Origin of the sequence: Thermohalobaculum sediminis, assembly GCF_023487995.1 — a bacterium.
In the GTDB taxonomy this organism is placed as follows: Bacteria; Pseudomonadota; Alphaproteobacteria; order Rhodobacterales; family Rhodobacteraceae; genus Thermohalobaculum; species Thermohalobaculum sediminis.
On sequence record NZ_JAMFKN010000008.1, the window covers coordinates 1 to 57,671 of the forward strand.

Below are 57,671 nucleotides of genomic sequence, written 5' to 3' on the forward strand. Positions count from 1 at the left end.
CCGCCACTACAACACCAGACGGCCTCACAGCGCTCTTGGATGGCGGCCACCAGCCCCGGAAAGCATCGTCCGGATGGGCCGAAGGCCGACCATGAACTAACAATCACCGTGGACCAATCAAGTTGGGCTGCTCACGAGCTGCGTTCCGGAGGGTGTCGCCTCAAGCATTGACGGCACACCCAATAGACCGAGCCACGCCGCAAGTTGCTGTCCCGGCGCCAGCGATTGATAGGCTTCGGTGGCCTTGACGACTCCTTCCCAGAAGGATGCCCGCTCTTCTGCATCCTCGAAAATCCGTCGAAATCCGAAAAAACCTTGTAGGCTGCCGGACGCATTACGATAGACGCTTTCTATCGCGACGTCGGGCCGGCTTTCCGCGAGCCAGCGACGCAGCGCGAGGGGATCGGTGCTCTCGATCGGAACGGCATCCTCCCAACGACCGTCTGACGCGAGTTGGACGCTTGAGCGGACCAGATTTTCGTGATCGAGCCATTTCATTCGTGGACGCTGGCCGGCGGTCAGGCCCCCGTCAAGCATTATGGTGACTTCAGGCCGCTGCAAACGGACCACCTTCCAAGGGTCCGCTCGGTCCGCGACTCGGTCATCCGAGGTAATCTAGTCGTCGCTGACGCGGTGAATGGCTGCTTTTCGCGCGGCGCCGCAGCATTCGTCTCAGGCTAGCTTCTGGCTCTCGATGCTGCGCGCGCGTGCAGTATTCGCCGACCTGGTCCGGAATGGGCTCAGAGCGGTCGTTCGCTGCGGCTCCCACAGAGGTCCGCTCTGCGGACGAAGCCGACGTTGGGGAGGCGGCAGCTTTCGGCCCTGAACCGATCGGTTCGGGCCGATGTTTGCCGCCGAGACCAGGCGCAAGCGCACCGACAAGTTGCGGGCCTTCTCGAACTGGCGATGGCACGTCGACGAGGTGTTCGTGAAGATCAACGGCGAGCGGCATTATCTCTGGCGGGCTGTCGATCACGAAGGAGAAGTCCTCGAAGCCATTGTCACCAAGCGCCGCAACAAGAGAGCGGCATTGAAGTTCCTCCGGAAATTGATGCGGCGCTATGGCCGGCCGCAGCAGATCGTTACCGATCGTCTTGCGTCGTACCGCGCCGCACTGCGCGAGCTTGGCGGGTCGGATCTTCAGTCTACCGGGCGCTGGTTGAACAACCGCGTCGAGAACTCACACCTGCCACTGCGAAGACGGGAACGGGCGATGCTCCGCTTCCGGCGGATGCGAAACCTGCAGACCTTCGCCGCTGTCCATGCTTCCGTCCACAACCACTTCAACCAGGAACGCAGCCTCTCCAGCAGGAACATCTTCAAGGTCAACAGAACCGCCGCCCTCGAGGAATGGCGGCAGCTCTGTTCCGCCTAGGTTCCCGCGCTTGCGGGCAAACTGAGACGAGTTCGCATTCGTCTGACACCACCTCGCCGGCGCCTTCACCCCGGCCGAGTGCGCCAACTACTTCAGCGCCTGCGGCTACCATCCAGACTGATGGGATTCCGCTCTAGCTCTGAGCGCCTAGCTCTTCGTACGGCGTGTCCAGGCGATCAGAGACGGAGTGAGCATGAACGTCATCCAGACGGCAGCACAGAGCGAGATCGCGAGAAGGACACCCATACTTGCAGTACCACGATGATGTGAGAGCGCCAGAGTGCCAAAGGCGGCGATTGTCGTCAGCGCGCTGAAGAGAATGGCTATGGGGGTCGAGGTGTCAAAGACTTCGCTGGGTTTCGAGCTGGCGCGCAGCGCGAAATGCACCCCGCTGTCGATGCCAACGCCGATCAGGAGGGGAAGGACGAGGACGTTCGCATAGTTGAACGGCATGTCCAGAAGGATCCCGGCCCCGGTCGTCACCGCGGCCGCGAGGAGCAGCGGCACCGTGATCGCGGTGATACGGACCGGGTCACGGAGCACGATCGACGCAAGGAGCAAGCAACCGGCGAGGGCAAGGCTGGTCGCCTGGAGGATTGCGATTGCTACGGCACGGGAGGCACCGACGATCTGGTCGGGCGGTCCAGCCACGCCGGGCGCGACGGCTGAGACAGCACGGACGAAGGTCGCCATCGTGGCCGGATCAGAGATGTCGTCCACCGGAGCAATCTCGACCCTGAGGCGGCCGTCCGTCGCCACGAAGCGATCGCGGACGTCGTCAGGCAGAGTGCCGGCGGTGATCTCGCCGGCGAATAGCTGGCGCGTCATCCGGTCCAGCAGCATCGGGAAGTAGTGGAAGAGCTGCTCGCCGAGAACGGCGTCGCTCTCTTGTGTGCGGCGCACCGCGTAGGCACGTAGCTGCATCGCAAGCGCGGTCGCCGCGCCTCCGGGGCGATCCGAAAGGCGGGCTGCGAGGCTCTCGGGTGTCACATCGGCGGCGTCCCCTGCAAGGTCGATCGGCGTGCCGGAAACTGCATGCTGGATCGAAGGATAGGCGAGGTCGATGAGTTCGAGCTTGGCTGCCTGGTCGGCCGGCACCAGGTCGCCGAGCCAGGTTGCGCGGCTCACTTCCGGCAACGCCGTAAGCGCAGCGATCGCTTTTTCCGCCTCGACCGGATCTGCCACGAGCAGGCTGAGCTTCATCGGCGCGAAGTTCGCGTCCTCGACGAGCCAGCGATAGGCCTCGACGGAGGGCGCGCTCGGGTCGCGCAGGTTCATCGGGTCTGCATCGAAACGGGCAAAGGGGGACAGGGCGAGTCCGCCTAACCCGATCACCAGCGTCAGCCAGAAGAGGATGCGCCCGATCCTGGCCTGTGGCTGCCGGAGCCTGCGCGGAGGCGGCCCGGAAGCTAGTCCCGGCCAGAGCGCGACCGCGGCCGGCAGGACCGTGAGCGCCACGGCAAGGGCAATCAGCACGCCAGTCCCGCCGATCAGCCCGAGCTGCGCCATGCCGACGAAGTCGGTCGTGGCGAAGGCGAAGAAGGCGATCGCGGTGGTGAGGGCGCTGAGCACCAGCGCGTCCCCGATCGCCCGGCCCGCGGCGCCGAGCGCGGTGCGGGTGTCGTGGCTCTCGGCCGAGTGCTCGTCGAAGTACGACAGAAAGTGGATCGAGTAGTCGATGCCGAGGCCGACCATGAGCACCACGAAGGCGATCGAGATCAGGTTGAGCTCGCCGATGGCAATGCCCGCGAAGCCGGCCGTCAGCAGAACCGTAACGCCGAGCGCCGCGAGGGCGAGGAGAGCGCGGGCCATCGATCCGAGCGCGATGCGCAAGAGGAGTCCGACGAGGAGGACCGACAGCGCCATCGAGAGGCCGAGCGTTGAGGTCGTGCTCTGCAGCTCGTCGGCGCGGAGCGCGGGGTTGCCCGTCACTCCGATCTGCACCTTTTCTGCCAACGCGGGGTCAAGCGCGGCGATGGTGGCGCGGATCGCCGCCAAGGCTGTCCCGGCCGGCTCCAGTGCGGTAAAATCCAGCTTGGGTTCGAGTGTGATGACCCGCAGAACCCAGGCGGCACCCTCGCTGGACAACACGGAGCTCCAGCGGAAGGGCCGATCGCGTCCCTCCCGCGCGGCTGCGAGCACGGCGGCGGTTTCGGCATGGAGCGGATCGAGGTTTTGGTCGCCTTCGCCGGCTTGCGCGGCCAGCGCCGTCGCTGTGTCGAGCGCATGCAGGAAGCCGTCGACGCTCTGATCCGAGCGAAGCTCCGCGATCAGGTTCGATGCCTTGACGAGCCGAGAGAGCCGCTCGTCGAGCGCGTCGCGGTCGAGATAGAGGAGCCCGTGCGCCACCAGGATGGGGTCGACCGACGGAGCGAAGATCCGGTCGAACACCTCGGTCTCTGCCGAGAGACGCGACTCCAGCGTCGCGACAACGGCGTCGGCCGCGTCGACGGAGTCGGCGCGCACCACGATGACGATCGCATTCTCCTCGGCCGGAAACGCGGCATCGAGCATGTCGACCCGTTGCTGGAAGGCAAGCCGCTTCGACAGCATCCGGCTGGTATCGGTATTGATGCCCAGTTGTGACGCGGCAGCGGCGGCGACCAGCATCAGCAACCCGACAAGGGCGAGGGTGAGTGAGGGGCGCACGGTGACCGCTCTCACCCAGCCGCTCACGGCATCCCCGATCCTGTCGCGCGCTTCGGACACGGTCATCCTCCATCCGTCCAGCGCAGTCCCCTACGCGCGCGGGACGCCCCTGACAATGGCGCGTTGCTTTGCGCCTTCATGCGGCTCATATTCCGCCGATCGAGCGACCTTCTTCGCCGATCCACTTTTGTCCGCTCGAAAGGTCAAAGTCTTGAAGATGCTTGTCACCGGGGCGTCCGGCTTCGTCGGATCGGCGGTAGTTCGCCACCTCATCCGCTCAGGACGGACAGTGCGCGTGATGGTCCGTCGCGACTCGGACCGGCGCAATCTCGCAGGCCTTCCGGTCGAGACGGTCGTTGGCGACCTGACGAAGCCAGAGACGCTTCCCGGTGCGGTGCGCGGCTGCGCCGGCTTGTTTCACGTCGCCGCCGACTACCGGATGTGGGTGCCGGACCGCGACCGGATGTTCGCCGCGAACGTCGAGGGGACCCGCCACCTCATGCTGGCCGCCGCCGAGGCCGGGGTCGAACGGATCGTGCATACCAGCAGTGTCGCGACACTCGGGATCGTGCCGGGCGGCGTCGCCGACGAGGAAACGCCGGTAAGCTTCAGCGACATGATCGGTCCCTACAAGCAATCCAAGTTTCTTGGCGAGGCGGCCGTCCGGGAGCTTCAAGCGGCTCACGGGCTGCCGGTCGTGATCGTCAACCCCTCGACCCCGATCGGTCCGCACGACATCCGGCCGACGCCGACAGGAAAGATGGTGCTCGACGCCGCATCGGGCCGAATGCCCGCCTATGTCGACACAGGGCTCAACATCGTCCACGTCGATGATGTGGCGGCTGGACACCTCCTGGCCTTCGAGAAGGGTGTGCCAGGCGAGCGTTACATCCTTGGCGGAGAAAACATGACGTTGCGCGAGATCCTGACCGTGATCGCGGACCTCTCGGGACGGACGGCCCCGTGGGTGCATCTGCCGCACAGCTCGGTCTTGCCGATCGCGCAGGTCGCGGAACTGTTCGGGCGGCTGACCGGGATCGAGCCCTTCGTCACGGTCGATGCAGTACGGCTGGCTCGGAAGCGGATGTTCTTCTCTCCGGCCAAGGCCGAGCGACTTCTCGGCTATTGCGCCAGGCCGGCAGTCGAGGCTCTGCGCGCCGCGATCGACGGCTTCAGGGAGCAAGGACGCCTTGCTCACATGCCGCGCCGGGCGGCGGAGTAGGAGGCCGCTCAGCCTATTTTCAGTCTCTGGATTTCGAGACGGAATCAGGTTTGGCACTGTCAGAGCAACTCTGCTTGAGACGGCATGCCGGCCTGCCTACCCTCGCGGCATGAGCAAACCCCAGTCCATTCCGCCACTTCAAAACGAGCCCGGAGATCATCCGCCTGGCGGTGATGCTGTACGTCAGACTTGGCGCTTCACCAGTAGGCGCCCTACCTAGCCAGTCGCCCTGCAATGAGGTATCATAATACCCCAATCAGAGACTGATAGGTACTGTCAGGGTATTGGCAAGTTAACGGCGCTCTCGCGCAAAGTGACCCGGTTGCCTCTGAAGTTCAGGCGTCCATGGTCGCGTCAGCCCAAGCCGCGAAGGCCTGCGCTATGAAGTGACGCAGGGTCGGGCGGCTGACGAGATGCGCTCCGATGTTGAAGCAGTTGTAGACGGCGGCATGAGAGGCGAGGAAGCGTTGGGCGGAGCCCTGCGACTTGAACCTCTGCTGCTTGCGCTCACGCCTTCGGATCGGCAGATGCGAATTCTCGGCGCGGTTGTTGGCCTCAAGCCGACCGGGACGATGACGCTTCGGGAGCCCCTCTTCCCGCATCGCTTTGCGATAGGAGGCGAGGCCATCGGTCGTAATCGTCTGCGGGCGGACCCCGGTGTTCTTCATGAGCCGGCGCAGCAGTTTACGCGCTGCCTTAGCGTTGCGGCGCGTTTGAACGAGCATGTCGAACACCTCGCCCTCGTCATCCACCGCCCGCCAGAGCCACATCCGTTGGCCGCCGATCTTCACGACCATCTCGTCGAGGTGCCAGCGCCCTGTGGGAGAGCCGCGGCGCCGCCTGAGGTTGGCCGCGATCTTCGGGCCGAACTTGATGACCCAGTAGTGGAGGGTCTCGCGGCTGACCTCAATCTCGCGCTCGGCGAGCATCTCTTCGACATCGCGGAGGCTCAGCGTGAAACGCAGATAAAGCCAGACGGCGTAGCGGATCACATCCGTCGGAAACCGGTGGCGCTTGTAGCAAATCCTGCCGACCATACCCCTCGCCCACCATGCGCCACCTGGAAACAGAGACAGGTTAGACTTTGTCTGCCAACACCTCTGGTACCGCGATGTGCTCTTCGCACTGATCGGACAGATTACCGGCGGCTGAAGAATCACCGGAGAAGGAAGGTGGGATGCTGAAAGCAACTATAAATCAATGACTTGCGGGGTGGAGAAGGTTGGACGTCAGGCCCACCCTCTCCGCCACTTGCCCTCGCGAAAGCGTTCTCCCGATCCGGCTGGGACCGGATTTTTCCGTTGTTTTCGAGAGTTATGCGGGAGGCGCTGAGCACCGGACCCGCCGCCTGGTAGCCTGAAAACGGTCTCTCAGGGCCGTTGTTCTCTGGACCTGATGACTGCGCGGATTTGGTGCAGAGCTTGTAGCTCACTGAGATCCCTAGGCTTTCCAGCAGGGCGACCTGAACACTTCGATGCCGGTGGCACTCGCCGAAATGGAACAGAAATCGAACGTCCGCGATTGCGGCCGTTCGCTGCGGCGCTTCGTGATGACCGGGATGCGGACAAAGCGGACCTTAGGGCAATCGACCGGAAAGAGCGCGATCGGCCCATACTCGCCATTGGGGCGGCGCAAGCCAAATGTCTGATTCTGGGTGGCGCGCTTGTTCGGCGCCGGTGCTGTTGGTCGTGCCTGACGCAGCTGGTGCTGCATCCTGCCTTAACCGCAACGGTAACTCATCCATACCGGTGGCCCCTCTAGAGGATGCTTTGCCTTTGTCCGGCTCGCCGGGAAAGTCTCTCGCGTCGCCGGCTGAGCGCGCCGAGATGCTAGCTGAAGCGCGGCCATCGTTAGATCGCGCAGTACTGCATCTCTGAATGCGACTGACGTCGATAATCGACGGACTGATCACACCAGCTTCGATGGATGCGTAGGAGCGTGCTGGGCGATTAATCGGAAAACTCGCCGAGCCAAGTGATTGCGCGTGCGCGATCGCTCTCATCGAAGACGCCGCACAGGGCGCCGATCTGGTCGCAGAACGTCCTGAACGCCTCATGCCACTTCTTGTCGCCCACGAACGCCGCACGCTCGATCTCTCTCATGGCAACCCAGTTCGCGAATCTGTCGGCTTCGCTGCGCGCAGACGGAGCGGTATCGCTCGTGAAGCAGATCAGAAGCTTCCGGTAGTGGCGGGTCATGTTCAGCTCATCGAAGTCGAGCATCACCCCATCCATATCCGGGCGGTCGAACGGGCCAGCGGCCTCTATGCCGAAGATATCGCCGGGAAGGTCGGACATAATTCTGATCACGTGGTTTCCTCCCGTTCGCGCATCAGGTCTTGGGGTGCGTCCCGGGCCTCGGCGCCGTTCGCCATAACCTTCTCATTTCCCCTCACAGCGCGAGCCTCGCGCGCAGGCCCAAGACACCGATCACATCCTTCGAGGGGTCGAGCGCCGGGTCGAAAATCACCTGCACATCCGGCGTGATTGCGAGGTGCTCGCCGACATTGAACCGGTAGAAGAACTCGGCCGTTATCTGATCGTCGGCGCCCTTGCCAAAGCTCGCCTCGCTGGGCCTGCCCCAGTTGACACCGACAGCGAGAAGATCCCGTCCCGGACCAGGGTGTGGTTGCCAGCCTATGCCGGCACTGACCGACGCTTCGAGCAGCGCTCCACCATCCTTGGAATATCCGCCGCGGAGGAAGGGCAGCCACTGCTCTCGGACATACCAGCTGGCCGAGCCGACGACGCCCCAGCCGTCATCGATCCCGAGATCGCCGGATCCATCCGTGTGCCAGAAAGTGGCGTGAATGTTGTCGAAGATCAGCCGCTCTCGCGCGCTCGTCCACCCGACCTCGACCGAGGAGAAGTACTCATTCTCGCCAAAGAATGTCTCAAAGCCAGAGAAGACTTCGTTCGAGTCTCCATTGGCATCGGCAAGTCCGGCAATGACATAGATGTTGTCGGTGAGGAACATCGCTCCGGCGATGCCGAAGGTTGCATCGTCCGGCAGGCCGATGGTCGCGCTTCCGGTCGAGAAGACGAAGTTCGTATAGTGCAGCCACGGGCTGCCGAGTGCGAAGGCATCAACATAGTCGGAGGTGTCGAGAAAGCCACCGATGACCGTGCCGTGTCCATCTCCGAAGCGCTGGCGCCAATAGAGGTTCGTGACCCTTGCTCCCTGATCATTGAACGGCGTCCCGATCAAGCCGGCATAGCCCACATCGAAACCGAGCCCGCTTGCGGGGATGGCGGTATAGGCATGGCGATGCTCAACCTTGAAGACGAGGGCGCCCGTATTGGGCGTTCCACGGCCAAGTAGCTCCCAAGCACCATAGAAGCGAGCGATCCCCGAGGCCGACGATCCGTTCCCGTTGTTGTCCGTCGTGGTTAGCCCGAGAGTCGTATAGTCGACACCGAAGCTGATCCCCGTGGCGTCCTCGAGCGAGGCCTTCGCCTCGAAGTAGGGGTCTAGAAATTCAAGATCGAAGAGCGCGTCGATCTGCACTTGGATCACGGCCAGCCGCCATCGCGCTGAGGAGTCCGAGGGCGCGTTTGCGCGCGACATCGACGGCGATCACATCGGCACGACCAATGCTGACGCGCTTCGTTTGGCGATCGACCTGACCCTCGGCGAAGAAGACCTTGGACCTGGTGCCGACGCGCACCCCGAAACCTCGGAGGATGTCGTCGCGGTAGAACTCTTGTCCTGCGGTGGTGAGGGGCAATGCATCCACGGATTTCCGGGTAAGGCGCAGACTGGGCATTTCGTACTCCTTTCGCTTACTCTAAGATAAGCTCGTGGAGTTTTAAATTAAATGTTTTCAATGACTTATGATAGAATAGCCAACTCTGTCATGTAGCATCCAAGCACGCCCATGTCCGTCCAGGATCACCTATGAATGGCGACGATCGCGGCACTTCCACGTGCTGGCGTCACCGACGCATTGTTCGCCGGCCCTTTACGCCAACCTTCGGGAAGCCCTTGCCCTGAATCGCTTTTCCCATCGGCTGCGTCCGATTGGCCGGCCTAAAGAAGGGAGAAATTCGAAGGAAGTGCCCCGTTGGGGACAACGCGCAGCCAGGGTTTTCTGTGTTTACAGGGTTATTTTCGGCCGAGCGGCGCTGGCCCTGCCGTGTAACATAAGGGCGCTTCTCCCATAGCAAGCATCGCTGCCGGATAGGCCGGAGTCAGCTCTCGGCCCATAGCTGACGCTCGCGCCCGCTGCAGCGAATGATCACTTTAAGCCCAAGGCGGACATCTACCCATTCCCGCTGCGACACATTCATCGTCATCAGGAGAAGGGTGAGCCTTCGTTGATTTGGGTCAATGCTGAGAAAGCCACCCTTATTTAACCTTACCAACTAATGGAAATGAGAATCTGTGCGCTCTCTACTAGCCGGCGCCTGACAAAACGCCGTGGCGATGCGGTATGCCGTCGACGCCGCAAATTGCAGAAGACAGATCCGTCCGGATGACCACAACGTCGGCAATCGCCTGAGACAAAATTCAGCGGAGGTATTCATGAGATACTATCGCTTTTTGATAACCCTACTGGCCGCGCAATTCCTATCACTGGGCCACGGACACGCTCAGGGAATCGTCCACGATTCCGAGTTCTATATCCTGCAGGCGCAGCATGGCGACGAGTGGGTCCGGCAGGACGCCGAACTGGACCGGAAGCTTGGAGAGCTTCGCGAAAAGTTCGGCAAACCACCAAACATCATCCATATCATGTGGGACGACACGGCGGTTGGCGAGATAGGCATCCCAGAAATTCAGAAGGTTCGCGGGTGGGCGACTCCCCACATGAACCAGCTCGCCGAAGAAGGCATGAATTTCATGCGCATGTATACCGAGCCATCATGCACGCCCAGCCGCGCGGCCGTGATGACTGGTCGGCTTGCGGTTCGCAACGGCATGTACAATGTCGGGTTCCCCTATGAATATGGGGGGCTGGCTGCGGATGAAGTGACCATCGCGGAAGTGTTGGGCGAGGCCGGGTATGCCACGGGCTTCTTCGGAAAAGCCCATCTAGGCGATGTCGAATCGAGCTATATGACCAAGCAGGGCTTCGACGAGGCGCTGTGGTCGCCCTACAATCAGGTACCAAGCCTCTACGTACCACAAGGGCAGATGGCGGCTCTTGCTCCGGCCGTCATGTTTCCCGAATTGTTCCCCGATGACCCCTACGACATCGACAAGGGCTGGCGGCCGACCGGCTATGTCTGGGCGCTTGAGGGGACGAAGGGCGGACCAGTTCGCGAGGTAGGCAATCCTCCCAATCACGATGACTACATGAAGCTGGAGGATGAATATTTTGCTCGCGCAGAGGCGTTCATTCGTAAGAATGCAGCAGGCGACAAACCGTTCTTCCTGGCGCTCTGGCCGCAGGCCACGTCGTTCTTGGGCTTCCCGGACCGGGTCACCGTTTCTGGCGGCTTACCCCAGGAAGCTTTGGCGCGCATGGACGTTCGGATCGGAGAATTGCGCGGCGTGGTCGAAGACCTCGGCATTGCCGAAAACACCCTCGTAGTGCTGATGGCCGACAATGGCCCCATGGTCCACAACGGACCACCGGGAATGGTCGAGACGCTCTATACAGGCGGCAAGGGCGATTACACCGAAGGCGGCGTGCGAGTTCCCGCGATCGCTTGGTGGCCTGGCGTAATCGAACCCGGTCAGATCGTCGGTGACATCATTCACGAAACCGATCTCTTCACGACGTTTGCCCGATTAGGTGGCGCCATCGACAACATCCCGACCGATCGTATCATTGACGGCGTAGACCAGACCGCTTTGGTCCTCGATGGTGATGGCAAGAGCCGCCGCGACTATGTTTTCATCTATACGGGCCCCATCTTGGCGGCGAGTGTCAAGGGCCGTTACAAGAAGCACTGGGTTGGCGCAAAACCTGGTCTCTCAGGTCCCGAGTTCTACGATCTCTACAACGACCCACGTGAGGTCAGTGGTCAGTTGCTGTCCATGTTCCCCGCAAAGGGCATGTTCAATATTATGAAGACCCGACATTTAGCATGGAAGAAGCAGTATCCTGACAAGGGTCAGAACCGCGATCTTCCGTTCCAGAACATCGAGAACGCGCGGGCTGCGACGGTTGCTGCTTCGAAACCGCGGATCAACCCGGGTCAATTGCCCTTTGATCCCAAGGACGCGCTGCTGGCGGTTCCCGAGTGGGAAAATATCGACGCGCGCTGGGGTATCGGACAGTGATCCCAAAGGGATCAGTTGCGGCGGCGGCACGGGGGGAAACAAATGATAGCTCGACGAATCCTGAGCTTTTTGGCGTTGCTGGGTGCGGTTCTGAGCTTCAGCCCAGCGTCCGCACAGACGATCGTCTTCGACGAGGGCACGCAAGACGACTGGCGCTTTTCCGTGACGCCGTATCTCTTCCTGCCGGTCACCACCACAGGGACATCGACGGTCGATGGAGCTAGCGTCGATGTGGATCTGGACCTCGCCGACGTTTTCGATGCGCTGAACTTTGCGGCATCGATGCGGGCAGAGGTCTGGAAGGGCGACTTCGGCCTTATGACGGATCTCTACTATGTCCATCTCGGCGGAGGTGCGACGGAAAGCCTGCCGGGCGTCGGGAGCGCTCGGGTTGACATCTCGGTCAAGCAGGGCTGGGTCGCGGTCCTTGCTGGCTATCGTTTCCTGGAAGGATCCTATGGCGCTCCCGGCGCTCTGCGTCGTTATGCGTTCGATGCTGGGGCAGGATTTCGCTACAACAACCTGCATCAGAAGGTCGATGCTAAGGTGAACATCGATATCGGACCGTCCCCGGGTTTTCAAAGTTCACTCGGCGGGACCGAAGTCTGGTTTGAACCGACCTTCACACTGCGCGGCGGGGTAGAAGTCAGTGAGAGCTGGACCTTGGCTGCCCGCGCAGACATCGGCGGCTTTGGTGTCGGCGGGGATAATCTGCAGTGGATCGTCGTTGCCGGCGCCGATTACCAACCTTGGGAAGATGTCTCTTTCAAGATCGGCTGGCAGTTCTATGGGATCGATTTCGCGACCAATCGATCCGACGGTCGCTTTGCCTATGATGTTTTCGAGACGGGCCCGTACCTAGGTGCGACGTTCCGCTTCTGAACGGAGACGACGCAAGGGTCCTGTCAGAGAAAACCGGTTTGAGCCGGGGGAGCGGCCTACCCACCCGCTCAGGATGACCAATCCGAGCTCGTTCCGCCACTTCAAGACCTCGCCGGAGATCATCCGCCCGGCGGTAATGCTACGCGGTTCGCCCGCAGAGCGGACGTCGGTGCGGAGCGCAGAAAACAGCCGCTTCCCGCCGTATTCCGACGTCGGATGCGGTGCAGCGAATGGCCGGACCGGGCTCGGAGCAGTCGTTCGCTGCACGGATAACGAAGGGCGGCTCAGCGGACAGACCGGTCGTCCACCCATCTCTTGAACTGCTCTTCAGCCCCCGTTTGAGACGCGTCAAAGACATACGCGTGGAGCAAAGCTATGCCTACACCGCGACAAAACAATGGAGAAGTTCTCATGAGACAGTTTGCCCTGAAAGCATGTCGAACGCTTGCTGCGCTCGCACTGTGCATCGCAGGAAGCGACGGGACTGCAGCCGACTTCAGCTACAATGCAGATGCTCTCACTGGCGCGAAGCCATGGACATCCGAGGACTTCAACAACAATCCGGACAACTTCCAATTCATTGTCGTGGGAGACAGGACAGGAGGCGCGAACGTCGAGGGCACCTTCGACTTGGCTGCGGAGCAAATTCGGCTATTACAGCCCGAATTCGTCATCAATGTTGGAGACCTGATTGAAGGCTACAGCGACGACCGGGCTGAACTGCATGCCGAGTGGGATGAAGTGGACGCCATGCTGGCCAAGATCCAGGTTCCGTTCTTCCGAACACCCGGCAACCACGACATCGCGAATTCGGTCGCGCAAGAAGTCTGGCGAGAGCGATTTGGCGCGACCTACTACAGCTTCGTCTATGGGAATACCCTGTTCCTAGTGCTCGACAGTGAAGACCCGCCCCGCGAAGCCCCGGAAGGCATGAAGGAAAAGATCGAACTCTACAATCGACTTCAGACTGAGGATCCGGAGCAGGCAAAGGCCATGCTGGCGGAATTCATGTCCGATGAATCTGTCGTGGCGGGGCTCGCGATGCAGGTTGAGTTCCACGAGGCGCAAACCGAATTTATCCGTGACGCGTTGGCGCAGAATCCGGACGTGCGTTGGACCTTCCTTTTTCTCCATGAGCCAGCTTGGGAGAACCCCTCTGACAGCTTCAAGGCGATCCAGGAAATGCTCAAGGAGCGCGATCACACCTTCATCGCGGGTCATCTTCACTACTATGACTACGACAACATCGACGGGCATGAGCACATCACGATGGGACCTGCGGGTGCGTCTTTCCACCTTGAGGGGCCTGGAAACGTCGATCACGTAATGTGGGTCACGATGACCGAGGATGGACCTGAGATTGCCAACATTGCGCTGAAAGGGGTGTTCGGTCGCAAAGGTCTCGATCCTGAGTTGTTCGGCGCCTACGATCGAAAGGGCCACTAGTAACCTCCGACTCGAAGTGTCTAGCGGGATCATGCCCTTTGGCGAATTCCCAAAGGCGCGTCCATGTCATGGGGTGTAACATGCATAGATCGAATTTCACCTGCGCTATAGGCTTGGTTGCCGGTACGATTATCGGTGCCGGCACGGCTTTGGCCCAGGATGCAGGGAGCAACTTGCGCGGGCTCCTTGAGGCTCGGGAAATCCCGGTCACTATCGATAATTTCATCAGGGCTGCAACGGATATCGAGCTCGACAAGTATGTCTCGCTGGCGGGCGGCGTGAACCGCTTCTTCCATTTCCGTGATCCGACGCCGGTGGAAAACCAGCCGACGATCCGGATGAACCGAGACACGCTCTATAGCGTTGCTGTCATCGACATAAGCGAGGGCGCGACCCTGACACTGCCGGATGTAGGCGATCGCTACATGTCTGCGATGGTCATCAATCAGGACCATTTCATCAACGCGGTGTTTCACGGCGGCGGCACCTATACTCTCGACATGGAGACTTGCGACACACCCTACGTCATCGTCTTTATGCGCACGCTCGTGGACGCCGCCGACCCGGACGACGTGGCAGAGGTGAACGCACTCCAGGACCTGATGACGCTGGAAGCAGCGTCAGCAACACCCTTCATCCCGCCGGATTACGACGAGGAAAGTTTTGAAGCACTGGTCGCGTCCATTCTGAGCTTTGGACCGTTCGTTCCAAACAGCTTCCACACGTTCGGACACCGGGAGGCGGTGGAGCCAGTGCGCCACTTCCTCGGTACGGCCGGCGGCTGGGGGGGGGGCTTCCCGAGACGGAAGCGCTTTACTTGAACATCGATCCGGGCCTACCGCCGGAGGCGTATAGGATCGAAGTGCCTGCCGACGTGCCGGTCGGCGCGTTCTGGTCCGTCAGCCTCTACAACGCTGACGGGTTCTTCGAACCGAACGCGCTTGGCGCCTACAACATCAACTCGGTCACTGGTGAACGAAACGACGACGGCTCGATGACGGTGCATCTCGGCGGTTGCGACGATGGCCGCGTCAACTGCTTGCCGATCATGGACGGCTGGAACTACACCGTCCGGCTCTACCAGCCCGGCCCGGAGGTACTCGACGGTGGCTGGACCTTCCCGGCCGCCGAGCCCGCAAACTGAAAGGACGAACGATGCTCAGGAGGCTCATCGCGATTGGTCTGCTCATGCCCTCTCTCGCCGCGGCACAAGACGTCACGATCGACACCCTGATCCGCGCGGAAACGGACCACATGTTCCGCTCCGGCATGGCCGCCTATGGATTGGATGTCGGAGAGCTGAACCACGTTCGGGTGCCGACGACGCCTGACAATCAGCCGGTCATCCGAATGAACCAGGACACGCTCTATTCCCAGGTTCTGTTGGATCTTTCCGAGCCGGTGGAGATCACGCTGCCCGAGATCGGCGGGCGGTACCAGTCGATGCACGTGCTCAATCAGGACCACGACATGTTCGTCGAGGCGCAGCCGGGAACTTACACGCTGACGGAAGAGGAGGTGGGCACGCGGTTTGCGTCCGTTACGTTCCGCACTTTCGTCGACGTCACGGATCCTGAGGACATCGAGGCCGCCCATGCTGCTCAGGATCAGATCGCGATCAGCGGTGGCGGCTCCGGCCCCTTCGACGCGCCGCTCTGGGATCTCGACAAGCTCGCGATGGCGCGCCGGGCGATCAACGATCTTGCATCCCTCGGGTTCCAGTCGACTCATGCCTTCGGCCGCAGGGAGGATACGCAGCCCGTCGCGCGCCTTATCGGCGCCTTGTCGGGATGGGGCGGCCTGCCGAGGACAGCGGCCACCTATATCCTCGCCAGCGTTGAGCAGAACGATGGCGAGACGCCATATGTGATCAATGCCAAGGACGTGCCCGTGGACGCCTTCTGGTCGGTCACGGTTTACAATGCCGAGGGCTATCTCGAGGAAAACGACCTCGGCGTGAACAGCTACAACAACTTCTCCGCCGCGCCCAACGAGGATGGCTCCTTCACGATCCACTTCGGCGGCTGTCATGATGGACGGGTGAACTGCATCCCCGTAACGCAGGGTTGGAACTATGCCGTGCGAATGTACCAACCCCGGGAAGAAATCCTCGACGGAAGCTGGACCTTTCCGGCAGCGGAGCCGACTGGTTGAAATCAAAAGAGCGGCATCGACGTGAACTCCTCGGAAGGCAACGAGATCCGCAGCCACAGGACGACTTCATCGCCTGCACCGTAGCGTTGAGGGCCGCTTTGTCCGCTGAGCCGCCTTTCGTTATCCGTGCAGCGAACGACCGCTCTGAGCCCTTTCCGGAAGTGGTCCGCCCGGCGCCCTCGCAAATGCAGCATAAGCTCAACCGAGGTGAAAGCTGCGGCGCAGAAGGAATAGCGGTCATTCGTGACCAGCGCAGCGAGATCTCAGACCCCGATGTCCGGGTTGCGGACGTTGCAGTCGTTGATCTTTCTAGTGACTTACAGACGTTCGCCAATTTCTCGCCAGTGTTTGCATTGCGGGCAAAGCAGACTCTCTCGGAAGAACTATTGGAGTGCTTTCAGGAGCCTGGAAGAGCAAAGAGCGGAAAGTCAAAAAATGATGGATCAAGCCCCAAACAGACCGGAGTATGCCACAAATAATAGCATCGCCGTGGTTATAAAATTGGCCGCCAACAAGATGCCTGCGCCTTTCCATCCAAGAGATGATCTAAGGATCAGAGCTAATACAAGAAACTCAATTGAGAAGTTTACAGTCGTGAATAATATTGTGGATACAATTTCGTAAAAGTCTTTGGCTGCATCAAATAATATTGGATGTATAGCAAACATTATACCTCCACCAATAAACGAACCAACCGATGTCGAGGCGGCGTACAGAACACATGCAACTATCCCCGATTTTTCCCAAGAATAGTCCGAGATTTTTTTAACGGCTACAGCCTCAATCAATACAGTTAATGGGAGCGTCGCAATCATAGCCACGCTAGTCCCCAGCAACATGACAAAATTTGGAGCATTCCCGTGTGCTGATGAGGGCAGTGTTAATAGCCACAATGCGATACAGCCCGAGAGCAGAGCCGAAGCCGTCGAGGTTGTGGAAAACACTGTTTCCATTGACCTACGAATTAATTTAACGGCAATCCACATTATCAATCAGCCTCCCGGGCCCTTCTCTGCCACACTCGTGAATACCGTAAAGCAACAAGAACGGCATTGATCTGCGTCAAGGCGACTGCAGACCTGTTCGATGACAATTCAGTGATGCTGGGTGCGGATAATTCCAACACACTAGGACGAGCGCTGATCGTCTTTCTTAAGGTATGGTTGTACGTCATCTTCTGTATCGTGGCAGTATTCGCAGCCTCTGGCTTATTTGGCAATTGGGAGCTATTTCCCCCAGGGCAATTTGGGATAGTTGTCGAGCTGATCGTTTTGATCTTTGCCTTCAAAGCGTTCCAGTGGCTAAGGCAATCACTGATCACGACGTTTGTGCTAGCGGTCGGCGGGATTTTGGTTTGTCTCTTACTCTATGCAGTCTTTGTTTCAGAGTATGACGACGGCGGCTCGCTGATTGGCTTGGCCAAAGCGTTCATTACGATCTTCAGCATTCCGATCAGCGTTGTTCTTACCCTTGGTTATCTTCTTTGGAAGTGCTTCAAAGGTGGAAATCTTTCCTAATAGACCAAGCCTCAATTCAAAACACATTACGCCAAGGCGAACGTCCGCTCCGGGCTCGAAGCAGTCGTTCGCTGCAAGTTGTCCGAGTGTCCGCTTTATAGAGGTAACCTAAACTCAAGAGAGGGGTTGGACCGAGAGCGCAAGGCGCCCTGCAGACTTCAAAAGCCGTACATGGGGTGGGGTGGTGTGCCGGGTCGGAAGTAGTCGGCACCGTGCGGGCACCCTTAACATCATGGACCATCCGCGAAGTGCGTGAGTGACATATCGTGGTGCAGACTGCCACGAAGCGATTTTCGGAGGACAAGATTTTTCTTCAGTTCAGGATGGTCATTGATGGGCCGGTGAGCGGTGGTGCTCGCGTGAAGGCGCCTTGTCGTCAGCTCGCGGGGTAATCAGTTGCCCTGTTGATGTGACCGATATCTGAGCGCGACGCTGATATTACTCGAGGTGAGCGAGAGATTGTTCAAACTCGACATTGGCGACTAGGGCGCGGTGCCGCTCGATAACAGACACCAATCCACCCGGGTAATTATCGTGCGACTTTCTGGATGAACCGGTCAACGATCCCCTCGATCTTCGGCTCGGAAGCGCCAACGTATTCATAGCTTGCGCGGACGGTCGGCTTGGCAATGGACAACAGCTCGGCGAGATCGCAGGGCGTTGCCACCACGACAATGTCCGCGTCTGCTGCGGAGATGGTTGCCTCGAGATCCCGGAGTTGATCGGCATTGTATCCGACGGCGGGAAGAACGCGGTCAATGTGGGGATAGGCTTCGAAGACGCGAACGAGATCGCCCCGCGCGCTCTTTCTAGCATCGACGATCTCGGCGGCGCCGGCGGCACGTGCGGCGACGTATCCCGCGCCGTAGGCCATGCCGCCATGGGTCAATGTCGGGCCATCCTCGATGACGAGGGCGCGCTTGCCCGCGACCGCAGCCGGATCGTCTAGTGTGACGACCGACTGCCCATGTACTACCGTCGCAGTCTTATTGACCTGCCTTACCCCGGCGATGACCGTCTCGATACCTTCGGGATCAGCAGAGTTCGTCTTAGCCACGAGGACGACGTCGGCCATGCGCAGCACCGCCTCGCCCGGGTGGTGCGTCGTCTCATGTCCAGGACGCAGAGGATCGACTAGGACGATCATGACCCCAGGCCGCAGGAAAGGCAGGTCATTGTTGCCGCCATCCCAGATAAGCACGTCGGACTCAGCCGCCGCCGCCTGAGCGATCCGCTCATAATCAACACCGGCAAATACGATGTTTCCAATCCGAATGTGCGGCTCGTACTCTTCGCGTTCCTCGACGGTGCAATCCGCTGCCGCCAGGTCCTCCAGCGTTGCCAGGCGCTGCACGGCCTGCTGCTCAAGCGCACCATAGGGCATCGGGTGGCGCAGCACCCCGACCCGAAGCCCGCGGGCTTTCAAATGCCGCGACACGTGACGAGCGACCTGCGACTTACCGCATCCAGTCCGGACTGCGCAAATCGCGATCACCGGGACCGGCGCATCGATCATCGTACTGGCGCCCCCCGGCAAAACAAAGTCAGCGCCGGCGGCGATCGCCTGCGATGCCAGATGCATTACCTGCACATGGCTGACGTCACTGTAGGCGAAGACGACCTGGTCGACCGCGTACTCCTGGCAAAGCTCGGTCAGGCGCGCCTCGTCCTCGATGGGAATGCCATCCGGATAGAGAGGGCCCGCCAGGCTGGCCGGGTAGCGCCGACCGCCGATCCCTGGGATCTGGGCGGCCGTGAAAGCGACGACCTCCACACCCGGATCGTCGCGGTAGAGCATGTTGAAATCATGAAAGTCACGCCCGGCCGCGCCCATGATCACGACGCGTTCCCGGACGTTCATCGCACTGGTGTCGGCCATTGGGCTGTCCTCCCTTCACGGCGCCAGGCCGGTGCAGCTTCTCCTCCTTACCACATCAGGTTCACCCCGGTTTAGGGACACGCTGGTTTGCAGAGATCGCCTTGCTGAGGCGCATGCAAGGATAGGGAGGAGTGCGGGCGTTCAAGGACAACATTCCAGCCCTCGAACGAGCCCATCGCTCCGTCCTATCGTCCATCCTGAGGGCGAGTTTCGGACGAGATTGACGGGCGAGGTGACTTCTCCTGATCGTTTAAGGCTTAAGGCCACCCCCCGCCGATGGGTTTCGGCGGTGGAATCTCCGAAACGGAGCAAAGGCAGAGCTTCCGCTTGGAGTCGGCACTCAGATAACCGAAGTCTTGATCTTCTTTTTCTTCGATTTAGCCTCCTTTGACTTCGGGATCGTGAGGCTCATTTCACCTTTACCGTGGCTTTACCGGTCGTCATGAGCTGTTTTTGGGCCGATGCACCGTCCCGCCCGAAGCGGCGATCTCTTGCGCACGTGCTGAACGTCCGCCTCTGAGACCGCTGCAATTCGCAAGCACGCCCAAACAGAGAGCCGGCTCACAGACCGAAGGGATAGGTTTCTTGCTCTCCCGACAGTGGTTTGGCAGGCAGCGGAACCACCGCCTGGGTGTGGTCGAACCAGACATAACCGTCGTACTGGGCCGAGAGAATCGCATGGCTGTAGTGGCTCCATCGCTCAGTCTCGGGCCGGTAGATAACGCCGATATACCGCTCGAGCCGCGGCTCGGCCATCGCGGCGCGCAGCGCATCGTTGACCCCGCGCCGAAGGTCGAGCATGAAGCGCGCTCCTCCCGCGGAATGGCAGATGGCCTCGTGGCTGTCGGGGCGCGATGGACGCACCGCCTTGATCTCCATCGGGCCGTCCCAGTCCGAGGCACAGGCGACGGTGCCGGTATGGGTACCGAACCCAATCAGGGCGGCATCCGCCCCCCATTCCTCGCGGCAGAGCTGGCCGATGTTGAGCTCGCCCCGGTTCACGCCCATGTCGGTGACGCGGGCATCGCCGATATGGGAATTGTGCGCCCAGACAACGCACCGCGCGTCCGGCCCGACATGGTTCATGATCTGCTTCAGGGTCTGGAACATATGTGTGTCGCGCAGATTCCAGCTTTCGGCCGAACCGTAATACATCAAGCGGTAATACTTTTCGGCCCCGGCGACGACTCGGGCGTTCTGGACGGCGTCGAACAAGCTTTCACCATTGCGCCGCGCATGCGAAAGCTCTCTTGTGAGCAGATCGACCAGCACCCGCGTCACTGGTTCCTCGCAAAGCGCGTGGCCGCGGGACAATGATACGCGACCGTAGGCGGCGGGCTCGTTGGACCAGGGCACGAGGCATCCGTACCGCCGGCGAGCCTGCACTGCGGCGGCGGGATCGTGCGCATCGAGATAAGCCAGAACCTCGGCGATCGAGTTGAACATGCTGTAGATGTCCAGCCCCTGGAAGCGGACGCGCTTGTCCATAGCCAGGGACGCATTGTGGTCACTAAGCCATGCGATGAAATCGTCCACGTCGCGGTTACGCCACATCCAGGTCGGGAAACGGGAAAATGCTGGCACGTTGCGGCGGCGCTCCGGCAATCCACGTGCGCGGCGGTCCAGGACCGCGGCATCGGGCCAGTCCGCCTCGACCGCGACGATGTTGAAGCCATGCTTCTCGATCAGCCTTCGGGTGATGGCCGCGCGGGCGCGGTAGAACTCCGAAGTGCCGTGCGACGCCTCGCCCAGCAGAACCACGCGGACCGCGCCAAAACGGTCAAAGGCTGCGCCGAAACCCGGGTCGTCTGGGTCGGGCAAAGGTTCGGCCGCGGCGCGGACGGTCTCCTCTGGCGCGGCCGGCGCCTTTTCCTCAATCGCTGGCGGCACCAGCGGGACTTCCGACTCATTAAGGTAGTGCTGGAACCAGGCACCGGCCATGTCGGTGACGGCGTCCAACTCGCCCGCCCCCTCGAACAAATGGCCGGCCCCCGGCACGATGCGCAGAAGCTTCTCACAGCGGAGCGCCGCAAGCGCGCGGCGGTTGAGCTCCAGGACTTGGATATCGCTGCCGCCCACGATCAAGAGCGTCGGCGCCGTCACCTCGCCCAGCCGCGGCCCGGCCAGATCGGGGCGCCCCCCGCGCGAGACCACGGCCGAGACACGCGCACCCAGCTCGCCGGCGGCTAGCAGCGCGGCAGCGGCCCCAGTGCTCGCTCCGAAAAAGCCAAGCGGCAGATTGGCCAGTTCCGGTTCGGCCGCGATCCACAGATCGGTCGTGAGAAGCCGGTCCGCCAGCAGCGGAATGTCGAAGACATTGCGGCGATCCGCGTCCTCCCGTGGCATAAGCAGGTCCATTAGCAGCGTCGCGAAACCCAGATCGTTCAGCCGCTCGGCGACCTCGCGATTGCGCGGGCTCAGGCGGCTCGATCCACTGCCATGGGCAAACAAGATCACCCCCCGCGGATCCGGCGGAACGACCAGATCGCCCTGCAGGCCCAACGGCGGGATTGTCACCGTGCGGCGGAGCGTCGAGCCTGCAAAAGTTGCTTCCGCCACCGTCCATGCCCGGCGCAGATAACCGATGGTCTCTTCGTCGGTGAGCTGGTGAAAATCGGCATAGGCCCCGCCGACGCCGCGGAACTGCGGATCAGCGACAAGACAGATCACCTCATCCGCGATCTCCCGAAGGACCGGGATTTCACCGGCCGGCGCCACCGGCACCGCCACCACCAGCCGCGCTGCACCCCAACGCCGGAGCGCGACAAGCGCGGCCTTCATCGTGGCACCGGTGGCAAGACCATCATCTACGACGATGGCCGTCTTACCCCTGGCATCGGCCCTGCGCCGGTTGCCGAGATACCGTTCGCGGCGGCGCTGCATTTCCCCGACCTGCCGCTCAGTTTCCCGCTCCAGATAGGCCTGATCGGCGCCTGAATCGTGCATCACCTCTTCGTTCACGACCCGCTCGGGCGGATCGCCCTCGACAATGGCAGCAAGCGCGACCTCGGGATTGCGCGGCGCACCGATCTTGCGCACGAGGATCAGATCGAGCGGCGCGCCTAGAGCCTCGGCAATTTCCGCGGCAACCGGTACCCCACCGCGCGGAAGTGCGAATACCACCGGCGCGTCGAAGCTGTGCTTCACCAGTTCAGCAGCGAGCCTGCGCCCGGCATCGCCACGGCTCAAGAATGGCAAGCGGCCCTCTGCCACAGTTGCCCCTCCTCGATCGCGCGTTCGTGGCCAAGTCTACTTCTAGATAGCAAGCGGCCATCAGCCAGTCCTTGATCAACCGCAAGAGTCTCCCAACGCGAGCAGATATCTCCGCCCCCCCTTGGGCTAGGACATTCTCATCAATGTAGGCGAATGTCTGATTTCCCCCGCAAACGCACATCGAGGCCGCCCCGCGAATACCTACGATATGATGCTGTGGGCTTCTAGACTCGCGTATGTGCAGCTTTGATCGTTCGATGACGCATGCTTAGCTCTGAGAGATTAGTAGGGTTTTAGTAGGGGATGTACGTCAAACGTTCGCCCGCGCGGTCCAGCATCATCCAAAGACCGCTCTGGAGATTTCGATTCATATGTAATGGGTTAGACGGCTTCAGCACGATCGATCCAACGCTGTCCAACAGACCGACCTCAAAATTCGTAATGCGTGGGTCGGGGGTTCGAGTCCCTTCTGCGGCACCATCTCTCCCAAGAACGGTTCGGCCGCGGCGCCCTGTCGTTGCCCCTCTCGTTCGCGTGACACGTTCGGCGAGGCGCCATCGGTCCATGCGCCAACCCATCCAGCGCGCGCAGGTCATCGACGCAGGTCGCAGCCATTCATACTTCGCCGAGGCCGGGCGGCCCTTCGCACCGACGCTGATGCAGACTGGAATGACGCTCCGCCCCGAGCCGATGCGGCCACGCGGCGCAGTTCCAGGCATGGTTGCGCGAGGCGTAACGAAATCTAAACCATCCCTGAGCAAGGCTCGGCGGGACTGTCGGCATTGGGTTGCGTGTGAGGGACCGGGTGCGAAAGCGGATGGGGGATCGGGCGGGGTGCGGCATCGCGGGCTTTGCCGACATGCCGTCGGGCGGGCTGTTCGCCGACACGCCCGCGGCATCGGACGCCGGGGCGGCCCCAGCCTCGGTGCAGGAAGTGCCGCACTTCCACCACCACCGCCAGAGACTGCGCCAGCGTTTCCTCGCCGCGGGACCCGACAGCGTTTCGGACTACGAGATGCTCGAGCTCGTGCTGTTCCGCGCAATCCCGCGGCGGGACGTCAAGCCGCTCGCCAAGCAGCTTCTGGCACGCTTCGGCGATTTCAACGCGGTCATCTCGGCACCGCCCTCGCGCCTCGCCGAGGTGACGGGCGCGGGCGAGGCAGTGATCTGCGAGCTCAAGATCGTCGAGGCGGCGGCCCACCGGCTAGCCCGGTCGCGCGTGCTGCACCGCCCGGTCATCACCAGCTGGGGCCAGCTGATGGACTACTGCAAGACCGCGATGGCCCACCGCGAGACCGAGCAGTTCCGCATCCTGTTCCTCGACCGCAAGAACGTGCTGATCGCCGACGAGGAGCAGGCGCGCGGCACGGTCGACCATGTCCCGGTCTATCCGCGCGAGGTCGTCAAGCGCGCACTGGAACTCAACGCCTCGGCGCTGATCCTCGTGCACAACCACCCCTCGGGCGACCCGACCCCAAGCCAGGCCGACATCGACATGACCCGCCAGATCGAGCGCGCGGCCAAGGCGGTGGGCCTCGTCATTCACGACCATGTCGTCGTGGGCAAACAGGCCGATGCGAGCTTTCGCTCGCTGGGGCTGCTGTAACCCCGGCGCAGCCATGTTGCGCCCCGCCACGCGCCCGTGTATAGGCTGCACCCAGGCACCCGTAGCTCAGCTGGATAGAGCGCTGCCCTCCGAAGGCAGAGGCCAGGGGTTCGAATCCCTTCGGGTGCGCCATCAAACCAATGGGTTATACGCGCGGCGCCAAACCTCGGCGTGAGCGTAGTGCGAGCCGGCCCGAGCGTCGGGGAAGTGGCCGAGGCGCCCGCTTGGGGCTGACGCCGCGGCGGCGCTGGCAGTCCTGCGCAAGGCTCGCGCGGCCCCGCCGCTCTCCTCGAACGCCACCGCACCTGGCCCGGCACGCGGCGTCACGACGCTGGGTCACCACCCTATGGCCGTCGGCCTGCGTTCCGCACCGCGGGCCTCGCCTCGCCGCAGGGGCCTTGGCGTGCTCGTGGGACCGAGCACCCCTGCCCGGGTCCTCGATGTCATCCGGGCGGCCCACGTCGATGTCGGCTGCGATCTCGCGGGCCCCGGAGTTGGGCGCCACAGTCCGGACGCCCACGTCGAAGCGGGCCGCCGTCTCTCGCAGGCGCATGCACTGGGCGCTACAGTCCGGGCCGCCCACATGATCGCCGATCGCCTCGGGCCGGGCGCACGGGCGCATTCCCGGGAGTTGCAGCGCGCCCTATTGCTGCCATCTTGCATAACTAGCCGGGAACCCGGGGAATACGCAGGGAGGGGCGCGTGCAGCAGAAGATCCATTTCATCTCGGGCCTGCCGCGCTCGGGCTCGACACTCCTCTCGGCGATCCTGCGGCAGAACCCGCGAATCCATGCGGGCATGACCAGCCCGGTGGGCCCCGTGTTCAACGCCTGTCTGACCGCGATGGGGGCCGAGAACGAGTTCTCGGTGTTCTTCAAGGAGGAGCAGAAGCGCGACATCCTCCACGCCATCTTCGACGGCTACTACCGCCATGTCGAGGCGACGGGGCTCGTGTTCGACACAAACCGCATGTGGACCAGCCGGGCGGCGGCCGTGCGCAAGCTGTTCCCGCAGGCCAGGATGATCTGCTGCGTGCGCAACCCCGCCTGGGTGATGGATTCGGTCGAGCGGCTGATCCGCAAGAACGCCTTCGACGTGAGCCGCATCTTCACCAACGCGCAGGAGCGCTCGACCGTCTACACCCGCGCCGACGCGCTCCTGAACCCGCACCGGATGATCGGCTTCGCCTGGTCGGCACTGAAGGAGGCCTATTACAGCGAGGACAGCGACATGCTGCTGCTGGTCGACTACGACCTCCTCGCCAGCCGCCCCGCCGAGGTGCTGCCGCTGATCTACAAGTTCATCGGCGAGGAGCCCTTCGATCACGATTTCGAGAACGTCGAATACGAGGCTGAGGATTTCGACAGCCAGCTCCTCGCCAAGGGCCTCCACCGCGTCCGCGGCAAGGTCGAGTTCCGGCCGCGGCCGACCGTGCTGCCGCCCGACCTGTTCAAGCGTTTTCAAGATCTTGTGTTCTGGCAGGACGCGCGCGGCACCCGCGCGCACCGCATCGTCGTGACGCAGGACCCGCCGCCGGGCGCGCAGGCGTCGGAGGACGGCCAGAGTCGTTGACACCGACGGCGTGTGGAATCACCATTCCGCATCCGCAAGCAAGAAATTCAAGCGTTTCCCATTATCGCGTAGGAGGGGGCAATCGCGACAACGACGGGCGACGGCTTTATCGGGGCAAACTACATAGCCGCCGGTTACACGGGCAACGGCACCGTGACGATCGATTCGGGAGCCTACAACACCGGCTACATCGGATCGGGGTATAACGCGTCGGGCCTCTCCGGCATCGTCACGATCACCGGACCTCTGACTTCGGTCGATGTCGGCGATGGCGCGCCCGGGTCGTCCGGTGGCATCTATGTCGGCGTTTCCACCGGTTATGGCCCTGCCTACGGCAATCTCTACATCACCAGCGGCGCCTCCGTCGTCTCGACCAACAGCGGATACTGGAACGGTTCTTACGTCGTCGGAGGTTACGACAACGTTAAGGCCGGGTTCGGTGCAGGGTCCTACGGCTACATCACCGTCGACGGCGCGGGATCGGAACTGATCGCACAGGGCGCCTCGGCGCGCATCACGATCGGCCGCTATGGCGGGCTTGGCGAGCTCCAGGTCTCGAACGGTGCGCTCGTCGAAACGCTGATCCTCGATGTCGGCCGAGATGGCGGCATCGGCGGCGTCAACATCTTCGGCGGAGGCACGCTGCGGATCACCAACGATTCCGGCCTTTGGGGAGCGCCCGGCTACGAAGGGCAGGCTGGCATTGCCACCTTCGGACGGGGCGCCGGCGGCAACGGGCTTCTCCTGATGTCCAGCGGCGGGCAGTTCATCGTCGAGAACACCGACGGCCTGACGGATACGCCGATCCTTCGCTTCGGCCGCGACAGCGGCTCGGCGGGCTACGCATACATTTCGGGTGCGGGCACCGAGTTGAACGTGATCCAGCACGGGGCCCAGGGCGACGATTACTCCGGCGGGTCGATCCTGAACATCGGCGAGGGCGGCCTCGGCATCGTCAACGTCTCGGACGGCGCTCAGATCAACGTGCTGGGCGACCAGGCCCTCCTGCAGATCGCGCGTGGCCGGAACGGATCGGCAGACAGCATCGAGAGCCAGCTCAACATCACCGGCGGCGCGGACGTGCTGGTCGATTCACAGGGCTACCAGGGCGCCGGGATCCGCGTGGCGCGCGTCGCTGGCTCGAACGGCGCGATCCTCGTCGATGGCGCTGGTTCGACACTGACCGTGACCTCCAGCAGCGACGTCGCCGGCGATTACGGCACCGGCTCGATCGTGATCGGCGAGAACGGCGAGGGCACGCTCGAGGTGTTCAACGGCGGCGCGGTCGAGGCGCGCTCGCTGCGCGTGGGCCAGAACTCGCCGCTCACCGACCCCGACACGCCCGGCCTCGGCGCGGCCGAGGTCACCATCGCCTTGGGCGGCACGGTGACGCTGACCGCGCTCGACAGCACCGCCTATCGCGGGCTGCAGGTCGCCACGGGCGTCGGCAGCTATGGCGTCGTCAACATCGACGGCGAGGGGTCGAGCCTGATCTCGCAGGGCGGCGCGGGCCGCTTCGAGGTCGGGCGCTACGGCACCGGCCGCGTGAACATCACCAATGGCGGCGACGCGACGAGTTCCTCAACGGCGAGATCTTCTACTCGCTCCGCGAGGCCCAGATCCTGATCGAACAATGGCGCCGCCTCTACAACACCGTCCGGCCGCATAGCGCTCTCGCATACCGGCCGCCAGCGCCGGAGGTCATCACTTCAATCGACCGAGCGCCTGCCATGCACTAACAATCAACTTGGACCGACCAATCTGGGCCACTCACTCCTTCTGGTCGGAGCCGCCTTCGATGCCGACACGCAGACCTCGGACCCGGCAAATGGCGGCGTGGGCGTCCTGGTGATTACCAGCGGCGCAGAGGTAACCGCGACCTCGACGCTGGTGGGCGCGACCGGGAGCATTGCCGGCGACGGCACCGTCACGAGCGATGTGGCGCTTGTCGGCGGGCGGCTCTCGCCCAATGGCGCGCTGGGCATCGTGGGCGGGCTGACGGCAGATGCGGACTCGACGCTCCTGCTCGAGATGACGAGCTTCGCGCCCGGCCAGTTCGACACGCTGTCGGTGAGCGGTACGGCTGTGATCGCCGCGGCGGCGCTCGATATCGTGTTCCCGGCGGCGCCGACGGCGGCGGGGACGACGGCGACGCTGGTCTCGGCGGGCGATCTCGAACTCACGAACCTCACGCTCGCGGGGCTGTTCGCCGACGAGGGCGGCGTGCCGCCGATCGGGGCGACCACGCTTGACGGCGAGGTGCAGGCCTTCCTCGTGGCCGACACCGGCAGCGCGCTCGCCGTCACCGCCCTCGGGCCGGACGGCGCGAACCCGACCGGCCGCGTCGACCTCGGCGAACTGGTCGCCGAAGGGGTGACGGTGAAAGCGGTCAACGGCACAGGCGTCGGTTCGGGCGGCGGGCTCGACGGCTTCGCCTTCTTCGGCGTGACGGCCGTGTCGGGCACGGCCGGGGCGGACGCCATCACCCTGCTGACGACCTCGGCAGTGACCATCGAGGGCCGCGGCGGCGACGACCGCCTGCAAGGCGCATCGGGCAACGACCTGCTCGACGGCGGCGATGGGAACGACAGCCTGATCGGCGGTGTCGGCAAGGACATGCTGCTCGGCGGGGCCGGCGACGACACGCTCGAGGGCAACAACGGCAAGGACACGCTCGATGGCGGCGATGGAAGCGACCTGCTGCAGGGCGGCCTCGGCAACGACCGGCTGCTCGGCGGCTCGGGCGCCGACACGCTCGAGGGCAGCGATGGAAACGACCGGCTCGAGGGGCAGGCGGACGACGACCTCCTCGACGGCGGCATTGGCGCCGACATCCTGCTGGGCGGCTTCGGCAACGACACGCTGCTGGGCGGCGACGGCAACGACCGCCTGATCGGCGCCGGTGGCAACGACACGCTGTTCGGGGACGACGGCGACGACACGCTGACCGGGAACAACGGCACCGACCACCTCGAGGGCGGCGCCGGCAATGACCGGCTGATCGGCGACCTCGGCAACGACACGCTGCTGGGCGGCGACGGCGACGATCGGCTCGACGGCGAGGAGGACAACGACCTGATGGATGGCGGCGCCGGCGCCGACCTCCTGATTGGCGGGTTCGGCAACGACACGCTGTCGGGCGGGGACGACGACGACCACCTGATCGCGGGCGGCGGCAATGACACGCTGTTCGGCGATGCTGGCAACGACACCCTGGAAGGCAACAACGGCAGCGACTTCCTCGATGGTGGCGACGGCGACGACGTGCTGCTCGGAGGCCTGGGCAACGACCGGCTGCTGGGTGGCACGGGGGCCGACACGCTCGACGGAAGCGACGGCAATGACCGGCTGGAGGGCGAGGCCGACGACGATGCCCTGTCGGGCGGAGCGGGTGACGACGTCCTGCTCGGCGGCTTCGGCAACGACACGCTCCACGGAGGCGGCGACGACGACTTGCTCGTAGGTGCGGGGGACGACGACGCGCTGTTCGGCGACGGCGGCAACGACGTGCTCGAGGGCAACAACGGGAGCGACCTTCTGGTCGGCGGCGAGGGTGACGACCTGCTGGCCGGCGGGCTCGCGGCCGACATCTTCGCCTTCGTCTCGGACGCCGACGGGGCGGATACGATCCTCGACTTCGAGGACGGGCTCGACCTGATCCAGTTCGACGGCATCACCGGCGTCGCGGGGTTCGACGACCTCGTCATCACCAGCGCGGGCGCCGACAGCCTGATCACTGCGGGCAGCGTGACGGTGCTGGTCGCGGGCGTCGCCACGGGCGATCTCACCGCCGACGATTTCATCTTTGGGCCACTCGTCACCTGACGCAGCAACCTGCGACTATACCGGCACGCAGGGCCCCGGCGCACCCCGCGCCGGGGCCCTCTTCACGCCTCCCGCGAGACCATGGCGAAGACGGCATCGCCCTTGTATAGTCGGCCCCATGGCAGTGCCGAAATCCATGCGAGGCCGGACCGAACCATGACGTGGCGCCTGCGATCGGGGCGGTGACGGGATGCTGGTGGTCAGCTACAGCCCGCTTCTCGTGACCGCGGCGGCGCTGATTGCGCTGATGGCCGCATTCACCGGGCTGAGCCTCACCAACGGTCTGTCGCGCCTGCCCGCGGCCCAGCGCAAGCCGATGATCGTCAAGGCCGCCATCGTGCTGGGCGGCGGCGTGTGGTCCACGCATTTCGTGGCGATGCTGGCGCTCGACCTGCCGGTCGAGGTGTTCTACGACCCCGTGCTAACGCTGGCCTCGGCGCTGATCGCCATCCTGATGGCGGGGGCCGCATTGCTTCTGCTGCATTTCGGGCCGCGCTCGGACCGGCGCATCGCGGTGGCGGGGGCGGTGATGGGCCTCGGCGTCGTCGCGATGCACTACACCGGCATGTACGGGATGCGCGGCTGCACGCCCCTTTTCGGCACCACCGGCTACGCGGTCTCGACGACGCTCGCGATCCTCATCAGCTTCGGCGCGCTGAAGGCGGCTTACGGCGAGCGCACGCTGAGGGGCATCGTCGCGGGGGCGGTGATCTATGCGCTCGCGATCCTCGCGATGCACTTCTCGGCGATGTACTGGACCGGCTTCGTCGCGGTCGAGGCCCTGCGCGTCTCGGCCCCCATGGTGTCGAACCACGTGCTCGCGATGCTGGTGGTGTTCGCGGCGTTCCTGATCTGTGGCGCCTTCCTTCTGACGACCGCGACACTGAGCGAGCTTGCCGCAGGCCCCGCCCGCGCGACCGAGCCCTCGCCCGAACCCTTGCCGGCGCGCCCCGCCCCGCGCCCGACCACCCGGCTGCCTTACGAGCGCGACGGACGCACCTTCTTCACGCCGCTCGCCGAGGTGATCGCCATTCAGGCCGAGGGGCGCTACACGCGGCTTCTGCGCGCGGGCGACGCGCTGTTCTGCCCGCTGCCGATCAACCGGCTGGCGGAGGATCTGGAAGGCCAGGGCTTCATCCGCACGCATCGCAGCTATCTGGTGAACCTCGCGCATGTGCGCGGGTTCGAACGGCGCAAGGATCAGGGCGCCTGCCTCTTCGACCCGCAGATCAGGGTTGCGCCTGTGCCGGTCAGCCGGGCCAACCTGCCGGTCACGATGAAGGCCATTGGCGTCTGAAATCGCCGTTCGTGCGGCTGAGGCGCATTTCGTGCGGCGCCGGCGCAGGTAACGCCACTGCGAATTGCCTTCGCGCGGCCCGACACTATCGACTCGACCCATAACGAGAACGGCGCCGTCAGCGCCGGCACCAACGGAGGAGACGACCTTGATACCGGGAGCCTTCGACTATCACCGCCCCACGACGCTGGCCGAGGCCACCGGCCTTCTGGCCGAGCATGGCGACGCCGCCCGCGTGCTGGCCGGCGGCCACAGCCTGATCCCGATGATGAAGCTGCGCATGGCAGCGCCCGAGCATCTCATCGACCTCGCCGCCATCGAGGCGCTGCGCGGCATCGCGCTTGGCACCGAGATCCGCATCGGCGCGATGGTCACACAGGCCGAGCTGATCGCGCATGAGGGGCTCGCGGCCGCCTGCCCCATCCTGCGCGAGGCGGCGCTGCAGATCGCCGACCCGCAGGTGCGCTATGTCGGCACCGTGGGCGGCAATGTCGCCAATGGCGATCCCGGCAACGATATGCCGGGGCTGATGCAGTGCCTTGGCGCGCGCTATGCCCTGACGGGTCCCGATGGCTCGCGCGAGGTGGCGGCACGCGACTTCTACCACTCGGCCTATGTCACCGAGCGGGCCGAGGACGAGATCCTGACCGCGATCCTCATCCCCCACCCCGCCCCCGGCACCGGCTACGCCTACGAGAAGCAGAAGCGCAAGATCGGCGACTACGCGACGGCCGCGGCGGCCGTGATGGTGGGCAGGAGCGCGGCGTCCATCGCCATGACCAACCTCGCCGACCGGCCCATCTGGTCGCAGGCCGCGGGCGCCGCGCTGGCATCCGGCGATGTTGCCGGCGCGGTGGCGGCGGCGTTGTCCGAGATCGACCCGTCCGACGACAACCGGGGCCCCGCCGAGTTCAAGCGCCATGTCGCCGGCGTGATCCTCAAGCGGGCCATCGAACGCGCCCGCGCGCGTGCAGCCTGAGGGAGGGTGGAATGGCAAAGACGCACATCAAGATGACCGTCAACGGCCAGCCGGTCGAGGCGCTGGCCGAGCCGCGGACCCTGCTGATCCACTTCCTGCGCGAGGAACTGGGCATCACCGGCCCCCATATCGGCTGCGAGACGTCGCATTGCGGCGCCTGCACGGTCGATCTCGACGGCCGCTCGGTCAAGTCCTGCACCCTGTTCGTGGGCCAGGCGCAAGGCGCGCAGATCACCACGGTCGAGGGGCTGGTGAACCCCGACGGCTCGCTCGGCGTGCTGCAGGAGATGTTCCGCGAGCACCACGGCCTGCAATGCGGCTTCTGCACCCCGGGCATGATCACCCGCGCGCATCGCCTGTTGCAGGAGAATCCCGCGCCGTCCGAGGAGGACGTCCGCTTCGGCATGTCCGGCAATCTCTGCCGCTGCACGGGCTACCAGAACATCGTCAAGGCAATCATGGCCGCAGCGGCCGTGCTGCGCGGCGAGAAGGAGGCCGCGGAATGAACGAGATGACCCCGAACCAATCCGAGCGCGCCGAGAAGCTCAAGGGCCTCGGCAGCAGCCGCAAGCGCGTCGAGGACGTGCGCTTCACGCAAGGCAAGGGCAATTATGTCGATGACATCAAGCTGCCGGGCATGCTGTTCGGCGACTTCGTGCGCTCACCTTATGCCCATGCCCGCGTGGTCTCGATCGATGCCGATGCCGCGAAGGCCCTGCCCGGCGTCGTCGCGGTCCTGACCGCGGCCGACCTCGCGCCGCTGGGGCTGCACTGGATGCCGACGCTCGCGGGCGACAAGCAGATGGTGCTCGCGGATGGCAAGGTGCTGTTCCAGGGGCAGGAGGTGGCCTTCGTCGTCGCCACCGACCGCTACGCCGCCGCGGACGCGGTGGAACTGATCGAGGTCGAATACGAGGAACTCCCCGTCGTCACCGACCCCTTCAAGGCGCTGGAACCGGGCGCGCCCGTGCTGCGCGAGGACCTCGCCGGCAAGACCGAAGGCGCTCACGGCCCGCGCCGCCACCACAACCACATCTTCACCTGGGAGCAGGGCGACAAGGACGCGACCGAGCAGGTGCTCTCCGGCGCCGACGTGGTGGCCGAGGAGATGATCTACTACCACCGCACCCACCCCTGCCCGCTCGAGACCTGCGGCTGCGTCGCCTCGATGGACAAGGTGGCGGGCAAGCTCACCGTCTGGGGCACCTTCCAGGCGCCGCATGCGGTGCGCACGGTGGCCTCGCTCATCTCGGGCATTGCCGAGCACAACATCCGCATCATCAGCCCCGACATCGGCGGCGGCTTCGGCAACAAGGTCGGGGTCTATCCGGGCTATATCTGCTCCATCGTGGCCTCGATCGTGACGGGCAAGCCCGTGAAATGGGTCGAGGACCGGATGGAGAACCTCATGGCCACCGCCTTCGCCCGCGACTACTGGATGAAAGGGCGGATCGCGGCGACGAAGGACGGCAAGATCACCGGCCTCTGGTGCCACGTCACCGCCGACCATGGCGGCTTCGACGCCTGCGCCGACCCCACCAAGTTTCCGGCGGGCTTCTTCAACATCTGCACCGGCAGCTACGACATCCCCGTGGCATATCTCGCCGTCGATGGCGTCTACACCAACAAGGCGCCTGGGGGCGTGGCCTATCGCTGCTCGTTCCGCGTGACCGAGGCCGCCTATTTCATCGAGCGGATGATCGAGGTGCTCGCCATCAAGCTCGGGATGGACGCGGCCGAGCTGCGCCGCGTCAACTTCATCCGCAAGGACCAGTTCCCCTATCACTCGGCGTTGGGATGGGAGTACGACTCGGGCGATTACCACACCGCCTGGGACAAGGCGCTGGCCGCCGTCGGCTACGAGGACCTGCGCGCCGAGCAGGCCGACCGGATCGAGGCGTTCCGGCGCGGCGAGACGCGCAAGCTGATGGGCATCGGACTGACGTTCTTCACCGAGATCGTGGGCGCGGGGCCGGTCAAGAACTGCGACATCCTCGGGCTTGGGATGTTCGACTCTTGCGAGATCCGCATCCACCCCACCGGATCGGCCATCGCGCGGCTCGGCACCATCTCCCAGGGGCAGGGCCACGCAACGACCTTCGCCCAGATTCTCGCGTCGGAAATCGGGCTCCCGGCCGATGACATCACGATCGAGGAGGGCGACACCGACACCGCGCCTTACGGGCTGGGCACCTACGGGTCGCGCTCGACGCCGGTGGCGGGGGCGGCGACCGCGATGGCCGGGCGCAAGATCCGCGCCAAGGCGCAGATGATCGCGGCCTACCTGCTCGAGGTCCACGACGACGACGTGGAATGGGACGTCGACCGCTTCGTGGTCAAGGGCGCGCCCGAGCGCTTCAAGACCATGAAGGAGATCGCCTTCGCCGCCTACAACCAGGCGATCCCCGGGCTCGAGCCGGGGCTCGAGGCGGTCAGCTACTACGATCCGCCCAACATGACCTACCCCTTCGGCGCCTATGTCTGCGTCGTGGACGTCGACGTGGACACAGGCGTCACCGACATCCGCCGCTTCTACGCGCTCGACGACTGCGGGACGCGGATCAACCCGATGATCATCGAGGGACAGGTCCATGGCGGGCTGACCGAGGCGCTCGCCATCGCCATGGGGCAGGAGATCGCCTATGACGAGATGGGCAACGTCAAGACCGGCACGCTGATGGACTTCTTCGTGCCGACGGCGTGGGAGACGCCTCACTACGAGACCGACTGGACCACCACTCCCTCGCCGCATCACCCGATCGGTGCGAAGGGCGTGGGCGAGAGCCCCAATGTCGGCGGAGTGCCCTGCTTCTCGAACGCGGTCAACGACGCCTTCCGCGCCTTCGGCCACGTCCACGCCCACATGCCGCACGACCACTGGCGGGTCTGGAAGATCGCCCATGACCTCGGCCTGCACGGCTGATAGCGGGGCGCAGGCGCGGCGCCTCCCCGCTGCCCCGGCCCTCGAGCCGGGGCGCTCCCGGACCGCGCCTGCCGTTCCGACGAGGCCCCGGGTCAATCCCGGGGCAGCGGCGGGCGGAGCGCCGGGCAACCTCGCTGCCCCGGCCTCCGAGCCGGGGCCTCGCTGCACGACCCGAGGCGCCGAGCGATGACCTACCGCGACCTCCAGCACCGCCTTGCGCAGACCGGCTACGTCGCCGACGACGCCCTCGCCATGGCGCTGCATCTCGCCCTCGCGCTCGGCCGACCGCTGCTGGTGGAAGGGCCCGCCGGCGTCGGCAAGACCGAGATCGCTAAGGCGCTGGCGGCGGTGAGGGGCGCCCGCCTCATCCGGCTGCAATGCTACGAGGGGCTCGACGCCTCGGCCGCGATCTACGAATGGAACTACCAGCGCCAACTCCTCGCCATCCGCGCCGCCGAGGGGGTGGGCGAGGATGCGCTGTTCACCGAGAAATACCTGCTCAAGCGCCCGCTCCTCGAGGCGATCACGCAGGACAAGCCACCCGTCCTCCTGATCGACGAGATCGACCGTGCAGACGAGGAATTCGAGGCCTACCTGCTGGAAATCCTGTCGGACTTCCAGATCACCGTGCCCGAGCTTGGCACCATCGCGGCCACCTCGCGCCCGATGGTGATCCTCACCGCGAACGGCACCCGCGACCTCTCGGACGCGCTGAGGCGGCGCTGCCTCTATGTCCATGTCTCCTACCCCTCGCCCGAGGCCGAGCTTGCGATCCTCGCGCGCCGCGCGCCGGGGATCGAGGCGCGCCTCGCCCGTCAGATCGTCGGCGTCGTGCAGGCGCTGCGCCGCGAGGAGCTCGAGAAAAAACCGGGCGTGGCCGAGATGCTGGACTGGGCCGCGGCGCTATCCGGGCTTGGCGTCAACGACCTCGCGGACGACCCGGCGGCAGTGCAGGCGAGCCTCGTGTGCCTGCTGAAGACCGCGGCCGACCGCGACGCCGTGCCGCCCGAGGTGCTGGCGCGCCTGGTCGGGCGGGCCGCGTGATGCGCCCCACGCGCTTTCCCGCCCGCGCCACGGGCCCGGCCGAGCGGGTCGCGGGCTTCATCGCGCATCTGCGGCTCAACGGGCTCGGCGCGGGCCCCGCCGAGACCGCGGGCGCGCTGGCGGCGCTCGGCCATGTCGACCCGCTCGACGCGGGCGAAGTGCGGCTTGCGCTCCGCGCGGCGCTTGCCCGCGATGCCGAGAGCTGGGAGCGCTTCGACGACCTCTTCGACGCGTGGTGGTTCAACGCGGGCCGCATTAGTCCGGCCGAGCCGCGGGCGAACGCGCGGACCACCCCCGCGCGCCCGGCGCTGTGGCGCGTGCATCTGGGCGAGGACGGCACCGCCCCCGCGCCGGAGGGCAGCGCCGCCCCCGGCGAGGGCGAGGCCGAGGGCACCGAGGGCCGCCTGATCGCCACCCGCACCGCCTCGCTCGCGCAGCGCGACCTGCGCGAGCTGATGGACCCCGAGACGCTGGCGGCGGCCGAGCGCGTCGCCGGCGACCTCGCTCGGGCGCTCAGGGACCGCCGCTCGCGCCGCCGTCGCGCGGCAAACCGGGGCGCGGCGCTCGACCTCCGGCGCATCCTGCGGCGCAGCCTCGCGCGCGGGGGCGAGCCGCTCGACCTCGCCCGCCGACGCAGGCCCGACCGCCCGGTGCGGATCGTCGCGCTCTGCGACGTCTCGGGTTCGATGGCCACACATGCGCGCATTTTCCTCGCCTTCCTCAAGGGGCTGACCGACGCCGACACCACGGCCGACGCCTACCTGTTCCACACTCGGCTGATGCGCGTGACGCCGGCCCTGCGCGACCGCGACCCGCTGCGCGCGGCGGCGCGGCTCTCGCTGATGGCCGAGGGCTTCGGCGGCGGCACCGACATCGCGGGCGCGGTCGCGGCCTTCAACGACGGCTACGCCGCTCGCGCCGTGACCCGGCGGACGGTGGTGCTGATCCTGTCGGACGGCTACTGCACCGCGCCGCCGCAGGCGTTGTCGGACGCGCTCGCCCGCCTGCGCCGCCGGGCGGGCCGGATCGTCTGGCTCAACCCGCTGGCGGGCTGGGACCGGCACGCCCCCGTCGCGCGCGGCATGGCGGCGGCGCGGCCGCATCTCCACGCGCTTCTGCCCGCCGACAGCATCGCGGCGCTCGCGGCGCTGGAACCCGAATTCGCGAAGCTCTGAAAGGGCCCCGCCATGTCCGGCTTCGACATCTTCGACACCATCGAACGGCTGCGCCGCACCGGGCGGCCGTTCTGCCTCGCGACCGTGGTGCGCACGGCGGACGTGACCTCGGCGAAGGCGGGCGCGAAGGCCGCGGTGACGGAAGGCGGCGAGGTCCTCGGCCATCTCGGCGGCGGCTGCGTGCAGCGCGCGGTGCGGAGTGCGGCGGCCGAGGCGCTGGCGAGCGGCCAGACCCGGCTGATCCGGGTGAAACCTGCCGAAAAGGTGGTCACGATGACCGACGCGGACGGCGTGCAGCTCTACCGCAGCGGCTGCCCCTCGGGCGGCACGGCCGACATCCTGATCGAGCCCTACAGCCTGCCGCCGCAGCTCGTGATCTTCGGCGCGAGCCCCATCGCGCGGGCGATCACCGCGCATGGCCTGCTGATGGGCTACCGCGTGGCCGTGACCGGGGCCGAGGCGACGGATGGCGCGCGCGCAGTCGCGCCCGAGGACCTCGCGCGGCTGGACGAGGGCGATTTCGTCGTCGTCGCCTCGCAGGGTCAGGGCGATCTCGCGGCACTGCGGGCGGCACTCGCGTCGCCCGCCCGCCATGTCGCGATGGTGGCAAGCCGCGTCAAGGCGGCGGCGCTGACCGAGCGCCTCGCGGCGGAAGGAATGTCGGCGGACCGGATCGCGCGGCTGAAGTCGCCTGCGGGGCTCGACCTCGGCGGCATCGATCCGCACGAGATCGCCGTCTCGGTGATCGCCGAGATCGTGCGCTGGCGCAACGCCGCGGGACGTGGCGAGGTCGGCGAGGTATCAGGCCCCGGCGCCTGAGACGACTTTTCCTCGAGTCCGGCCGATGCCGTCATGACTATGCTGTTCTCGCCCCGGGGCCTCACGTCGTCGGCGGCGCGGTGCGAGGCCCCGGCGCGGAGGCCGGGGCGGCGGAAGTCCCCATGATCGGTTCCGGTCGATGCAAGCCGGTATCAGCCGCCCATCAGCGTCTCATCCGGCCGCCCCCTGTCTCGCGGAGGTCGGTCGCCCGCGCAACGGCTTCGCCCGCCTCGGGCCGGCCGGGCCCGATCCGCAGCGCCCGCAGCGCGTTGAGGATGACGGCCACGTCGATCGCCTCCTGCAACAGCGCCCCCTGCACCGGGGTGATGTGGCCGAGCGCCGCCGCGATCATCCCCGCGAGCGAAAGCCCGATCCCTGCCATCACGCTCTGCATCGCGATGGCACGCGCGCCCCGGGCGATCTCGATCCCCGGCAGGATGCGGTCGAGCCGGTCGACCAGCAGCACCACGTCCGCCGCCTCGGCCGAGGCCGCCGTGCCGCGAGCGCCCATCGCGACGCCCACATCGGCGGCGGCGAGCGCGGGGGCGTCGTTCACCCCGTCGCCGATCATCATCACGGGGCCGACCTTGCGCTCGGTCACCACGACCAGCACCTTCTGGTCCGGGCTCAGTTCCGCGCGCACTGCGTCGAAGCCCAGCCCCTCGGTGACCGCCTCGGCCACCACGCGCCGGTCGCCGGTGGCGAGCACGATGCGCTCGACCCCGAGGCGCCTCAGCGCCGCGAGGAAATCGCCCGTTCCCGCGCGCAGCGCGTCCGCGAGCGTCAGCGTCGCGGCAAGCTGTCCATCGACCGCCACGCTGACCGTGACGGAGCCCGGCTCGGATCCGCCGCCCTCCGGCGCGTCGAGCCCCAACCGCCGCGCCACGAAGCCGGGGCCGCCGACCACCACGGCGCGACCCTCGACCCGGCCGTCGACTCCCTCGCCGGGCGTCTCGACCGCTCCCTCCGGGATGCCGAGGCCGAGCCCGCGACCACGCGCCTCGGCGACGATGGCCTGCGCGACCGGGTGTTTCGAGGCCTGTTCGAGCGATGCCGCGAGGCGCAGGATCTCGTCCTCGGCCAGCGTGTCGTGGCGCTCGATCGCGACCAGCCCCGGGCGCCCGTCGGTCAGCGTGCCGGTCTTGTCGATGACGATGCCGCGCACCTGACCCAGCACCTCCAGCACCTTGGCGCCCTTGATCAGCACCCCCTGATGCGCGGCCCGCGACAGCCCGGCTACCAGCGCCACGGGAACGGCGAGGATCAGCGGGCAGGGCGTCGCGACCACCAGCACCGCGACCGCCCGGATCGGGTCGCCGGTGACCGACCAGGCGACCCCCGCAATCGTCAGCGTCAGCGCCAGGAACCCCATGGCGTAGCGGTCCGCCATCCGCGCCATCGGTGCGCGGGAGGCTTGCGCCTGCTCGACCAGCCGCACGATCCCGGCATAGGTGCTCTCGGCGGCGCGGCGCGTGGCCATGAGGTCGAAGGCACCGCCCGCATTGGTCGAGCCGCTCATCACCGCCTCGCCCGAGCCGCGGCGCACCGGGAGAGACTCTCCCGTAAGCGCCGATTCGTCGAGCAGCGCGAGCCCGCCCGCCACGCTGCCGTCCACCGGCGCGATGTCGCCCTGCCGGATCATCAGCCGGTCGCCCGGCGCGATGGCGTCGAGCGGCACCTCCTCGAGCCCGCCATCGCGGTGGCGCAGCGCCGTGCGTGGGACGCGCGACAACAGGTCCGTCATCTCGCGCCGCGCCCGGTGGGACGCGAAGTCCTCGAGATGCTGGCCCCCCGCATACATCAGCGCGACGACCGCGGCGGCGAGCGTCTCGCCGAACACCAGCGCCGCGGTCATCGACACCGCCGCCACGATGTCGAGCCCGGTCTCGCCCCGGCGCAGGGTGGTCACGATCTCGACGACCAGCGCGCCCAGAACCGGCAGGGTCGCCAGCATCCAGACCGCCGATGCCGCGCCCGCCTGCCCGCCCCACCAGAGCCCGAGGCCGGCCGCGAGCCCCAGCGCCGGAAGCGCGACCAGGCCGGGCTTGGCGGCGCGGCGCAGGGCGTCGAGATCGGGGAGCGTCATCCGCGCGGACCGCCGGGCCCCGCGTCGGCCTCGTCCATCAGCCGGCGCAGGCGCCGCCCGGCCCACCATGTCGCGGGCACCCCCAGCGGCAACGCCCAGATCAGCGCCGTCACCGGGTCGAGCGCCGGCAGGCCCAGCGCCTGCCCCATCAGCCCGAGGAAGAACAGGTTGATCGCGACCGTCCCCGCCGCCGCTGGATAGAGCAGGAGTCCCAGCCGCCAGACCGGCCAGCGCCCGTCCCGAGGTACCGCGCTCACGCCGCGCGCCTTTCGAGATGCGCGCCCAGGGCCGCCGCGATCAGCGCGGGGATGCCCTCGTCGGTGCCGATGGGGTCGAGCAGCGGACCGCCGAAGCCCGCCTCGGCCAGCGCCTCGGGCAGGTCCTGCTCGACATGGCCCGCGCGCCCGGCGAACAGCGGCAGGCACAGCGCCGGCCCCTCGATCCGCGCGGCGTCGGCGAGATAGGGCGCCTCGTCGACATAGCCCGTGCGCACCGCGGCAAAGACACCCGTCGCGGCGACGGCGCGGGCCACCCGCTCGGCGGCCGCGCGCGGGCGGGCGTCGCTGGGCGAGCCATGGGCGGCGATCAGCAGGGTCGCGGCACCCGGCACGATCCCCGCAGCCTCGGCACCCTCGCGCGCACGGTGTAGGCACAGCCCGGGTAGTGCGGGGTCGAGGCCCAGCGGCGCCAGCACCTCGGCCCCGACGGCGCCCGCGAGCCGCAGGCGCCGGGGAAGTTCGTCGCTCACGAACCAGCCATCGGCCATGAAGTGCGGATAGACCAGAAGCGGCGCGCCGGTCGCGCGCAACGCCCCCACCGCGGCGCCCAGCGCGCCATGCGCGGCCAGAGTCGCGCCGCGCACCTGCCAGCCGGGGAGGTGCTTCGCCACGCGCGCGGCCAGCGCCCGCATCGCTGCCTCGGGCCCGTCGGGGGCCGAGGGCGAGCCGTGCGCGACGATCAACGCCGCGCCCGCCGGCTCAGTGGCTGGTGCCGTCCGAGAAGGTGATCTTGTTCCAGACATTGTATTTTCCCGAGGGCTTGCGCATCGGCAGGCGTTTGACCTCCTCGAGCGTCGCTGCATCGTAGACGATGATCGCACCGTCGTCCTCCCACACGCTGACCAGCGCGTGGCGGCCATGGCGGTCGAACTCGACATGGGCGACCGTCGCGCCCGGCTCGGGGCGCAGGGTCCGGACGACCTGAAGCGTCTGCTTGTCGATCACATGCATCGCGTCGCGGTTGGGGCCGAAGAACACATCGGCCCAGACATAGGGCGAATTCTCGTGGCTTCGAAGGAAGAATCCGGGGCCCAGCGTCTCGATGGTGCCGACCAGCTTCCAGCTCTCGGTGTCGATGACCGACAGGCGCGGCTCCTTGAGGTGCGGCGTCGCCATCACGCGGCGCCCGTCGCGCAGCCACGAGATGCCCGAGCCCAGATGCGGCATGCCGGGCAGCGGCAGTTCCGCGATCTCGCGCCCCACGGTCAGGTTCACCACCACGCCGCGTGCCCCGTCGCGCGAGGCGCCGATCAGGTTGCGATAGTCGGGGGTGAAGAAGAAGTCGTCCAAGGGCTCGGACACCGCGATCCGGCGCCGCGCGAACAGGCCCTGCGACGAGGGCAGCCCCTCGACCATCCCCTTTTCGCGACTGTGCACGAAGCCCTCGTAGACCGGAGGGGCGTTCGGGTCTGTCGCGATCTCCCAGATCTCGGGCGCGTCCTTGAGCGCGAGGATGAAGCTGTCGCGCGCCGGCGCCTGGTAGACCGCCGAGACGCGCGACGGCGTGCCGTCCTTGTCCGCCACCTGGAACACCCGCTCGACCGAGAGGTCGGCGGTGGACAGGATCGTCAGCGTCGCCGGCAGGTAGTTGGCGACCGCCAGATGCCTGCCGTCCTTCGAGATGGCGATGTTGCGGCTGTTGAGCCCGGCGCGGACCCGGCCGACCTCGGCCAAGCTCCAGAGGTCGTATTTCTGCACCCAGCCGTCGCGCGACATGATGAAGACAAAGCGCCCGTCGGGCGCGAATTTCGGCCCGCCATGCACGGCGAAGGGCGTCTCGAAGCGGTCGATGACCTCGAAGCGGTCGCCGTCCAGCACGCTCACATGGCTGTCGCCGGTCTCGACCACCAGGAACAGGTTCATCGGGTCGGCGGTGAACACCGGCGCCTCGGCGGCGCGGTAGTCGGGGTTCGCCATCAGGCTCGCGGCGATCTCGTCCGGCCCCCAGCCGGGCACCTCGGCCAGCGGCGCCCGCAGCCACTCGGCCAGCGCCGCGATCTCGGCCTCGGCCAGCGTGTCGGCGAAGCCCGGCATCTGCGTGGCCGCGCGCCCTCGCGCGATCACTTCGCCCAGTGCCGGGCCGCGCATCCGGGTCAGCGTCTCGGGGATCAGCGCGGGGCCGGTGCCGCCCAGCCGCCCCTCGCCGTGGCAGGCGGCGCAGTGTTCGGCATAGAGCGCCGTGGGCTCCGCCCCCACGGGCGCGGCCAGTAGCGCGAGCGCGAGGCTAGTTGAAGCGATGCGCCGGATCATGGCTTTTTCCCCGGAACGGCGTGACTTCGAGGCGCGGGGCCGGATCGACGCCGATCTCGGCGTCGTCGAGATAGCAGGCCGGGTCCTCGGCCCATGGATCGCCGGTCAGCTGCAGCGCGCGGATACGCGTGTTGCCGCCGCACACGGCCTGATGCGCGCAGTCGCCGCAGCGGCCCTTGAGCGGGCGCGGGCGCTTGCGCAGTTCCGCCAGCATCGGGTCGTCGCCCGTCCAGAGCGCCGAGAAGGGCGCCTGCCGCACATTTCCGATGGTGTAGTCCGACCAGTAGGTGTCGGGATGCACGTTGCCCTGCGGGTCGATATTGGCGACGCCCACGCCCGAGCTGTTGCCGCCCCAGGCCTGCAGGTGGCGGCACAGATGCGCGACCTTGTCGGGCGAGAAGTTCGCCTCGACCCAGCGCAGCAAATAGACGGCATCAGCGTCGTTGTTGCCGGTGACGATCTCCAGCGGCTGTCCCTCGGCCGCCGCCACCCAGGCGCGGTCGAGCAGGATGTCCATCGCCCAGCGCGTGCGCCTGCGGTCCGCGTCCTCGCCCCGGTGCTTGTCGCCGCGCCCGGCATAGACGAGGTGCGAGAGATAGAACTTGTCCACCCCCTCGTCGTCGCAGAGCGCGAGCAGGTCCGGAAGCTGCGAGGCGTTGTCGGCGGTGATGGTGAAGCGCAGCCCTACCTTGATGCCGCGCGCCTTGCAGGCCCTGACCCCCGCCAGCGCCATGTCGAAGGCGCCGGCGCGCCCGCGGAACCAGTCGTTCGTCCGCCCGATCCCGTCGAGGCTGATGCCGACATAGTCGAAGCCGATCTCGGCCACCCGGTCGGCGGTCTCGCGCACCACACCCGTGCCGTTGGTCGAGAGCGACAGATACATCCCCATCTGCCGCGCGCGGCCGGCGATCTCGAACAGGTCGCGCCGCGCCAGCGGCTCGCCGCCCGAAAGGATGAGGGCGGGGATGCGGAAGGCGCCCAGATCCTCCAGCACCGCCATCGCCTCGTCGTGCGTCAGCTCGCCAGGGAACTCGACGTCGGCCGAAGTGGTGTAGCAGTGCCGGCAGCGCAGGTTGCAGCGCCGCGTGAGGTTCCAGATCACCACCGGCCGCACCGGGCCGCGGCGGTGACGCACCGGCGTCGGCTCGACCAGTTCGCGCATGTATTGCGAAAGCCGGAACATCTTACCCCTCCCGTCGGGCCAGCCTCAGCCCGGTCTTCTTGAGGATGCGCGTCGAATAGAGCACGTCGTCCGCCCGGCAGCCGGGCCCCAGCAGCACGCGGATCGCGGCGCGCTTTTCCTCGACCTCGGCGCGGTCGTGGCCATGGACCATGGCGAACAGGTTGTAGGGCCAGTCGGGCAGCGCTCGGGGGCGCAGGTAGCAATGCGTGACGAACTCCAGCGCCCCCACCTGCCGACCCAGCCGGCTCGCTTCCGTATCCTCGACGTCCCAGACGGTCATGCCGTTGGCCGCGAGGCCCAGCGCATAGTGGTTGGGCGCAAGCGCGATGCGCCTCACGACGCCGCGCGCCTGCATGGCGGCGAGGCGGTCGATCACCTCGGCCTCGCTGAGGCCCAGACGCTCGGCCACGGCGGCATAGGGCGCGGGCGCCAGCGGCAGCCCTGCCCCGGTCGCCTCGATGATCCGCCGGTCGGTCGCGTCGATCGTCATGCCGCCACCCGGAAGCCGATGAAGAATTCCTCGAGCTTCGGAAACAGGAGCACAGGCAGCCCCGTCGCCTCCTCGATCCGTCGCGCCGTCTGCGTGATCCCCTCGGGCGTCTCGGTGGCCAGGACGAACCACATGTTGAGCCGGTGCGCACGTTCATAATTATGCGCGACCTCCGGTTGCGCATTGACTTCGGTCATGACCGTCTCGAAGCGGTCGGCCGGCACCGCCATGGCGCAGAGGCAGAAGGCGCCGCCCATGGCGGCGGCGTCGAAGAACGGCCCGAAGCGGGTGATCGCACCAGTTTCCCGCAGCCGCGCGAGCCGGGCGATCAGCGCGTCCTCCGACAGCCCCAACGCCTCGCCCGCCTCGGCGAAGGGGCGGGGCGAGAGGGGGAAGCCCTCCTGCAGCGCGTTCAGGATGCGCCGGTCGGTGTCATCCAGCGCGACGGGCGCGGCAGGGCGGCTCATGCGGCGCCCCCCCGATGCTCGGCCGCAGCATTCCCGGCGATCAGCGCGCCGGTCTGCTTGAAGCAGCGCAGGCTGAACAGCACCTCGTGCGGCGTCGCCGCGAGACCCGCGGCCTCGGCCGCCTGCTCGAGCGTGGCGATCGCCTCGGCCCGGCTGCGGGCATGGATCATGCAGTAGAGCGTGTAGGGCCAGACCCCCGGCACCGGGCGGCGCTGGTAGCACAGCGTCACACCCGGCACGGCGGCGAGCAGTGGGCCCGCCCGCGCGATGTCGGCCTCGGGCACCTGCCACACCACCATCGCGTTCGACCGCCAGCCCAGCGCGCGGTGGCGCACGATGATGCCGATGCGCGACACCACGCCCGCCGCCGCCAGCACCCGGATGCGGGCGAGCACCTCGTCCTCTGAGCGGCCAAGCCGCGCGCCCAGTGCCGCGAAGGGCCGCGACACCAGCCCCAGCCCGTCCGACAGTGCCTGGAGGATTGGGGCATCGCCCGGCTCGACCGCGCGCGCATCGACCGGCCCGCGCCGCACCGGCATCGCCGAGGGGCGGTCGAGCGAGAAGCCGAGATCGAGGTTGAACGGCCGCACCAGCGGCACGTCGAGCACGTCGAGCCCGGTCTCGGCCTCGATGCGGGCAAGGGTCGCGGCGACATGCGCGCGGTCGGGGCCGGTGGCCACGAACCAGATGTTGCGCTCGTGCTCGCGCAGGTAGGAATGGTTGACGCCCGGCAGGCGGCCGATTGCCTCGGCCACCTCGTCAATCCGCCAGTCGGGCGCGGCGACGGCGGCGAGCGTGCTCGCCCCCGCCGTGTTCGGCCGGAAGGTCCCGCCCACCCGGCTGATCGCCCCGGCGGCGCCGAGCGCGGCAAGACGTGCCAGCACTTCGGCCTCGCCGATCCCCATCGCCCCGGCGATGGCGGCATAGGGCCGGGGCACCAGCGGCAGGTCGCGCTGCCAGTCGTTCAGCAGCGCATGGTCGCGAGGGTCGAGGCGAAGGCCCATCGTCACAGTCCCATCCGGTGCGCGCGCGCGGTGAAGAAGATGCCCGAGGGGCTCTCGGCCGCGATCTCGGCGCGTTTCTCGAAGGTCCCGGTGTCGTAGACATCGACCCGCCCGGCATCGCGGACCGAGACCCAGACCTCGTGGCCGCGGGCGGTGAACTCCATGTGCAGGACGGCGGGGCCGGGGTTCAGCGTGTGGACCACCTCGCCCGAGGCGCTGTCGATCACCTGCACGGTGTCGTTCAGCGGATGCGCGAAGTTCACCCAGACCTGCCGACCGCCGGGCCGCGCGACGGCAAAGACCGGCTGCCCGTGGGTGGCGGTGCGGCCCACCTCCTCGAGGCTGCGCGCATCGACCCACAGCACCTCGTGCCGTCCGATCGCGGGCAGCACGAAGCGCTCACCGGCCAGCGCCCAGCCCTCGAGATGCGGCATCTTGTAGACCGGCAGCGGCTCCTCGCCCCGGCCATAGCCCGACAGGATCCGGCGCGGCGCTGGCGGGCTCTCCCACAGGTCCAGCGCGGTCAGGCCGTCCTCGCCGAAAAGTCCGGTGATGTAGCGCCGCCCGTCGCCAGTGATCAGCGCGTCATAGGGGTTCTTGCCCATCCCCTCGATGCGCGTGATCGCGGGCGCGCTCGACGCGAAGTCGGCGATCCAGGTCTCGCCCGCATCCCAAAGCGAGAAGACGAAGCGGCGCCCCGGCGCGTCCACCAGCCCGATGGTCTTCGAGCCCGTCGGAATGTCGGCCACGGGGGCGAGCGTCTCGGCGTCGAACACCCGCACGCCGCCCGGCTCGTAGTTCGAGACTGCCACCAGCCGCCCGTCGTCCGAGATGGCGCCGCCGATGGCGTTGCCCGACTGGATGACACGCGCGGCAATCGCGCCGGTCAGTATGTCGACCTTGGAAAGCCCGCCGTCGCGGCCGAAGACATAGGCGAAGCGCTGATCCGGCGAATAGACAACCGAGGCGTGCGAAAGGTCGCCCAACTCCGTCACCCGTCCGATGGCGGCCCGCGCGATCTGGTCGACGATCACGAGCGAGCCGGTCGCGCGCTCGACCACGACGCCCAGCGCCCCGGTGCCACGCAGCGTATCCGCGCCGCCAGGCGACGCGGCCAGCGCCGGCGCGGCCAATGCCCCCGCGGCCAACCCCAGCGCGCTGCGCCGGGTCAGGCCGCCGCCGGGGCGCGACGTGCGGCTCACGGGCGCTCGGTCCGCAGCAGGTAGTCGGCGATCCATCGGGCGTCCTCCTCGGTTATAAGCGGGCGCCAGGGCGGCATCGCCGTGCCCGGCACCCCGTCGAGAATGATGGCGGCAAGGCTCTCGGGCTCGGTGCCCGCCAGCGCCTCGGAGCCGATGTCGGGACCGAGCCCCCCCTTGAGCGTGAGCCCGTGGCACGAGCCGCAGTCCTGCACCACCAACCGCTCCAGCGCCGCGGCGCGCTCGGGGCTCACCTCGCCCGCCATCGCGGCGCAGGGCAGCGCCGCGAGCGCGAGGGCGAGGCGGGCCAGCCAGTCAGGCACAGGCGGCCTCCCGCTGCGCGCCGGCGGCGAGGCGCGCGACCATCTCGCCCGGCGCCTCGCGGTAGAGCCAGACGACCCGGCCAATGATGAACAGCACCGGCCCGTCGAAGCCCGCGCGGGTCGCGTCGTCGGCGACCGTGTCGAGGCGCGAGACCAGCCGGCGCTCGCGCGGGGTCGTGGCGCTCGCGATCGCCATCGCGGGCAGGTCGCCCGGCATGCCGTGCTCGAGCAGCTTTCCGGCGATCTGCGGCATGTTCGCAGCCCCCATGTAGACGACCACCGTCGTGTCGGGATCGGCGAGGCCCCGCCAGTCGAGATCGAGCGGCGCGTCCGCCCGGCAATGTCCGGTGACGTAGCGCACGCCCGAGGCAAGCCCGCGATGGGTGAGCGAGACGCCCGTGGCCGCCGCCGCGCCCTGCGCCGCGGTGATGCCGGGAACCACCTCGAAGGGGATGCCCTCGGCGTGAAGCTCGGCCGCCTCCTCGGAGCCGCGGCCGAAGATGTAGGGATCGCCCCCCTTCAGCCGCACCACCATCCGCCCTTGCAGCGCAAGCCGGACCAGCAGGCGGTTGATCTCCTCCTGCGGCACGGGGTGGTTGCGCGGCGCCTTGCCGACCGGGATCAGGCGGGCGGCGGCGGGGGCGAGCGCGAGGATCTCGGGCGAGACGAGGCGGTCATGGACCACGACCTCGGCGGCTCCGATCAGCCGCGCGGCCCGCAGCGTCAGAAGGTCGGGGGCGCCGGGGCCTGCGCCGACCAGGTAGACCCGTCCGATCCGTTTCATGGCGCCCTCGTGAGTTCGGGGAAGCAAGGCGCGGGGGCGGGCAGCCGCCCCCGCGCGGGACGCGTCAGTAGACGTCGTTGCGCGTGTTGAACACGTTGAACTTGCCCGTCGGCGTGATCAGCTTGGGATCCTTGATCACGTGCTTGAGGGCCAGCGTCTTGTCATCGACCACGACGATGGCCGATTCCTTGTCCTTGGCGTTCCAGACCGAGAACCAGATCTCGGTTCCCTCCTGGTTGAACTCGCCCTGGACGACGCGCGGCTGGCCTTCGGCGATCGCGGCCCATTCGCCGATCGGGAGCACCGTGTATTCGGGGCTCTCGGCGCCGAGCTCGGACACCTTGAACACCGCGATCGAGGCCGAGATCTCGGCATCCGGGTTCAGCGGCGCGTCGACATAGAGGTGGTCCGACGTCGGGTGCGACTTGACGAACAGCGAGCCGCCGCCCAGCGCCTCGAGCGTCTGGACCACCTTCCATGCGTGGTCGGGATGCCCCTCGGGGTCCGTGCCGATCAGCGCGACCGTCTCGTCGCCCAGGTGCGAGGTCGCCCAGACCGGCCCGTAGACCGGGTGGTTGAGGTTCGCGCCGCGCCCCGGATGGGGTGTCTGGCCGCCGGTCTCGACCAGCGCGGTCAGCGTGCCTTCCTTGGTGTCGATCACCGCGACCTTGCCGCGGGCGTTCGCCGCCACCAGGAAGTAGCGCTTGGTCGAATCGAACCCGCCATCGTGCAGGAAGCGCTCCGCCTCGATCTCGGTGGTCTTGAGGTTGCGGATGTCCGAGTAGTCGACCAGCAGGATCTTGCCGGTTTCCTTCACGTTCACGATGAACTCGGGCTTGTAGTGCGAAGCCACGATCGAGGCCACGCGCGGCTCGGGGTGGTAGGTCTGCTCGTCATAGATCATGCCGCGAGTGGACTGGATCTTGAGCGGCTCGAGCGTGTCGCCGTCCATGATCACGTATTGCGGCGGCCAGTAGCTGCCGGCGATCGCGTACTTGTCCTCGAAGCCCTTGAACTTCGAGGTCTCGATCGAGCGGGCCTCCGAGCCCACCTTGATCTCGGCGACGGTGGCAGGCTCCTTCATCCACAGGTCGATCATGTTGACCTTGGCGTCGCGCCCGATGACGAAGAGATAGCGCCCCGAAGCCGAAATGCGGCTGATATGAACCGCATAGCCGGTGTCGAGGATCCCCACGATCTCGTAGGTGCCGCCGTCGATCAGCGCGACCTGACCCGAGTCCCGCAGGGTGACCGAAAACAGGTTGTCGCGCGCGATGTCGTTCTCGGGCGCGGTCGGGCGCTTCTCGGGCGGCACGATCAGCCGCCAGCTCGCCTTCATCTCTGCCATGCCGTACTCGGGCGGCTGCGGCGGCTCGATCAGCAGGTAGCGCGCCATGAGGTCCACGTCGGCCTCGGTGAAGTCGCCCGAGGTGCCCCAGTTCGGCATGCCCGCGGGCGAGCCGTAGGTGATGAAGTCGCGCAGGTATTCATACCCGTTCTTGCGCGTGATGTCGGTGGTCAGGGCCTTGCCCGTGGCGCCCTTGCGCAGCACGCCGTGGCAGCCGGCGCAGCGCTCGAAATAGATCGTCGACGCCTTCGAGAACTCCTCGGGGGTGATCACGGGATCGCCCGGCTTGCGGCCGGGGATCTCGACCTGGATCTGGCCGAGCGTCGTCATGCTGGGCTCGTAGGCCGCAGCCGGGGTGTCGCCGTGGCCCTTCGGCTTGTCCTGGGCCGGCGATCCGGTCGCGGCGAGCGCGAGCGGCAGGGCGACGCTCGCATAGAGCGCGATCCTGCGGATTTCGCGAAATGTGTTCATGCCGGTGATCTCCGTTGCGCTGGTGAGGCAGGGGAAACATCGGCGACGCCCGGCGCGACTGCCTTGACTTCGGTCAACGCGCGACACCAGCGCCGCAGGCAGGGTCGCAGCCGGGTTGACGGAGGGACGTCATGCGGCTCAGGGAATGCCTCGGCGCGATCTGCCGTGCGGCCGGGCTTGGCCTCGCCCTCGCTTCGGCCGGCATCGCGCCCGCCGATCCCGCGCGCGCCGCGGGCCCCTTCGCCGCCGAGACCATCGAGCCGGCGCAACCGACACCCGTGATCGCCGCGCGACTGTTCTCGCATCCCGGTCCGCTCCTCGTCACCCGCGCGGCATCGGGCACGCCCGGCTGGCAGGTGACGGCCGGGGGCGCGGCGCTGGGCGAGATCGGCTCGACCTGGGAGATCGCGGGATCGGTGGGCTATTCCGGGCGCCCGCTCGACGTGCTGGTGGCGGTGACGCCCGAGGGCCTGATCGCCGGGGCCGAGCTTGTCCGCCACAATGAGCCGATCCTGACGCTGGGCATCTCGACCGCGGATATCGCGGCCTATGTCGGCGGCTTCCGCGGCTACGACCTGACGCGGCCCGCGGTGGAGGCGGTCGCGGGCGAGGCGGCCCCGGCTGGCGGGCTGCCCGACGTGATCTCGCGCGCAACCGTCACGACGGGCGTGATCCGCGACGCGATCCTGCGCACGGCGCGCACGCTCGCGGCGGCACGCGGCCTCGCCGCGGGCGCGGGCGGCATCGACCGGCAGTCCTTCGCGCCGCACGACTGGGCGGCGCTGGTGGCCGACGGGGGGCTCGCGACCCTGTCGGTCGGCCTCGCCGAGGCGCGCGAGGGGCTCGCGGGCTCGACGGTCCCGCTCCCTGCGGGCGAGGGCGCGTTCCTCGATCTCTGGGCCGGGATCATCGACCCGCCCACGGTCGGCCAGAACCTCCTCGGCGCACCGCTCTTCAGCCGGGCGATGGCGATGCTGCGGCCGGGCGATGCGGCGCTCATGGTCGCCTCGCGGGGCGCGCAGTCGCATCGCGGCACGGCCTGGCGCCAGACCGGCCAGTTCGAGCGGATCGCCATCGTCCAGGACGGCGCGCGCCATGTGCCCGCCGAGGCCGATTTCCTCAGGGTCGACCGCCTTGCCATCGCAGGCGCGCCCGAGCTGCGCGAAATCAGCGTCTTCCGCCTGCCCGCCGGGCAGATCGACCCTGCGCGCCCCTTCCGCGTCGAGGTCACCGCGACGCGGCCCGCCGCGACGGGCGAGGTCGCGATGACGGTCGGCCTCGACTACACGCTGCCCGCGCAGTTCCGGCTCGCCCCCGCCACCCTCGCGGCGGAGACCCCGCTGTGGGTCTCGGCCTGGGAGAAGAAGCGCCTCACGGTGATCGGCGTGGGCCTGATGCTGGCGGTGCTCGCGGCCATCCTGTTCCTGCAGGAAAGCTTCGTGCGCCGCCCGAAGCTGTGGCGCTGGGGCCGGATGACCTTCCTCGCGGTCACGCTGGTCTGGCTCGGCTGGATCGCGGGCGGGCAGTTGTCCGTCGTGCAGGTGGTGGCCTTCCTGCACTCGCTGCTAACCGGCTTCCGCTGGGAGACCTTCCTGATCGAGCCGGTGATCTTCCTCCTCTGGGGCTTCGTCGCGCTCGGGCTTCTGTTCTGGGGGCGCGGGGTCTACTGCGGCTGGCTCTGCCCCTTCGGCGCGCTGCAGGAGATCACCAACGAGATCGCCCAACGCCTGCGCGTGCCGCAGATCGAGGTCCCCTTCGCGGTGCAGGAGAGGCTCTGGGCCGTAAAGTACACGCTCTTCATCGCCATCCTGGGCCTCAGCTTCTACTCGATGGAGCAGGCGCTGATCCTGGCCGAGGTCGAGCCCTTCAAGACCGCGATGTCGATGCATTTCCTTCGCGCCTGGCCGTTCGTGGCCTTCGTCGTGGCACTCCTGGTCGCGGGGCTATTCATCGAGCGGTTCTACTGCCGCTATCTCTGCCCGCTGGGTGCCGCGCTGGCGATCCCGGCCAAGCTGAAACTTTTCGACTGGCTGCACCGCCGGCCGCAATGCGGGCGCGAATGCCGTCTGTGCGAGCAGCAATGCACCGTTGGCGCGATCGACCCGATCGGGCGGATCAACCCCAATGAGTGCGTGCTCTGCCTGCGCTGCCAGATGATCTATCACGACCCCGCCACCTGCACGGTGCTCAAGCGCCGCGCGGCCCGGGGATGAGCCGCACAGGAATGACGACGATGCAGACCGCGATGCGCACCGTGTTGGGCGAGGGCTTCCGCGTCTTCTTCCTCGCCGCCGGCATCTATGCCGTGCTGGCGATGGGCATCTGGCTGGGTATCCTGGGCGCCGAGGCGCGGGGCGCGGCACCCGCCCTGCCCTTCGCGCCGGCGCCGTATCTGTGGCACGCGCACGAGATGATCTTCGGCTATGCCGCGGCCGTGCTCGGCGGCTTCTTCCTGACCGCGGTTCCAAGCTGGACCGGCACGGCCGCCGCCCGGCGCGGGTATCTGGCGGCGGCGGCTGCTGCCTGGCTCGCGGGGCGGCTGGCGGTCTGGTGGTCGGGTGCCCTGCCGCCGGGGCTGGTGGCGGTGGCCGATCTCGCCTTCCTGCCGCTTCTTGGGGTGAAGATCGCTCTCCAGCTGGCGCGGCGCCCCAAGCCGCAGAACATGATGCTGCTGGGCGTGCTCGCGATCATCTGGTCGGGCAACCTGATGGTGCATCTCGAGTGGACCGGGCTTGCGGCCGACACGGCGGGAACCGGGCTTCGGGTCGGGCTCCTCGGCGTCACGGCGACCATCGCAGTGATCGGCGGCCGCGTCGCGCCCGCCTTCACCCGCAACGCGATGACGCGCGCCGGGGTCGAGGCGCGGCTGCCGCAGACGCCCGCGGCGCTCGACGCCATCGGCGTCGGCACGGCGATCCTGCTGCCGCTCATGGTGCTCCTCGGCGCGCCCGAGATGCTGCTCGCGGCGGTGGCGCTGGCCTGCGGGGCGGCGCAGGCGGCGCGGCTGATGGGCTGGCGCACCGGCTGGGTGCTGGGCCAGCCGATCCTGTGGAGCCTTCATCTGGGCTTCGCCATGCTGGCGGCAGGCTATGCCATCCTCGGGCTCGGCTGGGCCGGCCTCACAGGCGAGATCGCGGGGCTCCATGTCCTCGGCATCGGCGCGGTCGGGGGGATGACGCTCGCGGTGATGAGCCGGGCCACGCTGGGCCACACGGGGCGCCCCCTGGTCGCACCGCGCGCGACGGCGGTGGCCTATGCGCTGATCGCCGCCGCGGCGCTGGTCCGGGCGGCGGGGTCGACCCTCGCGACCGATTGGTATACGCTTTCCGTGCTTGGTTCCGGAGCTTTATGGATCGCTGGATTCGCGATCTTCCTGTCCGATTTCTGGGGGCCGCTCACCACGCCGCGCGCCTGACGCCTGCGACGCCCTGACCCGGGGTTGACAATAGTCAAGGAGCCAGCCCGCCCCATCCCGCAGCTTCCCCCCGACACGCCGGAGGACGACAATGCGGACGAGACTGCGACTGCAAGCGGCCCTGATCGCGCTGGCGTTCAGTCTCGTCGTCGTAGGGGTGCTCGCACCCTTTCGCGCCGATGCGGCGGACCTGCCGCGGCTGCTTGCGCGCGTGAGCCCCGGCGAGCTGGCCGAGGGCGCGACCGCCTTCGGCCCGCTGCGCGAGGACGTCCCCGTCGCCCCGGTGCTCAGGGACGGCGAAACCGTGGCCTGGGCCTTCCTCACCTCGGATTTCGTTGGCACCACGGGGTATTCCGGCAAGCCGATTCACGTGATCGCCGCGATCTCGCCCGACGCCGTGCTGACCGGCGTGCGACTGGTCGAGCATTCCGAGCCGATCGTGCTGATCGGCATTCCCGACGCGAAGATGCGCGGCCTGACCGAGGGCTATGCCGGGCTCGACCTCAAGGCCGAGGCGGCAGCGGGCGGCTCGGCGCACGATCTCGACATCATCTCGGGCGCGACCGTCACGGTGATGGTGATCGACGATTCGATCGTGCGCGCGGGGCTGAGGGTCGCGCGGGCGCTCGGCCTCGGCGGGCTTGCGCCCGCGGCCGAGGCGGCGGGACCGCAGCGCGAGCTCGACATGACGCGCGAAGCGACGTCCGGCTGGGCGACGCTGGCGGGCGACGGCTCGGTGCGCGCGCTCTCCCTCGACGTGGGCCAGATCAACGCGGCGTTCGAGGCCACCGGCGACGACCGCGCCATCGCCCGGCCCGAGCTGGGCGCGCCGACCGACACCTTCATCGAGATGGCGGCGGCCCTGGTCAGCGCGCCCGAGATCGGCCTGAGCCTGCTGGGGCCCGCCGAGTACCGCAACCTGATCGGCTGGCTGGCCGAGGGCGAGCACGCGATCGTGGTGATGGGGCGAGGGCGCTATTCCTTCAAGGGCTCGGGCTATGTGCGGGGTGGCATCTTCGACCGCATCCAGTTGATCCAGGGCGACCGGTCGGTGCGCTTCTTCGACCGCCAGCACCGCCGCCTGGGCGAACTCGCGGCCGAGGGCGCGCCCAGCTTCACCGAGATCGACGTCTTCAAGATCCCCGCCGATGCGGGCTTCGACCCCGCCGAACCGTGGCGGCTGCAACTGCTGGTGCAGCGCGCGGTCGGCGCGGTGGAAAAGACCTTCCTCACCTTCGACCTGGGCTACCGGCTGCCCGAGCGGCACCTCGTTCCCCTGCCCGCGCCCAGCGCGCCCGACCTCGCGGCCGAGGAGGCCGCCGCCAAGGCCGCGCTGTGGCAGCGCATCTGGCGCGACCGGCAGGTCGAGATCGGCATCCTCGCCGCCATGCTCGCGGTGCTGACCGGCGGCTTCTTCTTCCAGCGCCAGCTCACCCGTAACGAGAATGTGCTGTTCTGGTTCCGCATGGGGTTCCTGACGGTCACGCTGTTCTTCCTTGGCTGGTATGCGAATGCGCAGCTCTCGGTCGTGAACCTGATGGCGCTCGCGGGCGCGCTCAGGTCGGGCTTCACCTGGGACGCCTTCCTGCTCGATCCGCTGGTGTTCATCCTGTGGTTCTCGGTCGCGGCGGCGATGATCTTCTGGGGCCGCGGGGCCTATTGCGGCTGGCTCTGCCCCTTCGGCGCGCTGCAGGAGCTGACGAACCGCGTCGCGCGCTGGCTGAGAGTGCCGCAGATCACGCTGCCCTGGGGGCTGCACGAGCGGCTGTGGCCGATCAAGTACATGATCTTCCTCGGGCTCTTCGGGGTCTCGCTCGCCTCGATCCCGCTGGCCGAGCAGTATGCCGAGGTCGAGCCCTTCAAGACCGCGATCATCCTAAAGTTCCAGCGCGCCTGGCCTTTCGTGGCCTTCGCCGTGGGCCTCCTGGTGATCGGGCTGTTCGTCGAGCGCTTCTACTGCCGCTACCTCTGCCCGCTGGGCGCGGCGCTGGCTATCCCGGCCCGGATGCGGATGTTCGACTGGCTCAAGCGCTACCACGAATGCGGCCATCCCTGCCAGACGTGCCGCAACGAATGCCCCGTCCAGGCGATCCACCCGACGGGCGAGATCAACCCCAACGAATGCGTCAACTGCCTGCACTGCCAGGTGCTTTACCAGTCCGAGGCGAAATGCCCGGTGGTCATCCGGCAGCTCAAGCGGCGCGAGGCCATCGCCCGCTCACCCGCCACGCCTGCCCCCAAATCCCAAGCGAAGGAGAACGCCCATGTCTGACAGCACGAAACCCTGGGGCCTGACGCGCCGCGACCTGCTCGGCGCCTCGGCCAGCGGCGCGCTCCTCGCGGGCGCGGCGGGCACCGCCTATGTCGCCAGCAGCGAGCCCGCCCGCGCCGCCGGCGTCAACCTCGCCCCCGGCGAGCTGGACGAGTATTACGGCTTCTGGTCCTCGGGCCAGACGGGCGAGCTGCGCATCCTCGGCATCCCCTCGATGCGGGAACTCATGCGCGTGCCGGTGTTCAACCGCTGCTCGGCCACCGGCTGGGGCCAGACCAACGAGAGCCTGCAGATCCTCACCGAGGGCCTGACCGAGGATACCAAGGCTTACCTCGCCGCACAGGGCAAGCGGACCTACGACAACGGCGACCTGCATCACCCGCACATGTCGTTCACCGACGGCACCTATGACGGGCGCTACCTGTTCATGAACGACAAGGCGAACACCCGCGTCGCCCGCGTGCGCTGCGACGTGATGAAGTGCGACAAGATCATCGAGATCCCGAACGCCCACGACATCCACGGCATGCGGCCGCAGAAATACCCGCGCACCGGCTATGTCTTCGCCAATGGCGAGCACGAGGCGCCGCTGGTCAACGACGGCAAGATCCTCGACGATCCGTCGCAATACGTGAACATCTTCACCGCAATCGACGGCGACGAGATGAAGGTGGCGTGGCAGGTGATCGTCTCGGGCAACCTCGACAACACCGACTGCGACTACCAGGGCAAGTATGCCTTCTCGACCAGCTACAACTCGGAGATGGGCATGAACCTCGCCGAGATGACGGCCTCCGAGCTCGACCACGTGGTCGTGTTCAATCTAAAGGAGATCGAGGCCGGCATCGCCGCGGGCGACTACCAGGAGCTGAACGGCGTCAAGGTGATCGACGGGCGCAAGGGCTCGAACAAGAATTACACCCGCTACATCCCGATCCCGAACAGCCCGCACGGGGTCAACACCGCGCCCGACAAGAAGCACGTGGTGATCAACGGCAAGCTGTCGCCCACCGTCTCGGTGATCGACGTGACCAAGGTGGATGCGCTGTTCGAGTCGGACGCCGACCCGCGCTCGGCCATCGTGGCCGAGCCGCAGCTGGGCCTCGGGCCGCTCCACACCGCCTATGACGGGCAGGGCAACGCCTTCACCACGCTGTTCCTCGACAGCCAGGTGGTGAAGTGGAACATCGACAAGGCGGTGCGCGCCTATGCCGGCGAGAACGTCGACCCGATCATCTCGAAGGTCGATGTCCACTACCAGCCGGGCCACAACTCGACGACCATGGGCGAGACCGCCGAGGCCGACGGCAAGTGGCTGATCTCGATGAACAAGTTCTCGAAGGACCGCTTCCTCAACGTGGGTCCGCTGAAGCCCGAGAACGAGCAGCTCATCAACATCGCGTCGGACGAGATGAAGGTGGTCCACGACGGCCCCACCTTTGCCGAGCCGCACGACTCGATCCTGGTCCACCGCTCCAAGGTCAACCCGCGCACGGTCTGGGACCGCAACGACCCGATGTGGGAGGCGGCGCGCCAGCAGGCGGCGGCCGACGGCGTCGATCTCGACTGGGGCGCCGACGTGATCCGCGACGGCAACAAGGTGCGGGTCTACATGCACTCGGTCGCGCCGAACTTCAGCCTCGAGAAGTTCACCGTGACCCAGGGCGACGAGGTGACGATCTATGTCACCAACATGGACGACATCGACGACCTGACGCACGGCTTCACCCTGTCGAACTTCGGCGTCGCGATGGAGGTCGGGCCGCAGGCCACCTCGTCGGTGACCTTCGTCGCCGAGCGGCCGGGCGTGCACTGGTTCTACTGCCAGTGGTTCTGCCACGCGCTCCACATGGAGATGCGCGGCCGGATGCTGGTCGAGCCGCGGGCGACCTGACGATGCCGCTGCGTGCCCTGTTCGTGCTGGCCTGCCTGATCGCCGCCGCGCCCGCCGCGGCGGGGGTGCGGGACGTGCCGGCCGGGCATGGCGCGCTCGCGGATGCCGTGGCCGAGGCGCAGGCGGGCGACGTCCTGCGCCTCGGCCCCGGCACGCATCGGGGGCAGGTCACGCTCGACCGGCCCCTGACCCTCGACTGCCTGCCCGGCGCCGTGATCGATGGCGGCGGGCAGGGCTCGGTCCTCACCATTACCGGCCCCGACGTCACCGTGCGCGGCTGCGCCATCACCGGCTCGGGTCGCTCGCATCAGACCATCGATAGCGGCGTGCGGCTGCTCGAGGGCGCCGACGGCGCGCTGATCGAGGGCAACCGCCTGACCGGCAACCTCTACGGCGTCG

The 57,671-nt window shown here is 66.8% G+C and carries 47 protein-coding genes, 1 tRNA gene and 3 pseudogenes (1 of these 51 running past the window's edge); 29 read left to right on the forward strand and 22 right to left on the reverse strand.

The features are described 5' to 3' along the window. Positions 1-100 (forward strand): transposase (locus M1105_RS15230; protein ID WP_249581422.1); only part of this gene is annotated, 100 nt, incomplete at its 5' end. A 17-nt stretch (positions 101-117) separates the two neighbouring features. Here the strand turns inward: M1105_RS15230 and M1105_RS15235 are convergent. Continuing rightward, positions 118-498, reverse strand: coding sequence for a hypothetical protein (locus tag M1105_RS15235; protein ID WP_249581240.1), 381 nt, complete (start codon positions 496-498; stop codon positions 118-120). A gap of 331 nt (positions 499-829) precedes the next feature. Here M1105_RS15235 and M1105_RS15240 point away from each other — a divergent pair. Next, positions 830-1,375: pseudogene (locus tag M1105_RS15240) on the forward strand (IS6 family transposase); the annotation flags it as partial. 147 nt (positions 1,376-1,522) lie between these two features. Here M1105_RS15240 and M1105_RS15245 read toward each other — a convergent pair. Next, positions 1,523-4,090: an MMPL family transporter gene (locus M1105_RS15245; RefSeq protein WP_249581241.1), complete on the reverse strand. Its 2,568-nt coding sequence runs from the start codon at positions 4,088-4,090 to the stop codon at positions 1,523-1,525. Between the two features lie 151 nt (positions 4,091-4,241). Between M1105_RS15245 and hpnA the strand changes: the two genes are divergently transcribed. Both hpnA and M1105_RS20990 read left to right on the forward strand, forming a co-directional pair. Then, positions 4,242-5,246, forward strand: coding sequence for a hopanoid-associated sugar epimerase (hpnA, locus tag M1105_RS15250; protein WP_249581423.1), 1,005 nt, complete (start codon positions 4,242-4,244; stop codon positions 5,244-5,246). Between the two features lie 122 nt (positions 5,247-5,368). Beyond that, positions 5,369-5,446: pseudogene (locus M1105_RS20990) on the forward strand (IS6 family transposase); the annotation flags it as partial. 135 nt (positions 5,447-5,581) lie between these two features. Here the strand turns inward: M1105_RS20990 and M1105_RS15255 are convergent. The 5 genes from M1105_RS15255 to M1105_RS15275 form a co-directional block, all read right to left on the reverse strand. Beyond that, positions 5,582-6,283, reverse strand: coding sequence for an IS6 family transposase (locus M1105_RS15255; RefSeq protein ID WP_249581242.1), 702 nt, complete (start codon positions 6,281-6,283; stop codon positions 5,582-5,584). A gap of 403 nt (positions 6,284-6,686) precedes the next feature. Continuing rightward, a complete protein-coding gene (locus tag M1105_RS15260) occupies positions 6,687-6,959 on the reverse strand; it encodes a hypothetical protein (RefSeq protein ID WP_249581243.1) in 273 nt (90 codons plus the stop codon). A 236-nt stretch (positions 6,960-7,195) separates the two neighbouring features. Next, positions 7,196-7,543 (reverse strand): SpoIIAA family protein, encoded by a 348-nt coding sequence (locus M1105_RS15265; RefSeq protein WP_249581244.1) that lies wholly within the window; start codon positions 7,541-7,543, stop codon positions 7,196-7,198. A 94-nt stretch (positions 7,544-7,637) separates the two neighbouring features. Then, positions 7,638-8,753, reverse strand: coding sequence for a carbohydrate porin (locus M1105_RS20860; RefSeq protein ID WP_249581245.1), 1,116 nt, complete (start codon positions 8,751-8,753; stop codon positions 7,638-7,640). Further along, on the reverse strand, positions 8,725-9,012 hold the full coding sequence (locus tag M1105_RS15275) for an integrase arm-type DNA-binding domain-containing protein (RefSeq protein WP_249581246.1): 288 nt from the start codon (positions 9,010-9,012) through the stop codon (positions 8,725-8,727). Before M1105_RS15275 ends, M1105_RS20860 begins: the two co-directional genes overlap by 29 nt. A 758-nt stretch (positions 9,013-9,770) precedes the next feature. On the opposite strand from M1105_RS15275, the gene M1105_RS15280 reads away from it, so the two are divergent. The 6 genes from M1105_RS15280 to M1105_RS15305 all read left to right on the forward strand — a co-directional run bounded on the left by M1105_RS15280 (position 9,771) and on the right by M1105_RS15305 (position 15,959). Continuing rightward, entirely contained in the window at positions 9,771-11,477 is a 1,707-nt protein-coding gene (locus tag M1105_RS15280; protein WP_249581247.1) for a sulfatase-like hydrolase/transferase, read from the forward strand. 42 nt (positions 11,478-11,519) lie between these two features. Beyond that, complete coding sequence (locus tag M1105_RS15285; protein WP_249581248.1) at positions 11,520-12,359, forward strand: hypothetical protein; 840 nt, start codon at positions 11,520-11,522, stop codon at positions 12,357-12,359. 411 nt (positions 12,360-12,770) lie between these two features. Further along, entirely contained in the window at positions 12,771-13,805 is a 1,035-nt protein-coding gene (locus M1105_RS15290; RefSeq protein WP_249581249.1) for a metallophosphoesterase family protein, read from the forward strand. Between the two features lie 80 nt (positions 13,806-13,885). Next, on the forward strand, positions 13,886-14,626 hold the full coding sequence (locus tag M1105_RS15295; RefSeq protein ID WP_249581250.1) for a DUF1254 domain-containing protein: 741 nt from the start codon (positions 13,886-13,888) through the stop codon (positions 14,624-14,626). Continuing rightward, the gene (locus M1105_RS15300) at positions 14,623-14,949 is read left to right on the forward strand and encodes a DUF1214 domain-containing protein (protein WP_249581251.1); all 327 of its coding nucleotides are present in this window, start codon (positions 14,623-14,625) and stop codon (positions 14,947-14,949) included. The genes M1105_RS15295 and M1105_RS15300 overlap by 4 nt, the downstream gene beginning before the upstream one ends. 11 nt (positions 14,950-14,960) lie before the next feature. Further along, positions 14,961-15,959 carry a DUF1254 domain-containing protein gene (locus tag M1105_RS15305; RefSeq protein WP_249581252.1) on the forward strand — a complete coding sequence of 333 codons (999 nt, stop codon included), beginning with the start codon at positions 14,961-14,963 and terminating at the stop codon, positions 15,957-15,959. Between the two features lie 443 nt (positions 15,960-16,402). On the opposite strand, the gene M1105_RS15310 is transcribed toward M1105_RS15305, so the two are convergent. Continuing rightward, complete coding sequence (locus M1105_RS15310) at positions 16,403-16,945, reverse strand: hypothetical protein (protein WP_249581253.1); 543 nt, start codon at positions 16,943-16,945, stop codon at positions 16,403-16,405. A 66-nt stretch (positions 16,946-17,011) separates the two neighbouring features. On the opposite strand from M1105_RS15310, the gene M1105_RS15315 reads away from it, so the two are divergent. After that, complete coding sequence (locus M1105_RS15315) at positions 17,012-17,476, forward strand: hypothetical protein (protein ID WP_249581254.1); 465 nt, start codon at positions 17,012-17,014, stop codon at positions 17,474-17,476. A gap of 529 nt (positions 17,477-18,005) precedes the next feature. On the opposite strand, the gene M1105_RS15320 is transcribed toward M1105_RS15315, so the two are convergent. Further along, positions 18,006-19,355: a cyclic 2,3-diphosphoglycerate synthase gene (locus M1105_RS15320; RefSeq protein ID WP_249581255.1), complete on the reverse strand. Its 1,350-nt coding sequence runs from the start codon at positions 19,353-19,355 to the stop codon at positions 18,006-18,008. A 561-nt stretch (positions 19,356-19,916) separates the two neighbouring features. Next, complete coding sequence (locus tag M1105_RS15325; protein WP_249581256.1) at positions 19,917-22,568, reverse strand: erythromycin esterase family protein; 2,652 nt, start codon at positions 22,566-22,568, stop codon at positions 19,917-19,919. Between the two features lie 859 nt (positions 22,569-23,427). Between M1105_RS15325 and radC the strand changes: the two genes are divergently transcribed. The 13 genes and pseudogenes from radC to M1105_RS15390 all read left to right on the forward strand — a co-directional run bounded on the left by radC (position 23,428) and on the right by M1105_RS15390 (position 37,808). Next, the gene (radC, locus tag M1105_RS15330; protein ID WP_249581424.1) at positions 23,428-24,174 is read left to right on the forward strand and encodes a RadC family protein; all 747 of its coding nucleotides are present in this window, start codon (positions 23,428-23,430) and stop codon (positions 24,172-24,174) included. A 55-nt stretch (positions 24,175-24,229) separates the two neighbouring features. Beyond that, positions 24,230-24,306, forward strand: a tRNA-Arg gene (locus tag M1105_RS15335). Positions 24,307-24,876: 570 nt separating this feature from the next. Beyond that, positions 24,877-25,746, forward strand: a complete 870-nt coding sequence (locus M1105_RS15340; RefSeq protein WP_249581257.1) for a sulfotransferase family protein — start codon at positions 24,877-24,879, stop codon at positions 25,744-25,746. A 153-nt stretch (positions 25,747-25,899) separates the two neighbouring features. Beyond that, on the forward strand, positions 25,900-27,372 hold the full coding sequence (locus M1105_RS15345) for a hypothetical protein (RefSeq protein ID WP_249581258.1): 1,473 nt from the start codon (positions 25,900-25,902) through the stop codon (positions 27,370-27,372). Further along, positions 27,315-27,485, forward strand: a pseudogene (locus M1105_RS15350) (integrase core domain-containing protein); the annotation flags it as partial. The gene M1105_RS15345 and the pseudogene M1105_RS15350, both read left to right, overlap by 58 nt. Positions 27,486-27,582: 97 nt before the next feature. Beyond that, positions 27,583-29,571: a calcium-binding protein gene (locus M1105_RS15355; RefSeq protein ID WP_249581259.1), complete on the forward strand. Its 1,989-nt coding sequence runs from the start codon at positions 27,583-27,585 to the stop codon at positions 29,569-29,571. Between the two features lie 190 nt (positions 29,572-29,761). Beyond that, positions 29,762-30,868 carry an MHYT domain-containing protein gene (locus M1105_RS15360; protein WP_249581260.1) on the forward strand — a complete coding sequence of 369 codons (1,107 nt, stop codon included), beginning with the start codon at positions 29,762-29,764 and terminating at the stop codon, positions 30,866-30,868. A gap of 148 nt (positions 30,869-31,016) precedes the next feature. Then, positions 31,017-31,847 (forward strand): FAD binding domain-containing protein, encoded by an 831-nt coding sequence (locus tag M1105_RS15365; protein ID WP_249581261.1) that lies wholly within the window; start codon positions 31,017-31,019, stop codon positions 31,845-31,847. Between the two features lie 11 nt (positions 31,848-31,858). Beyond that, a complete protein-coding gene (locus M1105_RS15370; RefSeq protein WP_249581262.1) occupies positions 31,859-32,353 on the forward strand; it encodes a (2Fe-2S)-binding protein in 495 nt (164 codons plus the stop codon). Beyond that, positions 32,350-34,770: an aerobic carbon-monoxide dehydrogenase large subunit gene (locus tag M1105_RS15375; RefSeq protein WP_249581263.1), complete on the forward strand. Its 2,421-nt coding sequence runs from the start codon at positions 32,350-32,352 to the stop codon at positions 34,768-34,770. The genes M1105_RS15370 and M1105_RS15375 overlap by 4 nt, the downstream gene beginning before the upstream one ends. A 186-nt stretch (positions 34,771-34,956) precedes the next feature. Beyond that, complete coding sequence (locus tag M1105_RS15380) at positions 34,957-35,814, forward strand: AAA family ATPase (RefSeq protein ID WP_249581264.1); 858 nt, start codon at positions 34,957-34,959, stop codon at positions 35,812-35,814. Continuing rightward, on the forward strand, positions 35,814-36,989 hold the full coding sequence (locus M1105_RS15385) for a vWA domain-containing protein (protein ID WP_264759673.1): 1,176 nt from the start codon (positions 35,814-35,816) through the stop codon (positions 36,987-36,989). Before M1105_RS15380 ends, M1105_RS15385 begins: the two co-directional genes overlap by 1 nt. Before the next feature lie 12 nt (positions 36,990-37,001). Then, on the forward strand, positions 37,002-37,808 hold the full coding sequence (locus M1105_RS15390) for an XdhC family protein (protein WP_249581266.1): 807 nt from the start codon (positions 37,002-37,004) through the stop codon (positions 37,806-37,808). A gap of 163 nt (positions 37,809-37,971) precedes the next feature. Here M1105_RS15390 and M1105_RS15395 read toward each other — a convergent pair whose 3' ends face one another. The 12 genes from M1105_RS15395 to M1105_RS15450 all read right to left on the reverse strand — a co-directional run bounded on the left by M1105_RS15395 (position 37,972) and on the right by M1105_RS15450 (position 49,691). Beyond that, positions 37,972-39,894 carry a heavy metal translocating P-type ATPase gene (locus M1105_RS15395; protein WP_249581267.1) on the reverse strand — a complete coding sequence of 641 codons (1,923 nt, stop codon included), beginning with the start codon at positions 39,892-39,894 and terminating at the stop codon, positions 37,972-37,974. Further along, a complete protein-coding gene (locus M1105_RS15400) occupies positions 39,891-40,151 on the reverse strand; it encodes a hypothetical protein (RefSeq protein ID WP_249581268.1) in 261 nt (86 codons plus the stop codon). The genes M1105_RS15395 and M1105_RS15400 overlap by 4 nt, the downstream gene beginning before the upstream one ends. Continuing rightward, on the reverse strand, positions 40,148-40,855 hold the full coding sequence (locus tag M1105_RS15405) for a CbiX/SirB N-terminal domain-containing protein (protein ID WP_249581269.1): 708 nt from the start codon (positions 40,853-40,855) through the stop codon (positions 40,148-40,150). The genes M1105_RS15400 and M1105_RS15405 overlap by 4 nt, the downstream gene beginning before the upstream one ends. Before the next feature lie 16 nt (positions 40,856-40,871). Then, a complete protein-coding gene (locus M1105_RS15410) occupies positions 40,872-42,422 on the reverse strand; it encodes a nitrite reductase (RefSeq protein ID WP_249581270.1) in 1,551 nt (516 codons plus the stop codon). After that, a complete protein-coding gene (gene nirJ, locus M1105_RS15415) occupies positions 42,397-43,605 on the reverse strand; it encodes a heme d1 biosynthesis radical SAM protein NirJ (RefSeq protein ID WP_249581271.1) in 1,209 nt (402 codons plus the stop codon). The genes M1105_RS15410 and nirJ overlap by 26 nt, the downstream gene beginning before the upstream one ends. Before the next feature lies 1 nt (position 43,606). Further along, positions 43,607-44,095, reverse strand: a complete 489-nt coding sequence (gene ahbB, locus M1105_RS15420; protein ID WP_249581272.1) for a siroheme decarboxylase subunit beta — start codon at positions 44,093-44,095, stop codon at positions 43,607-43,609. Further along, positions 44,092-44,562, reverse strand: a complete 471-nt coding sequence (locus tag M1105_RS15425) for an Lrp/AsnC family transcriptional regulator (protein ID WP_249581273.1) — start codon at positions 44,560-44,562, stop codon at positions 44,092-44,094. Before M1105_RS15425 ends, ahbB (M1105_RS15420) begins: the two co-directional genes overlap by 4 nt. Further along, complete coding sequence (gene ahbB, locus M1105_RS15430) at positions 44,559-45,566, reverse strand: siroheme decarboxylase subunit beta (protein WP_249581425.1); 1,008 nt, start codon at positions 45,564-45,566, stop codon at positions 44,559-44,561. The genes M1105_RS15425 and ahbB (M1105_RS15430) overlap by 4 nt, the downstream gene beginning before the upstream one ends. Before the next feature lie 2 nt (positions 45,567-45,568). Then, the gene (locus M1105_RS15435; RefSeq protein WP_406600633.1) at positions 45,569-46,699 is read right to left on the reverse strand and encodes a cytochrome D1 domain-containing protein; all 1,131 of its coding nucleotides are present in this window, start codon (positions 46,697-46,699) and stop codon (positions 45,569-45,571) included. A 65-nt stretch (positions 46,700-46,764) separates the two neighbouring features. Next, a complete protein-coding gene (locus M1105_RS15440) occupies positions 46,765-47,031 on the reverse strand; it encodes a c-type cytochrome (RefSeq protein WP_249581427.1) in 267 nt (88 codons plus the stop codon). A 49-nt stretch (positions 47,032-47,080) separates the two neighbouring features. Beyond that, positions 47,081-47,872, reverse strand: coding sequence for a uroporphyrinogen-III C-methyltransferase (gene cobA, locus M1105_RS15445; RefSeq protein WP_249581274.1), 792 nt, complete (start codon positions 47,870-47,872; stop codon positions 47,081-47,083). 64 nt (positions 47,873-47,936) lie between these two features. Beyond that, complete coding sequence (locus M1105_RS15450) at positions 47,937-49,691, reverse strand: nitrite reductase (protein WP_249581275.1); 1,755 nt, start codon at positions 49,689-49,691, stop codon at positions 47,937-47,939. A gap of 131 nt (positions 49,692-49,822) precedes the next feature. Between M1105_RS15450 and M1105_RS15455 the strand changes: the two genes are divergently transcribed. From M1105_RS15455 to M1105_RS15475, 5 genes are all read left to right on the forward strand, one after another. Further along, positions 49,823-51,904: a NosR/NirI family protein gene (locus tag M1105_RS15455; protein ID WP_249581276.1), complete on the forward strand. Its 2,082-nt coding sequence runs from the start codon at positions 49,823-49,825 to the stop codon at positions 51,902-51,904. A gap of 11 nt (positions 51,905-51,915) precedes the next feature. Then, positions 51,916-53,106, forward strand: a complete 1,191-nt coding sequence (locus tag M1105_RS15460; protein ID WP_319936799.1) for an NnrS family protein — start codon at positions 51,916-51,918, stop codon at positions 53,104-53,106. A gap of 91 nt (positions 53,107-53,197) precedes the next feature. Beyond that, a complete protein-coding gene (locus tag M1105_RS15465) occupies positions 53,198-55,378 on the forward strand; it encodes a NosR/NirI family protein (protein WP_249581277.1) in 2,181 nt (726 codons plus the stop codon). Beyond that, a complete protein-coding gene (gene nosZ / locus M1105_RS15470) occupies positions 55,371-57,272 on the forward strand; it encodes a TAT-dependent nitrous-oxide reductase (RefSeq protein ID WP_249581278.1) in 1,902 nt (633 codons plus the stop codon). Before M1105_RS15465 ends, nosZ begins: the two co-directional genes overlap by 8 nt. Positions 57,273-57,274: 2 nt before the next feature. Then, positions 57,275-57,671, forward strand: the 5' end (the start) of a protein-coding gene (locus M1105_RS15475) for a nitrous oxide reductase family maturation protein NosD (RefSeq protein ID WP_249581279.1). Its footprint extends 872 nt past the window's final position; the window shows 397 of its 1,269 coding nt (coding positions 1-397); its start codon is at positions 57,275-57,277; its stop codon lies off the right edge, out of view.

Bases quoted from the DNA above. Each gene is read 5' to 3' on its own strand.
- M1105_RS15235 (WP_249581240.1), bottom strand. From the start codon at position 498: ATGAAATGGCTCGATCACGAAAATCTGGTCCGCTCAAGCGTCCAACTC.
- M1105_RS15245 (WP_249581241.1), bottom strand. From the start codon at position 4,090: ATGACCGTGTCCGAAGCGCGCGACAGGATCGGGGATGCCGTGAGCGGC.
- hpnA (WP_249581423.1), top strand. From the start codon at position 4,242: ATGCTTGTCACCGGGGCGTCCGGCTTCGTCGGATCGGCGGTAGTTCGC.
- M1105_RS15255 (WP_249581242.1), bottom strand. From the start codon at position 6,283: ATGGTCGGCAGGATTTGCTACAAGCGCCACCGGTTTCCGACGGATGTG.
- M1105_RS15260 (WP_249581243.1), bottom strand. From the start codon at position 6,959: ATGCAGCACCAGCTGCGTCAGGCACGACCAACAGCACCGGCGCCGAAC.
- M1105_RS15265 (WP_249581244.1), bottom strand. From the start codon at position 7,543: ATGTCCGACCTTCCCGGCGATATCTTCGGCATAGAGGCCGCTGGCCCG.
- M1105_RS15275 (WP_249581246.1), bottom strand. From the start codon at position 9,012: ATGCCCAGTCTGCGCCTTACCCGGAAATCCGTGGATGCATTGCCCCTC.
- M1105_RS15280 (WP_249581247.1), top strand. From the start codon at position 9,771: ATGAGATACTATCGCTTTTTGATAACCCTACTGGCCGCGCAATTCCTA.
- M1105_RS15285 (WP_249581248.1), top strand. From the start codon at position 11,520: ATGATAGCTCGACGAATCCTGAGCTTTTTGGCGTTGCTGGGTGCGGTT.
- M1105_RS15290 (WP_249581249.1), top strand. From the start codon at position 12,771: ATGAGACAGTTTGCCCTGAAAGCATGTCGAACGCTTGCTGCGCTCGCA.
- M1105_RS15295 (WP_249581250.1), top strand. From the start codon at position 13,886: ATGCATAGATCGAATTTCACCTGCGCTATAGGCTTGGTTGCCGGTACG.
- M1105_RS15305 (WP_249581252.1), top strand. From the start codon at position 14,961: ATGCTCAGGAGGCTCATCGCGATTGGTCTGCTCATGCCCTCTCTCGCC.
- M1105_RS15310 (WP_249581253.1), bottom strand. From the start codon at position 16,945: ATGTGGATTGCCGTTAAATTAATTCGTAGGTCAATGGAAACAGTGTTT.
- M1105_RS15320 (WP_249581255.1), bottom strand. From the start codon at position 19,355: ATGGCCGACACCAGTGCGATGAACGTCCGGGAACGCGTCGTGATCATG.
- radC (WP_249581424.1), top strand. From the start codon at position 23,428: ATGCCGTCGGGCGGGCTGTTCGCCGACACGCCCGCGGCATCGGACGCC.
- M1105_RS15360 (WP_249581260.1), top strand. From the start codon at position 29,762: ATGCTGGTGGTCAGCTACAGCCCGCTTCTCGTGACCGCGGCGGCGCTG.
- M1105_RS15370 (WP_249581262.1), top strand. From the start codon at position 31,859: ATGGCAAAGACGCACATCAAGATGACCGTCAACGGCCAGCCGGTCGAG.
- M1105_RS15375 (WP_249581263.1), top strand. From the start codon at position 32,350: ATGAACGAGATGACCCCGAACCAATCCGAGCGCGCCGAGAAGCTCAAG.
- M1105_RS15380 (WP_249581264.1), top strand. From the start codon at position 34,957: ATGACCTACCGCGACCTCCAGCACCGCCTTGCGCAGACCGGCTACGTC.
- M1105_RS15385 (WP_264759673.1), top strand. From the start codon at position 35,814: ATGCGCCCCACGCGCTTTCCCGCCCGCGCCACGGGCCCGGCCGAGCGG.
- M1105_RS15390 (WP_249581266.1), top strand. From the start codon at position 37,002: ATGTCCGGCTTCGACATCTTCGACACCATCGAACGGCTGCGCCGCACC.
- M1105_RS15395 (WP_249581267.1), bottom strand. From the start codon at position 39,894: ATGACGCTCCCCGATCTCGACGCCCTGCGCCGCGCCGCCAAGCCCGGC.
- M1105_RS15410 (WP_249581270.1), bottom strand. From the start codon at position 42,422: ATGATCCGGCGCATCGCTTCAACTAGCCTCGCGCTCGCGCTACTGGCC.
- nirJ (WP_249581271.1), bottom strand. From the start codon at position 43,605: ATGTTCCGGCTTTCGCAATACATGCGCGAACTGGTCGAGCCGACGCCG.
- ahbB (WP_249581272.1), bottom strand. From the start codon at position 44,095: ATGACGATCGACGCGACCGACCGGCGGATCATCGAGGCGACCGGGGCA.
- M1105_RS15425 (WP_249581273.1), bottom strand. From the start codon at position 44,562: ATGAGCCGCCCTGCCGCGCCCGTCGCGCTGGATGACACCGACCGGCGC.
- ahbB (WP_249581425.1), bottom strand. From the start codon at position 45,566: ATGGGCCTTCGCCTCGACCCTCGCGACCATGCGCTGCTGAACGACTGG.
- M1105_RS15440 (WP_249581427.1), bottom strand. From the start codon at position 47,031: ATGGCGGGCGAGGTGAGCCCCGAGCGCGCCGCGGCGCTGGAGCGGTTG.
- cobA (WP_249581274.1), bottom strand. From the start codon at position 47,872: ATGAAACGGATCGGACGGGTCTACCTGGTCGGCGCAGGCCCCGGCGCC.
- M1105_RS15450 (WP_249581275.1), bottom strand. From the start codon at position 49,691: ATGAACACATTTCGCGAAATCCGCAGGATCGCGCTCTATGCGAGCGTC.
- M1105_RS15455 (WP_249581276.1), top strand. From the start codon at position 49,823: ATGCGGCTCAGGGAATGCCTCGGCGCGATCTGCCGTGCGGCCGGGCTT.
- M1105_RS15460 (WP_319936799.1), top strand. From the start codon at position 51,916: ATGACGACGATGCAGACCGCGATGCGCACCGTGTTGGGCGAGGGCTTC.
- M1105_RS15465 (WP_249581277.1), top strand. From the start codon at position 53,198: ATGCGGACGAGACTGCGACTGCAAGCGGCCCTGATCGCGCTGGCGTTC.
- nosZ (WP_249581278.1), top strand. From the start codon at position 55,371: ATGTCTGACAGCACGAAACCCTGGGGCCTGACGCGCCGCGACCTGCTC.